This is a genomic window from Rhabdothermincola sediminis, assembly GCF_014805525.1.
GTDB classification, from domain to species: Bacteria; Actinomycetota; Acidimicrobiia; order Acidimicrobiales; family Acidimicrobilacustridaceae; genus Rhabdothermincola; species Rhabdothermincola sediminis.
This window is the reverse complement of the sequence record NZ_JACFSZ010000002.1, coordinates 168866-222899: the sequence shown is the minus strand read 5'-3', so window position 1 is coordinate 222899 and position 54034 is coordinate 168866. Positions and strand designations below refer to the sequence as shown.

Here is a 54034-nt window from a genome sequence, read left to right as displayed (position 1 = left end):
GGGTGCTTCCTCCACCGGCCCGGGTTGGCGAGCCGTGTAGCCCGCGGACTCAACCTCGGTGATCAGGCGCTCGACGGGAAGGTCTCGGGGAGCGCGGATCCGGGCCCGCTCGGTGGCGAAGTTGACGGAGGCCTCCACGCCGTCGAGAGCGTTGAGCCGGCGCTCGATCCGCGCCGCGCACGACGCGCAGGTCATGCCCTCGATGGCGAGATCGATCGCCCGGACGTCGGGACGTCGGTCTTCGGTGGTGGTCACGGGTGCTCACCGTGGCCGGTGGTCGGCGTGGGCGCCGGCACGGGACGAGGATCCGGAGCGGGGACCCCGACGGTGGGCTCGGTGGTGGTCGGCTCGTCGATGGGGCCGACGGCTCGGCCGATCGCCAGGCCGCCGCCGAAGACGGCGGCGAGGAGGAAGGCGAACATGGCGAGCCGCGAAGCAGGTCCGCGGGAAGGGCGCTCCCCGTCTCGATCGGAGGTCATGATCTCACCATACCCCGGTAGGGTATAAATTGCCAACTGCTTCCCGAGCAGGCCGCCGAGGCCCACCCGTGGGGGGCCTGGTTGACGGGGAGTGCAGTCAGGCGCCGGCCAGGCGGACGGCCTCGACCTCCGTCCGGCGGAACCGTGGCCCCCGCCTGCTGGCGACGGGCTCCAGCATCCCCTGGTCGACCATCACGTCCACCCGATCGGGCGTCACCTCGAGGATCGTCGCCGCTTCCCGCAGATCGATCAGCTCGTCCCCCTCGAGCGGGCGCGAGACCTCGACGGCCGGCCGCGAGCGCCGCCGGCGGACCATGATGACGACGATCAACACGGCGAGGACGGCGAGTGCCAGCGTCACGTTGCGTTGCTGCAGGCGTGCTCCGAGCATGTGCTGCCCCTTCCCCGCCTGGGCAGAGACCAGACCACCGAGGTCTGTCGATCAGTCGGACGGGGTGTCGCGCAGCCCGTCGTTGAACGCACGGTAGAGGTCGTAGACCTCCTTGCAGCGGGAGCACACCGGGAGCCGGCGCGGATCACGCGACGGCACCCACACGTGGCCGCACAGCGCTTCGAGAGGCGTCCCCGACACCCGAGCCTCGAGCACCTTGGCCGCGGCACTCTCACCCGGCGCCACCCGGACGATGTGCGCGACCTCCGGCGGGCCCTGTTCGAGCTCGGGGTCGGAGATGTCGGGGGTGACGAACGGGTCGGCGACGGTGGGTGCCTCGGGTGTCGAGATCGCGGTCGTCGGGGTCATGTCAGCTCCACCCAGTCATCGGTCTTCTTGTCGAACTGCAGCCAAGTCTGCCGCTTCTCGCTCCAGACGACGTACGTATCCCGTCGGCGGTCGTAGAAGGGCTCGGCGGACTTCGGTCCGGGCGGGACGATCGCCTCGGCGCCCGCGGGGCCCGGCTCGGAGCTCAGGAGTGCTGCCGCCTCCTGGCGGGTGATCGACGGCGGCCCGGCGACGGGGTGGCGGGGGCCGTCGAGTATCAGCCGGCCCTGGTAGTCGGCGTCGATCACGAACGTGCCGGCGAGCCAGTCGGCAGGCTGCCGGTGATCACGGCTCAGAGCCATGCAGGCCACGCCGACGAGCCAGTAGAAGCAACCGAGGAAGGCTCCCAGCACACTCATGGTCCCGCCACGCACGATGGCGCGCCACAGCCCTGGTGGGCGGCCGTTCCAGGTGGCCACGCGGACACCGCACAGCAGCTTCCCCGGCGTCCATCCGTAGGAGGCGACGAGGATCGACTTGAACAGCGCCCAGGCGAGCACGACCAATGCCACGGCGGCCCACGCACGATCCCCGGTCGGATCCACGTCGAACACCGTGCCGGTGGTGCTGGTGCGGTGGAGATCGATGCCGAACAGGCTGGCGAACCCGAGCGCGAGCACGAGATCGATCAAGCCGTCCGCGAGCCACGCCACCACTCGGCGACCGACGACGTTGGTCGGGTCCATGCCGATCGCCCCTCGTCACCCGTCCCACGCCGGCGAGTCGGGCGGCCACGGCACGCGTGCCGTCACCTCGGCGCTCGAGGCCTCAGAGGTCAGGTCCAGCCCGGCGGCGGTGAGTGCCGCCACGAGGTGGTCGGGGATCGCCGACGGCGGGTCGGTTGCCATCGTCACGACCAGCTCACCCGGGCCGCCGGCCACCCGCAGGGCGGCGGTGTCCGCGGCGCGGGCCACCCCTAGCAGCTCCTCGATCGCATGGACCAGGCGAGCCCCCGGGACGGGCGCCACCGGCTCGGAGACTTCCCAGTGCAACTCGACGGGGGTCCCGGCGGTCTCCCGCACCACCGCCACGAGGATCTCGGTGGCCCCCCGCGCCGGGTCGGTCGCGGTCGACAGCGGGGACGGCTCGGCGCCCCCGGCCGCGACCTGGTCCCGCCAGAGCCGATCCAGGCGGACGGTCTCGAGCGCCCAGACGCCCATGGCATCGAGCGTGGCCCGACTGGCGCGCTGGAGCGCGCCGAGCTGCTGCTCGAGGTCCGCGATCTGCTCGGCCGACTCGTGTGCCGCCTGCTCAGCGGCGGCCCGGGCGGCGGAGAGCTGCTCTGCCAGCGAGGCCCGCTCCCGCTCGGCGGCGTCTGCCCGCTCGTGCGCTGCCGCGGCGCGCGCCTTCGCCTCCGATGCGTCCGCGGCCGCCTCCTCCGCCTCGGAGGTCGCGGCGTCGAGTCGCTCTTCGAGCGCCTCCAGCTTGGTCTCCGCGGTGGCGAGGGCTGAACGGGCGGTCGCCACGACGACGAGCAGCGCGACGACGAGCACGGCCAAGACGGTCACGACCACGATCACGGGCCGCGACCGTAGCGGAGCACCCTCGGCAGCGGGTGCGAGGCGTTCAGGGCCGGAGACCCCGCAGCCCCGCCCAGGCCAACTCGGCCACCTGTGCCGCGAGCTCGTCCACGTCGAGCTCGAGCTCGTTCGACAACCAGTGGCGACACGTCGTCTCGGCGATGCCGACGATCCCGTAGGCGAGCAGGCGCCGCCGCTCGTCGGAGAGGCCCTCGACCACGATGAGCTGCGCGATGGCGTCGGCGACCTCCGTCTCCACCTTCAGGGCTTCGGCGGTGAACTCGCGGTCGCGCCTGGTCTCGCCCGCGAAGAGCACGTCGAACCCCCCTCGGGTCGCGGCCACCCAGCGGAAGTAGGCCAAGAACCCGCTCTCCACCTGCTGGCGGGGCCCCTCCGCGGTGGCCACCGCCTTGCCGACCGCGTCACGCAGCCGCCCCCCGACGTCACGCAGCACCTCCAGGTACAGCTCTCGTTTGGAGCGAAAGTGCTGGTAGAGCACGGGCTTCGTGACGCCGGCCCGGTCCGCGATCTCGTTCATCGAGGTGTGGTGGTACCCGTGCTGGCCGAAGACCCGCAGCGCGACGTCGAGCAGCTGCTGGCGGCGCTCCGCCGCAGGGAGGCGGGCGGTCATGGAGTGGTCCGGTGGGCGCGCATGGCTACTCCACGGTAACCAGCACGCGAGGGGCCGTTGAACGCCGCCGGCGCAAGCGGCTCTGGAGGTCCTCAGTAGGTGATGACCGAGCGGGCCACCTCGCCCGACTGCATGGCGGCGAAGGCCTCGTTGACGTCCTCCACGCCGATCTCGCGCGAGATGAGCTCGTCGAGCTTGAGAGTGCCCTCCTGGTAGAGCCCGAGCAGCTTGGGGACGTCGTCGTTGACGTTGGCCGATCCGTACCAGCAGCCCTTGATGGTCTTGTTGAGGTAGAGGAACTCGAGCGCTGCGGGCAGCTCGAGGATCACGTCCATCCGGGGCACGCCCACGAAGATCGCCTCGCCGCCCTGCCGGGTGAGGCTGAGTGCCTGCAGCATCGTGTCCTTGATGCCGATCACCTCGAAGACCGTGTCGGCCAAGCGCCCTCCAGTGGCTTCGGTGATCACGGCGGCCGGATCCTGCTCGCCTGCCTTCACGGTGCGGGTCGCGCCGAATTGGTCGGCCATCTCGAGCTTGGTGTCGAACACGTCGATCGCCACGATCTCGCCGGCGCCGGCGATCTTGGCCCCCTGGATCACGTTGAGGCCGACGCCGCCGCAGCCGATGACCGCCACGGTGTCGCCTTCACGGATGCTGGCGGTGTTCATCGCCGCGCCGACCCCGGTGAGCACCCCACAGCCGATCAGCGCCGCCACCTTCAGCGGGATGGACGGGTCGATCTTCACCACGCTGATGGCCGGCACGATGGCCTCCTCGCCAAAGGTGCCCAGCATGGCCATCTGGTGCAGCGGCGCGCCTTGCGAGGTCAGGCGGGTGGTCCCGTCGAGCAGCCCCCCGAGCATCGCCATGCCGCTCCGCTCGCACAGGTAGCCCTGGCCCCGGGTGCAGAAGTAGCACTCGCCGCAGTTGGGGACGAAGGAGCATACGACGTGATCGCCGACCGCCACGTTCGTGACCCCCTCGCCGATCTCGACCACGGTGCCCGCACCCTCGTGCCCGAGGACGATCGGCGTGGGCAGCGGGATGGTGCCGTTCTGCACCGAGAGGTCGGAATGACAGACCCCCGACGCCCCGACCTGGATCCGTACCTCCCCCGGACCGGGTGGAGCCAGCTCGACATCGTCGCGGACCTCGAGTGGGGTGCCGACCCCCGTGAGCACAGCTGCCTTGCACATGACCGGTTCCCCCATGGTCGATGATCCGAGCGGTCGGCGCATCCTCGCGCCGCACACGGGAGGCGGCAATTCGATGCGTCCGTATCGAGCGCCGGCTCAGCGCCCGTGCTCGAGGTCGTCCTTTTCCGCTGCCTTCACCATGTAGGTGACGAGGATCGAGGGTGCGAGGAGCACCGATCCACCGATCAGCCCGATCTCGACCAGCCGCACGGTCCCGGCGGTGAACTCGCCGATCAGCCCGGCGAAGAAGGCCACCGTGGCGACCGCGTAGAAGAGGTAGCCCAGCCGCTGGCCCGCTTTCGCTGCTCGGGCCCACCGGGCTCGCCGCTGCCTCACCGGGTCGGTCATGGAGCCCAGCCTGTCTCATCGAGCAGGTCGTGGAGATCGGCTGCCATCCGCTCCAGGGAGAGGTGGCGCTCCGCTACCGCCCGGTTGTGGTCGAGCAACTCGTCGTCCGGCTCGGACAGCCACCGGTCGATCGTCTCGATGTCGTCGAAGTCGAACCAACGGAATCCGAGCGCCGCGAGCTCCGTGGCCACCGGGTACCGCTCGATCGCCACGGGACGCCGGTGGATCGCCGCTTCGATGGGGGGGTTACCGAAGCCTTCCCACGCCGAGGGGAACGCCACCAGGTCCGCTGCCGCGTACACGTCGGCGGCGCTCGGCAGCGGTCGGTGGATGACCTCGCAGCGGGCGCGGCCGAGGATCGCCGCCAGCTCGGCTTCGAAGCCGTCCTCGGCCGGGCCGGTCAGCCAGTAGATCCCGCGCAGTGCCTCGGTCAGGGCCACCGCGTCGGCAATGCGCTTGCGAGGGATGGCACGCACCGGATGGACCACGAGACGCTCGCCGGGGGCCACGCCCAGTTCGTCGCGGATGTGGTCGCGGTCGCCGGCCGGTACCCGGGTGTCGAAGCCGTTGTAGATGGTGACCGCACGGATCCCCCGCTGGGCGAGCTGGCGTCGGGTGAGCTGGTTGATCGTCACGTGCCGCCAGCTCGGGTCGTCGGGCGGGAGCTCGGTGATGTGCCGGTACTGGGCTCGCTGCCACGCCGGGTCGTGGTGGTGGAGGATCGCCGGCCGCCCCCGGAGCACCTCAGCCGCCACCCGTGAGGCCGGTAGGTTCATCGGGATCGTGAGCAGGTTCTCGACCACGACCAGGTCCGCGTCGGCGAGCGCGGCATCCAGCGCGCGCTGGCTCGGCGGTCGGGTCGCGCCCAGCGCCAGCCCGTCGACGACCCGGTCGACCGGGCCCTCGCCGGCCACGGTCATCACCTCGAACCCGGCCAGGCGCAGCGCCTCCATCCAGGTGTCGGCCACCACCGACACCCCGTCGGTGAGTCCCAGGCGGAACGAGAGGAAGGCACAGGTGGGCACGATGCGGTCGGGGGTACCGGGACGGCTCGGGCGGTGAGCCCCGGCGACACGCTACCGGCACTCGGCCAGCTCGACCGGCAGGCCAGAGCCGTGCTGGAGCGGCACTGGCACGTCGACGGCTTCTGCGTCCCGCACTCCTCGGTCTACCCGTACCAGTGGCTGTGGGATTCCTGCTTCCATGCCATCGTGTGGTGCCATCTGGGTGAGCACCAGCGCGCGGTCACCGAGCTTCGCAACCTCTTCCGCCACCAGCACGACAGTGGGTTCGTCCCCCACGTGCAGTACGGGGAGGATGATCGGTTGGCGGGCTTCTGGGGCTGCGCTGCCACCTCGTCGATCACCCAGCCACCCATGTACGGCCACGCGCTCGCCGTCCTGGCCCGCGCCGCCGACGGCGTGCCGGGCGATCTGGTGGAGCGGGCCGCGGCGGCGATCGGTTTCCTCCTCGACCGTCGGGCTCGCGACGAGGCGTCCGGGCTGGTCACCATCGTTCATCCCTGGGAGTCGGGTGCCGACGACAGCCCCCGCTGGGACCACTGGTGCGGCGAGCGGTTCGATCCCTCTCGCTGGTACAAGATGAAAGGCGCGCTCCTCGCCACCATCGTGCGTGACCGGCACGGCGCACCCCTCGCCAACCCGGCGTTCGGCGCCGCCCCCGCGGGGTTCAACGCCCTGGTGGCGTTCAACGCCCTCGAGTTGGCCGAGTTGACCGGTGACGGTCGCATGCGGGCCACGGCCTTGGAGCTGGCCGGGGTGCTCGCCCGGCGGTGGTCGGGCGAGCTCGCGACGTGGATCGACGGCGGGCCGGCCGGTGGCGGTTCGGGCCGGATCCGCACCCTCGACGCGTTGCTGCCGTTGCTCGTCGACCCCGATCGGGGCCGGCAGGTGCTTGATCTGATGATCGACCCTGTGGGGTACGGCGGCCCGTGCGGGCCGGCGGGGGTTCATCGCGACGAGACCGTGTTCGAGCCGTACACGTACTGGCGTGGCTCGTCCTGGCCGCAGCTCACCTACCTGTCGTGGGTCGGGGCGGCCCGGCTCGGCTCCCCGGCCCGTGCCGAGCTGGCACAGATGCTCGTGCTGGGCTCGACCAGGTCGGCGTTCGCCGAGCACTGGCACCCCGACACCGGTGAGCCGCTGGGGGCGGTGCCGCAGTCGTGGTCGACGCTGGCTGCCGTCGTGGCTGCCGATGCCGAGCAATCGGCTAGGCGCCCGGGGGCGGGTTACGGGTGAGCAGGGCCGACAGCGGCCAGATCGCCAGCCAGCTCCACATCGCGGCATCCGGCGAGACCAAGTAGGCCACAGGGATCGAGAGGGCGAACACCACCGGAGCGATCCCCCGTGTGATGAGGGCGAAGCGCACGACCTCACGGCTGGGCTCCTCGTGCAACAGCCGGCGCGCCCTGGCGAGCAGGTAGCCGGCGATGTCGATGACCCCGAACACCACGAACCACCCCGCGTACAGCGTGATCGCCTGCTCGTTGCCGGCGTAGAAGCCGATGACCTGCGCCTCGAAGGGGACGATCACGATGAGCAGCAGGAACACCATGGTCCAGGCGATCATCGCCCCGTCGATGGCCCGGAGGCGGCCCACGAAGCGGTGGTGACCGAACCAGTAGAACGCGATGAGCACGAAGCTGAGCAGGAAGGCGAAGATCTGCTCGCTCAGGTCCCCGACGAGCTCGAAGACGTTCGCGCTGGCCGGGTCACCGGTCGGTCGAGGCAGGTCGATGCCGAGGATGAGCAGGGTGAGGGCGATGGCCGCCACACCGTCGGCGAACGACACCACCCGACCGAACTCGGCGCTGCCCCGTTCGTAGCGGGGCGAGGTCGCGGCGGTGCGCTGGCCGGAGGCCATCAGAAGCGGGACAGGCGTGGCTCCTCGGCGAAGAAGAGCTGTGTGGTGAGCTCGAGGTTCTCCCGCGCCCGGCGCTCCTCGGCGTCCCGGTCGCGCAGCTCGATCACGGGCCGGGCGTCGATGTGCGGCCTGGCCGCGGCCCGCTCCCGCGCCTGCCGGTCGTGACCCGCCGCCGCGGCCGCAGCGGCCATGGCCCGGTCGGTGTCGGTGACGCGCACCTCACCGGAGAGGTCACGGGTCAGCGCCAGATGGTTGCGGGGATCGGGGACCGCTTCGATGATCGACCAGAGGGCGGCGTCGGCGCCCTGGGGCAGCCTCGGTTTCGTCGACGGCCCACCCCGGCGGCGAACACCGCGAACGGTCAGGAACGCGAGGAAGACGGCGGCCACGGCCAGCCCGGCGGCGACCAGGCCGATCGCGAGAGGACTGGAGGAGACGGTCATGCGAAAACGGTACGGTGGCCGCCGGGCGCGAGGGTGGATGCCGAACCGGTAACGTCCGGGCTCGTGCCCGAACCCACCACCGACCGCTCCGACGAGGTGCTCGTCCAGATCACCGAGGGTGTGGCGCGGGTGACGCTGAACCGGCCGGAGCGACGCAACGCGCTGTCCTGGACGATGGTCTCCAGGCTGCGGCAGGTGCTCGCTGAGCTGGCCGCCGACCGCACGGTGCGAGTCGTCGTGCTCACCGGTGCCGGCGACAAGGCGTTCTGTGCCGGTGCTGACCTGACCGGCATGGCCGCCGGTGCGAGCCACCTCGACCTGCACGACAGCCGGGGGGAGCTGGCCGCCGTGTTCCGCCAGCTCTGGCACCTGGGCAAGCCGACGATCGCCCGGGTGCGGGGCTACGCGCTGGCGGGGGGCATGGGTCTGGCCCTGGCGTGCGACCTGGTCGTCGCGGCCGACGACGCGCATTTCGGTACCCCCGAGATCGACGTGGGGTTGTGGCCGTTCATGATCACTGTGCCGCTGGTGCGCTCCATGCCGCCCAAGAAGGCGCTCGAGTTGATGATGACCGGTCGCCGGGTGAGCGCCGAGGAAGCCGAGCGCATCGGGTTCGTCACCAGGGTGGTGCCGGTCGACCAGCTCGACGCCACCGTCGACGAGCTCGCAGCCACCCTCGCTGCCAAGCCGCCCGCCGTCATGCGCCTGGGTCGCGAATCGTTCTATGCCGTCTGGGACCAAGCGGCGGACGATGCCCTCCGGCTGCTGCATACCCTCCTCACCGTGACCGCGGGCAGCGAGGACACCGCCGAGGGCCTGGCCGCGTTCGCCGAGAAGCGACCGCCTCGCTGGACGGGCCGATGATCCACTACGACCAGCGCGGTCGCGTCGCGCTCGTCACGATCGACCGGCCCGAGCGGCGCAACGCGCTCGACCAGGACTCGCTCGCCGGGCTGGAGGGCGCACTCGGTCGAGCGACCGAGGCGGCATCGCGCGCGCTGGTGTTGACCGGGGCCGGTGGCCACTTCTGCAGCGGTGCCGACCTCTCCGGCGTCGAGGACACCGAGTTCGTGCAGGCCCTCAATCGGGTGCTGGCGGGCTTGCGTGACGCGCCGTTCCCGACCATCGCCGCGGTCGAGGGTTTCGCGCTCGGGGCCGGCACCCAGCTGGCGGTGGCGTGCGACCTGCGCGTCGCCACCCCCGACGCCCGGTTCGGCGTTCCAGCGGCGAAGCTCGGCCTGATGGTCGATTGGTGGACGGTGCAGCGAGCGGCGTCGATGTGCGGGCAGGGCGCGGCGAGAGCCATGTTCCTCACCACCGAGCAGCTCGCCGGCGAGCGGGCCTTCGGGCTCGGACTGGTACAGCGACTGGGAGGTCTCGACGACGCACTGGGCTGGGCCGGGGAGATCGCCGCCCTGGCGCCACTCACGGTGCAAGGGCTGAAGCTCGGCCTCAATCTCACCGAACCGGTATCGCCCGCGCCGGATGCCTACGTGGATGCGTTCCGCCGAGCCTGGTCGAGTGAGGACCTGCAGGAGGGGCTCGCGGCGTTCCGGGAGCGCCGCAAGCCGGAGTTCCGGGGGCGATGAGCAGCGCCGAGCCATCCGCGCGGTGACGTCGGAGCCGGGATGGCTGGAACGGGTGCGCGAGGGGTGCGCGTCCGTGGCCGCGAAGGCCCGTCTCGTGTCCATCGACGACGCGGCCCTCGACCGCTTCGCCGAGCGGCTGGCGTCGTCCGCGGAGGGGGCCGCCGGTGACGGGTCCTCGTTGCGGATGGGTGATGCCGGGGCCACGGTCGCCTTCGTGCTCACCTTCGACGCGGTCAACTTCGGCTCTGGCTGGCACCCCCATCTGGTCAAGGTGCCGGGTCGTTCCGGGTCGGTCACGATCATGACCCGCCTGCACGAGCGCTTCCGGGCGGCGGGCCCGTTCACCGCCCGGGAGTTGCAGGCCCTGACACCGAGGGACTGCGCGTCGGTGTTCGGCCAACCGTTCGCCCCGCCCGTCGACGCGCTCATGACCTTGTTCTCGAGGGCACTCGGCGACCTGGGCGCGTTGCTGGTGACCGAGTACGACGGCTCGTACACCTCGCTCGTCGAGGCCGCTGGCGGAAGCGCCGAGAGGATGGTCGAGATGCTGCTGGCCATGCCCCTGTTCCGGGATGTCGCCACGTATCGGGGGCGGGAGGTGCCGTTCCTCAAGCGGGCCCAGATCGTCGCGGCAGACCTGGCCCGGGCCTTCGACGGGGAGGGGTGGGGCTCGTTCGCCGATCTCGACCGGTTGACGATCTTCGCGGACAACCTGGTGCCGCACGTGCTGCGGCTCGAAGGGGTCCTGGTGTTCGATCCGGACCTGGTGCGCTCGATCGAGGCGGGTGAGCTGATCCGGGCCGGCAGCGAGGCGGAGGTCGAGATCCGTGCGGTGGCGGTGGAAGCGGCGGAGCGACTGGTGGCGAGGGTGCAGGCCCGGGGCCCCCGACTGCCTGCCTGGGAGCTGGATCACCTGCTGTGGCAGATGGGCCAGGACCGCCGCTACAAGGCCGTACCTCGCCACCGGGCTCGCAGCCCCTACTACTGACGGCGGGCTGCCAGGGTCGGTCGCGCTGAGCCCGTGGGGCGACGGTCTTGGCCGGGGCTAGCGGTGGGAGAGCTGCGGGTACAGCCGGTCCTCGACCACCTGGACGACGCGCTCGGCGATCCGGCCGGCGAGGATCACCGGCCCGAGCGCCGCCTGCGCGGCCGGCCTGACCGCCATGCGCCGAGGCGCGGGTTTCGATGGTGAGGGTCTGCCCAGGCGGGTGTCCCGGCGACCGCGCTTGCGCCTGGGGCTCGGAGCCCTCCGAGTGGTCGTGGCTCTGGCTCGGGCCCGCGGATCGGGTGATGCCGAGGCGTTCGGCGGACGCGTCGGGATCGGGCTTGTCCTGCTCGTGCTCGTCGTGGTGCCCGGCCCGGTTGCTCTCGGGGATCGGTGGCCGCTCGCCGGTCTACCTGGCGGAGCCTTGCACGGTGCCGACCAGCCGGTTGCCGTTGAGGTCGTACACGTAGCACCCGATCTTCTGGGTGCCGCGCCGCCAGTTGGTCGAGTCGGGGAGCTGGTAGCCGATCTCGAGATCCGAGAGCTCGTACTGCTTGCCGACGTACCCTTCGAACCGCCGGGGACACTCCTGTTTGGCGAAGGTCTCGAGGGCTTTCTCGCCCGGGAACGTGTCGTCGCTCGCTGGATAGTCGAGCACGGCGTACACCTCGTTGCGGTGGGGGAGCGAGCAGTCCAGCTTCAACACGATGTCGGTCTGCCCGCTGGTCGACGCCGACCGCTCGATCTTGCGGCGATCGAAGCAGTCACCCACCTGCGGCACGTACACGAAGATCTGCTGGCCGGCGTCGAGAGGAGCCTCGGTCGTCGTGGTGGTCGGTGCCGCCTCGGTGGTGGTCGTGGTGACCACCTCGTTGCTGCTGCCGCCTGAGCACCCGACCATGCCCAGCGCTGCGACCAGCAGGCACACTCGAACCAGCACGGCGGAGCATCGGCGCGCGGTCATCGTCGGGCGGTCTCGTCAGTAGGCGGCGGGCAAGAGATGGTTGATGTGACCGAAGGCCTCGAACAGGGCGAACGCGAACAGCGGGAGGCACACCGCGTAGGCCGGCCACTTCCACGCCCGCCTCCACCGCCCGGCGAGCCAGGCCGAAAACCAGATCCCGATGGCCAGGAGCGACCACAGAGCGGCCGGCACCCGGGCCGCGGCGTTCCCGCCGGCGAGGTCGTCGGCCGGCAGCTCGGACAGGTCCTCGGCTGGCGGCAGCGGGGTCGGCGGAGCCGGGTTCGACACCAGCTTGGCCTCCACGACGATGCGCTGGGCGGCGCTGTACTTCGGATGGCAGGCCATGAGGGTCAGCCGGTTGTCGCCCTTGTCGTCGAGGATCTCGGTCTGGCGGGGACCGACGATGTAGTGGGCCTTGGGCGGCTCGCCCTCCGCTGAGGGTTGTGCCATCACCTCGTAGGTGAACTTGCCTTGCAGGGTCTCCACGAAGATCAGGTCGCCCGGTCGGAGCTCATCGAGCCGGTTGAAGGGCGCCTTGAAGGTGGTGCGGTGACCGGCCAGCGCCGCGTTGCCGGGCTGGCCGGGCAGCGGCGTCTGCGGGAAGTGGCCCGGACCGTCCTGGAGCCAGCGCAGGTCGACGCCCTCCACGATGAAGAAGTCCGCTCCGATGGCGGGGATGGAGATGGACCCGATCGGCTCGCCCGGTGCGGGCGCCGGGAAGTCCGGCGACGCAGTGGCAGGCGGGGTCGTGGACGTCGGGCTGTGAGCCCCCGTGGTGTCGGCGGTGGCGGGCGCGGGCAGCGGGCCGAGCTCCGCCTGCTGGGCCCGGAAGCGCTTCTCCAGATCACTCTGGGCGCGAGCGGTGTGCACGCCGGTGCCCCAGAGCTGGAACGCGACGAACAGCAGGATCAGCACGCCGGCTCGGATCATCATCCGCCCGGTGAAGCCCACGATCCGCGCCAGACGCACCTGCGCACCCTAACCAACGGCATCCCGGCGCTCGCCGCGAGGGGCCCCGGCCACACCGCCGGCCACCGCGGTCACCTTGGTCGGCGCCCCTCGCCACCGGTACCCTCGAATGGATCGTCATGGAGACCGTCGTCCACCTCCGTGCCGCGGTCGCCCTGCTCGGCCGCTTCCCCGCGCTCGCCGGTGTCGATCTCGACGTCCGTCGCGGCGAAGTCGTCCTCCTGAACGGCCCGAACGGTGCTGGCAAGACCAGCCTGTTACGGGCCTGCGCCGGGCTGCTACCCATCGTGTCGGGGGAGGCCGTCGTGCTGGGCCACGACCTGCGGGCCGATCGCCGGGCCGTGCGACGGCGGGTGGGGTTGCTCGGTCACGCCACCGGCCTCTACGACGAGCTGACGGTCGCCGACAACGTCCGGTTCTGGGCCCGGGCGGCGCGCGCCGCCCCGGCCGACGCCGACGCGGCGATGGCCGCTCTGGGGCTCGACGGCCGCTTGCGCGACGTGGCGGTGTCCAGACTCTCTGCCGGTCAGCGCCGGCGCACGTCGCTGGCGGTGCTGGTGGCCCGCCGCCCGGAGCTGTGGCTGCTGGACGAGCCCCACGCCGGGCTGGACCACGAGGCCCGCGACCTGGTCGACGGTCTCGTTCGTGACGCGGCCCGTGCCGGGGCGACGATCGTGGTGGCCTCGCACGAGCACGACCGGGCGGCGGCCCTCGCCGGTCGTCAGGTCACGATCGCCGGGGGGACGGTGCAGGGCGAGCCGGAGGTGGCTCGTGTTCCGTGACGCGGTGCTGGTCGCGGCCAAGGACCTCCGGATCGAGGCCCGCTCTCGTGTCGCGCTCAACCAGATCGTGCCCTTCGCGTTGGTGGTGCTCGTGCTGTTCGGCTTCGCGCTCGACCCCGACCGGGGGATCCTCCACCAGGCGACGCCAGGCCTGTACTGGGTGACCGTGCTCTTCACCGGTCTGCTGGCGGTGCAGCGGGCGTTCGCAGTCGAGGCGTCCGATCGGGTCGTCGACGGCTTGCGGCTCTCGGGGCTGGACCCTGGCGGCATCTACCTGGGGAAGGTGGCGGCGGTGGGCTTGGAGCTGGTGGTGCTCGAGGCGCTGCTGCTCGCTGGGGTCGCCGTCTTCTACGGCACCCCGCTTGGAGGGTGGCCCCTGCTGGTCGTGACCATCCTGGTCGCGACCGCTGGCATCGCGGCCGCCGGTACGCTCTACGGCGTCCTCGCGGTCGGCGTGCGGGTGCGTGAGACCCTGCTCCCGCTCCTGCTGCTTCCCGTGTTGGCGCCGGTGCTCATCGCATCGACCAGGGCGTTCGAGGCTGCGCTCGACGGCACCCCGGGTGAGGGGTGGCGGTGGGTCGGCCTGCTCGCCGTGTTCTCGCTCGTGTACCTGGCGGCCGGGATCTTCGGATTCGGCTCGCTCCTGGAGGAATCGTGACGGTCCAGGTCGCAGACACCACCGCCCCGGTGCCGGGACGGGACGGCGAGGGTCCGGAGGGCACCGGCTCCGCAGGGAGCCGGGTGCTGGGCGCGATCGCGCTGGCCGCGGTGGCGCTCCTGGTGGTGCTGGCTTTCGTGGCCACCGAGGGCGACGTGGAGCTCGGCGACACCGTGCGGTTGCTCTATCTCCACGTGCCGGTGGTGATCGCGGCCTACCTGTCCATCCTCCTCACCACCGTCGGCTCGGTGATGGTGCTCTGGAAGCGCTCGCACTGGTGGGACCTGGTCGCCAGCTCCTCGGCCGAGATCGCCACGCTGTTCACGGCGCTCACCTTGTTCACCGGTTCCGTCTGGGGGGCGACGACCTGGGGCACGTGGTGGGAGTGGGATCCGCGGCTCACCTCCACCGCGATGTTGTTCCTGCTGCTCCTCGGTTACCTCGCGGTCCGCCGTACCACCCTCGATCAGGGTGCACGAGCCAGACGGTCGGCCATCGTGGGTCTCCTCCTGCTGCCCAACGTGCTGTTGGTCAACCGCTCGGTCGAGTGGTGGCGGTCGCTTCACCAGGGTCCGACCCTCTTCCGGCCGGACCCCACCATCGAGGGACTGCAGCTGTTCACCCTCGTCTTCGGCATCGCGACCAGCATCGTTCTCATGGTCTGGCTGCTGTTGCACCGGTTCCGGCTGGCCTGGCTGCAGGACCGGCTGGAGGCTCGTGGCTTGGAGGACGCGTTGGCGGCGCGTCGAGCGGAGGCCGGCTGATGAGCCAGTGGGGTTACGTGTTGCTGGGTTGGTCCGTGAGCATCGCGGCGTTGGTCTGCTACGCGGCGCTGATCATCGTGCGTGGTCGCGCGCTGAGCCGCCGCTTGCCCCCCGAGGATCGCCGATGGATGTGACGCCCCGCACCGCACCCGACCTCGACCTCAGGCCGCGGGAGGCGGCACCGCCGCGCGCCCGGCGGTGGTGGGCGTTCCTGGTGGTCCTCGCGGTGCTCGGCGGTCTGGCCTTCGTGGCCAGCAAGGCCTTGTCCGACGCGTCGCTGTTCTTCTACAACGCGGACGAGGCGGTGGCGAAGAAGAGCGAGCTCGGGACCGACCGCTTCCGCATGCAGGGCACGGTCGAGTCGGGCACCGTCGTCGACACCGGCGACGGTGTGGATTTCGTGGTGACCTTCAACGGGGTGGAGGTACCCGTGTCGCACCGCGGTGATCCGCCGCAGCTCTTCCGCCCGGGCATGCCGGTGGTTCTCGAGGGTCGTTGGGACCCGACGGGCCAGTTCTTCTCCAGCGATCGGATGCTCGTGAAGCACGACGAGACCTACGAGGAGAACCACCGCGATCGGATCACCGCCGCCGAAGAGGGTGGCCAGGAGCCGCCGCGCTCGACGACGGCGACCGCTGCTCCATGAACCGGGCCATCGGCATCGCCGGGGTGATGCTCGGATTCAGCGCGTCGGTGCTGGCCGTGGCCACCCTCGCCGTGGGCCTGGTCCGTCGCCGGCGTGACCTGCTGTGGATGGCGGCTCCCTACGCGGTGTTCGTCCTGATCGGTGCTCTACTCGCCGTGGGTGCGATGGAGCGGGCGCTCATCACCCGGGACTTCACCGTGCAGTACGTCGCGGACAACGGGAGCACCCGGACCCCGGCGCTGTTCAACGTGGCGACCCTGTGGGCTGCGCTCGAAGGGTCGATCATTCTCTGGGCGGCCGTGCTCGCCGGTTACACCACCCTGGTGGCGGTGAAGTTCCGCAAGCGGCTGACCGACCCCCTGGTCGGCTGGGCGATGCTCACCCTTTTCGCGGTCTGCATCTTCTTCTTCTTCATGCTGCTCGGGCCGGCCAATCCCTTCCGCTCGTTCGACCCGCCACCCGGCTACGACGGCCCGGGCCCCAACCCCTTGCTGCAGAACCACCCGCTGATGGCCTTCCACCCGCCGATGCTGTACCTCGGCTACGTCGGCTTCACCGTGCCGTTCGCGTTCGCCGTCGCCGCGCTGGTGACCGGGCGGGTGGGGGAGGGCTGGTTGCTCGCCACCCGGCGGTGGACACTGTTCGCCTGGGGGTTCCTCACCGTCGGGATCGTCCTCGGCGCCTGGTGGAGTTACGAGGTGCTCGGGTGGGGTGGCTACTGGGCGTGGGACCCGGTGGAGAACGCCTCGTTCCTCCCGTGGCTCACGGGCACCGCCTACCTGCACTCGGTGATGGTCCAGGAGCGGCGCGGCATGTTGCGGGTGTGGAACCTCTCGTTGCTGTGCGCCACGTTCGCGCTCACCATCCTCGGGACGTTCATCACCCGCTCAGGCGTGCTCGACTCGGTCCATGCGTTCACCGCGGGCTCGGTGGGCCCGGCCATCCTCGCCTTCTTCACCCTCATCGTCGTGGTCACCATCGGCTTGATCGCCTGGCGTGGTGACCGCCTGCGGGCCCCGGGACGCATCGACTCCCCGCTGTCGCGTGAAGGTGCGTTCCTGGCCAACAACGTGCTGTTCGCCGCCTTCGCCTTCGTGGTGCTGCTCGGGACGGTGTTCCCGCTCCTCGTGGAGGCCCTGAACGACAGCCGGATGTCGGTCGGCTCGCCCTACTTCAACCGGATGACCATGCCACTGGGGCTGACGTTGCTGTTTCTGATGGGAGTGGCGCCGGTGCTGCCGTGGCGCAAGGCCAGCGGTGAGCTGCTCCGTCACCGCCTGCTGTGGCCGGCTTGGATCGGCACCGGCACCGTCGTGACGGCGGTCCTGCTCGGTGCGTCCGGGCTGGTGACCCTGGTGGCCTTCGGCCTTGCCGGCTTCGCCGCCGGATCCGCGCTGCGGCAACTCGTCATCGCTACCCGCCGGCAGGGTTGGCGAGGGCTGATTGGCCGAGCCAACGGCGGGATGGTGGTGCATCTCGGCGTGATCGTGATCGCGGTGGCGTTCGCGGCCAGCCAGAGCTACGTCCGCCAAGCCGAGTTCACGCTCGCCGAGGGGGAGTCGGCCACCTTCGCGGGCCACACGTTGACCTACGTGGGGCGCAACGTGAAGCACGAGTCGGCCAAGACGGTCACCCAGGCCCTGATCAGGATCGACGGCACCGGTCCCTGGGCCCCCGCCCTGAACCGCTTCGCCTTCGGCAGCCAGGTGATCGGTACCCCCTCCGTTCGGAGCACCCTGGTCGACGACGTCGCCCTCACCCTGCTCGCTCTCCCCGAGGAAGAGGGTGCGCCGGCCACGATCCGGGTGACGATCCAGCCCCTCGTCATCTGGCTCTGGATCGGCGGTGGCCTCATGGCCCTGGGGACGATCCTGGCGGCGTTCCCCGGCCGTCGCCGCAACCCCATTGATCCGGTGTCCGCGCCGGTGCCCGTCGCGCCCCGGCGCGAGCTCGTGGAGGTGTCGTGACCGAGCCGCTGCTGGCGAGCCGCCGGCATACGGCCCGGTGGGTCGCGCTCACCGTCGGCGTGGCGCTCATCGCCTTCGTCGTGGTGCTCGCCACTCGCCCGAGTGCGGACGCCCGCGGGGTGTCGAGCGCGCTGGTCGGCAAGCCCGTGCCCCGGGTGAGCGGCACCACGCTCAGCGGTGAGACCTTCGACATCGACCAGTACCGAGGCCGGTGGGTGGTCGTGAACTTCTTCGCCACCTGGTGCGTGCCGTGCCAGGTCGAGCATCCCGAGTTGGTCGAGTTCACCGATCGCCATCGGGTCGACGGCCGGGTGCAGGTGGTGAGCGTCGCATTCCAGGACGACCCGGCGGTGATCCGGCGGTTCTTCGCCGAGCGGGGTGGTGACTGGCCGGTGGTGGTGGGCGACACCGGCCCCACCGCGCTGGCGTTCGGGGTCACCGGCGTCCCGGAGTCCTACGTGGTGAGCCCCGACGGGATCGTGGTGGCCAAGTTCCTCGGCGTGACCGCCGACCAGCTCGATTCGGTCATGGGCTTGGGCGCATCTGCCGGTTCCGTGAGTGGGGACGGTGGAGGTTGAGCCCCTCGGGCCGATCCTGGTTGCCCTGGCTGGCCATGGCCTCGGTGCTCGTGGTGGCGCTCGCGGTGGGCGCGACCCGCACCCGGGAGCCGGACACGCTCCAGGACCGGGTGACCGCGATCGCCAAGACCGTGAAATGCCCCACCTGCCGGGGGGAATCCGTTGCCGACTCGAACGCCCCCATCTCCAAGGAGATCCGCCGGGACATCGCCGCCCGGCTCGAGCAGGGGCAGTCGCCCGGGGAGATCCGGGCCGCGTACGTGACCCAGTGGGGCGACGAGATCCTGCTCACCCCGAGCGGCCGCGGCGTTTCCGGTCTCGTGTGGGCCATACCGGTGGTCGCGGTGGTGCTCGCCGGGGCCGGCCTGGTGGTGGTGTTTCGCCGATGGCGCTCGTCGAGTCCTCCGCAGGTGTCCGAAGACGATCGGAAGCTGGTCGAGCAGGCGCTCTCAGCTCGCGCGGGACCGGAGGAGCAGCCGTGAGCACCACGAGCCCCCTCCGTGGGACCCGGGCACGACGCGCCGCGCTCGCCCGATCAGGCCCGGATGGCGACCGGTCGGCGTCAGCCGAGGCGAGCGAGAGAGCGGTCGTCCGGCTGGACCCGGACCTGCTGGCCGCGCTGGAGGAAGAGCGCGAGTTCCTGCTCCGCTCACTCGACGACCTGGAGCGCGAGCACGCGGCGGGCGACGTCGATGATCAGGACTACGTGGCGTTGCGAGACGACTACACGGCACGGGCGGCGGCAGCGATCCGGGCGATCGACGAGCACATGGCTGCGCTGGGCGCGGCTCGTCCCCGGCGCTCGCCGCTGCGAGCGGTCGCTCTCGTCGCGGTGGTCGTGCTGTTCGCGGTCGGGGCCGGCTGGGCGGTGATGGCCAGCTCGGGTGAGCGCGGCCCCGGTGACCAGCTCACCGGCGACGTGCGCCAGAGCAGCATCGACGAGCTGGCCCGGGCGAACCAGCACGTGGCGGAGGCACAGGCCTCGCTCCAGGCGGGTGACACCGCCGCCGCGGTGGAGTCCTACAAGGCGGCGATCGATGCCTACGACCGGACGCTGGAGCTGCAACCCTCGAACGTCGAGGCGATGACCTACCGGGGCTGGCTGCTGCACAACCTGGCGCTCCAGGCGGCGGGCACCGCGCCCGCGACGGAGCTCGACGCATCGGCTCGGTCCTGGCTCGACCGGGCGATCGCGACCGATCCCCGCTATCCCGACGCCCGCATCTTCCGGGCGATCCTCCTGGAACGCGATGGCCGTGCCGCCGAGGCGCTCGCCGATCTGGAGGTCGTCGACCCCAGCAAGCTGCCCCCGCAGATGACTCAGCTGGTGCAGTCGCTGCGCACCCGGCTCGCGGCCGCTCAGCCTGGCGGCTCGTAGCGGCCTGCCACCGGTCGGCCACCGTCGACGTCGATCACCCACATCGAGCCCTTCTGGCTGATGAGGGGGCCACCGGCTCGCATGCCCCGGGCGACGAGGCGGCTCAGCATCTTCGGGATCAGGTCACCGTGGCTGCACAGCACCCCGTCGAGTGGGGCCAGCTCCAGCAGAAGCGACACCGCCTCATCGGGCTCGGCCCCTTCGAGGAGCGCGGTGCAGCGATGCACCTCGGTGCCGGTCAGCGCGGCCAGGGGCTCGACGGTCTCCACGCATCGCCGTGCCGGGCTCGATACGATCGGCCCGGTCCGCTGCCGCCGGAGCAGTTCGGTGAGGTGCTCGGTCTGGGCGCGTCCCGTGGCGGAGAGAGGCCGCTGCAGGTCATCGCCGTGCCACGAGCAGCGTGATCCGGCGTGCGCGTGGCGGACGAGGTACGCGGGCACGGCGGCACGATAGCGCTCGGGTGGGTGTACGACGTTCACGAGCTGGTGGCGGGTCACCACTACGATGTCGTCGTCATGAGCGCTGGGCCCGACGGTGACCTCTCTGTCGATGTCCTCGTCGTCGGTGCGGGCATCCAGGGTCTGTACGTGGCCCGTTCGTTGCAGCGGAGCTACTCCGTGTGCGTGCTGTCGGACCCGGCCGTCACCTCGGAGACCCTCGACGCTGTCGGCTACGTCTCGGCGGGCTACGAGGGCAACGACGCGGCGCGGATGCAACCCGCGCGCCGGGCCGCGGGGTACTGGCGGCTGTGGGCGGAGTCCAACGGCGTGCCCGCCGGCTACGCGCCGGCCCACTTCGCCGTGCCCGCCTCGGAGGCCTTGAGCCGACCGCGCCTGTGGGTCGACGCAACCCTGCAGCACACCCGACTCGACGGCCTGCCCGAGCCGTTCGCCGGCGGCAGCCTGGAGGGCGATCCCGTGTACGCCCTCGGCGACGACGTGGTGCTCAACCCGGGCGAGGTGCTCGCCAGGCTCCGCGACGGTCTCGAGCCCTCGTGCCTCCACGGTTCGATCGTGCGGTTCGTGCTCGCCGGCGACGCGGCGATCGATCACGTCCAGGTCGAGGTCGGCGAGGACATGGTGACCATCGCCCCTCGCTACGTCGTGCTGGCTGCCGGCGTCGGGAACGCGGCGCTGCTCGGCATGCTCGGCAAGCGGTTCCGTGACACCTCCAGCCGGCGTGATCGGCTGGAGACCGCTCGCACCTCCCAGGCGGTGCGGCGAGCGACGGTGGTGTGCGCCCGTGGCGACGACCTGCCACTGGTCTCGGGTTGGTTCGGCGGGCTGTGCATCGCGGCCCAGCCGCTCCACGGCGGCGGGGTCTCGTGGTTGATCTCCGCGCCGATCGACGACGACCAGACCCTGCTCGGACCCGACGACACCCGCTTCGAGCCGGCCGTGCCGTCGCCGGTGGTGGCGGGCACGGTCGAGCGCCTGTTCGCGATGGCGCCAATGTTCGAACACCGAGCCGGTGAGCTGCAGTGGGCGGCCTACACCGGGCGGCGGGTGCAGCACCCGTCACTCGCCGGGTCGGCGGCGGCCCAGGTCGCCACCCCCGTGCCGGCGAAGCTCGAGACGTTCGGGCTGGAGGCGTTCCTGGCGCTGTGGCCGTCACACCTGGGCTACTCGATGATCCTCGGGGATGTGGCGGCGGAGCGGATCGCCGACGCGCTCGGTCCCGCTCACCATGGACCATCGAGGGCGATCGCCGAGCTCGCCGCTCCTGCGGCGGCGCTGCGTTCCCGCTGGGATCGCGACGACTTCCCCTGGAGCGACTGGTCGGACTTCTCGGCGACCCACGGCATCAAGTGACGGATCAGGGATCAGGCCCGCAGCGCCCGCAACGAGGTGATCACCTCCGGTAGCGCACCGAGTAGGGCTTCGATGTCGCCGTTGGTGGTGTCCCAGCCCACCGAGATCCGCAGCGAGCGATGGGCGTCGACCCCCATCGCTTCGAGCACCGGTGAGGGCTCGAGGGCCTCCGACGAGCATGCGCTCCCGGAATGGGCGGCGATCCCCGCACGGTCCAGGCCGAGCAGGACGGCCTGGGGCTCGATCCCGTCGATGCCGAGGCACACGAGGTGCGGAGCCCGCTGGTCGGGGTCGCCGTAGACGTGCACCCCGTCGAGCTCGGCGACCGCGGCGAGCACCCGGTCGGTGTGGCGCCGGGCGATCGACGCTTCTTCCTCCAGGCGTGCCGGTGTCAGGCGGGCGCAGGTGGCACCGAAACCCACGATGGCGGGGACGTTCTCGAAGCCCGCCCGCCGGGCTCGCTCCTGGTCCCCGCCGACCAGCAGTCGCCGGAGCCGTAGGCCCCGGCGGATCAGGAGCGCCCCGATCCCCGGGGGTCCCCCGAACTTGTGCGCGCTGACCGACACCAGATCGGCACCGAGCTCGCCGAACGCCAGGGGGAGCCGACCTGCGGCCTGCGCCGCATCGATGTGGACCAGCACCCCCCGCTCACGGCAGGCCTGCACCACCTCCCGCACCGGTTGCACCGTGCCGACCTCGTGGTTCACCCACTGCAGGTTGACCAGCGAGGTGTCTGGCCTGATGGCGGCCGCCACGGCATCGGGGTCCACCCGGCCGGTGCGGTCTACCCCGACGACGGTGACCTGCCCCCCGTGGACGGCGGCGGCCTCCCGCACTGCTGAGTGCTCGACCGCGGGCACCACCATGTGCCCACCCCGCTCGGCCGCGCCCCAGATCGCAGTGACGATCGATTCGGTGGCGCCGCTGGTGAAGACCACCTCCCTCGACCGGGCGCCGAGCATGGTGGCCACGTGCTCGCGCGCCTGCTCGATGGCCACCCGGGACGCGAGGCCCTCGGCGTGGATGCGGCTGGGGTCGCCGTGCGCGGTGCCGAGCCAGTCGATCATGGCCGCCGCCGCCTCGGGGCGCAGTGGTGAGGTGGAGGCGTGGTCGAGGTAGTGCCGACCCACCGCCGCGCTCCGTCAAGCCTCGACGGTGGTGACGCACACGTCGTCGCCGAGCGCGATCGTCGTGTCGAGCTCAGCCGTGGCGTCGCCGTACAGCTCCGCCAGCATGCCCTTCACCAGACCCCGGTCGACCGCGCAGATCACCGGGTTCTCCCGGACGGCGTCGCCGAACGGGCAGTGCTCGGAGACGATCCGCAGCTCGTGGTTGCGCTTCTCGGCGTGGGCCGCGAAGCCGTGCGCGGTGAGCGCGTCGGCGACGGCGTGCATGGCGGCCTGGAAGGACCGTTGGTGATCGGCATCGCCCATCGACCTGGCCATCAGGCGCCCGTATTCCAGGCCCACGTCCTCGGCCATGGCCGCAGCGGTGTCGGGTGGGAGGAGCGCCAGCGCCCGGCCGAGGAGCATGACCAGCAGGTCGTCGTGGCGGACCGGGATCGCCAGGTCGACCTCAGTGGCAGTGACCCGGTACCGCTTGGAGGGCCGCCCGGCACCGCTGCGACCGGTGCGTTCCACGGCGACCTCGAGGTAACCGCCACCGGTGAGCTTGTCGAGGTGGTGGCGGGCCACGTTGGGGTGCAGGTCGAAGTGATCGGCCACCTCCGCCGCGGTCACGCCTCCGGGGTTGGAGCGAGCGTAGAGATAGATCTCCCGGCGGGTGGGATCACCGAACGCGGCGGCGATGGCGGTGACCGCGGACGAGAAGTCGGTGGCCGTGAGTGGCGGCGTTCCCACGCCGGTATTCTACCTACCGCCATAGGGGAAATTCCCGCGGAGGCCAGCCATGTCCGTCACCGAAGCCGAGGTCATCGAGGCGCTGCGCCCGGTCGAGGACCCGGAGTTGCATCGCAGCATCGTGGAGCTCGACATGGTGCGCGACGTGCGGGTGGAGGGCGACCGGGTGGAGGTGCTGGTGGCGCTCACCGTCGCGGGCTGCCCGCTGCGAAACGAGATCCGGAACCGGGTCGGCGCCGCACTGGCGGATCTCGACGGCGTGGAGGAGGTGAAGCTGGAGTTCACGGTGATGACCGATGAGGAGCGGGCGCGGTTGCGTGAGCGGCTCCACGGCGATCCCGCCGCGACGGCCGGGAGCCGTCCCGCACACGGTCATGCCGAGGGCCGTGCCATCCCCTTCGCCGACCCGTCCTCCCGCAGCCGGGTGCTGCTGGTGGCGTCGGGCAAAGGCGGTGTGGGGAAGTCCTCGGTCACCACCAATTTGGCCGTGGCCATGGCCGGGCGAGGCCGGTCGGTGGCCGTGGTCGACGCAGATGTCTGGGGCTTCTCGATCCCCCGTATGCTCGGCGTCGACCGCCCGCCGGTGGTCATCGACCAGATGCTGGTCCCGCCGGAGCGCTACGGCGTGCGCTGCATCTCGATGGGGTTCTTCGTGGAGGAGGACCAGCCGGTGATTTGGCGCGGCCCGATGCTCCACAAGGCGCTCGAGCAGTTCCTCACCGACGTCTACTGGGACGACCCGGAGTTCCTCATCATCGACCTCCCGCCGGGAACGGGTGACATCGCCATCTCCCTGGCCCAGTTCCTCCCCCGGGCGGAGGTGTACGTGGTCACCACACCGCAGCCAGCGGCACAGCGGGTGGCCCAGCGGGTGGCCTTCATGGCCGAGAAGGTCAACCTCGACGTGAAGGGCGTGATCGAGAACATGTCGTGGTTCACGGGCGACGACGGCACCCGGTACGAGCTGTTCGGAGCGGGCGGGGGTGCGGAGCTCGCGCAGCGACTGGAGGTCCCGCTGCTGGGGCAGGTGCCGCTCGTGCCCCTGCTGCGCGAGGGAGCCGATGCCGGCCGACCCGTCGTGGTCTCCGACCCCGATGGCGAGGCGGCGCAGGCCTTCGCCTCGATCGCCGAGCGGATCGAGGTGGAGCTCGCCCCGACCCGGCGGACCCACCCGGAGCTAAAGCTGATCTGACCCCCGGCGGTCGGGCCTGCGGCGCGACCGTTCGGTGGCGAGCAAGGCGGGTCGTGGTCACGATAGGCACGCCGACCGGCTGACCCGTACGATGGCCGCGTCGGTCGACGTGGCGGGCTGCCCGTCGCAGGATGGAGGTGAGCACGCAGGTGGACGTTCGCATCGGTGTCCTACACACGATGAAGGAGATCGAGGTCGAACTGGCTTCGGACGCCGATCCCGCGCAGGTGCGCGCCGACATCGACCACGCGCTCGCCGATCACGCTCGGGTGCTGTGGCTCACCGACCGGCACGGCAAGCAGGTCGGTGTGCCCTCGGAGCGCATCGCGTGGATCGAGATCAGCAGCGCCGAGACCAAGAGCCGCATCGGCTTCGGCGCGGCCTGACCGGAAACGGCAGGCGCTCCGATGCCGGGTGAGGTCGAGCTGCTCGACCGGCGGCTCCTGTTCGTCACCGGGAAGGGTGGTGTCGGCAAGACGAGCATCGCCGCCGCGATCGGGTTGCTGGCCTCGACCCGGGGCAAGCGCACCCTGGTGTGCGAGGTCGACGCCAAGGGCAACCTTGCCGACTTCTTCGAGGCCTCCCCGAACCGCTTCGAACCGCAGGAGCTGGCGCCAGGCCTGTACGCCATGGCCATGAACACGGAGGAGGCGCTCAAGGAGTACCTCCGGCTGCAGCTCAAAGTGCCGCTGCTCGCCCGCATCGGTCCCCTGGCCCGCAGCCTCGACTTCGTGGCCAACGCCGCCCCAGGGGTCAAGGAGATCCTCACCGTCGGCAAGCTGTGCTGGGAGGTGCGGGAGCGCCACTACGACCTCGTCGTGGTCGACGCGCCGGCGACCGGGCACGTCGTCGCCCAGCTCGCCGCGCCGCAGGCGATCAACGAGCTGGTCAAGGTGGGCCGGGTGCGGGACCAGACCCGCTGGATGGTCGACCTGCTCGCCGATCCGGCGATCACCGGGGCGGTGGTCGTGGCCACTCCCGAGGAGATGCCGGTGACCGAGACCCTGGAGCTCGTCGAGCGGATCCGCACCGAGACGTCCGTCGATCTCGCCGGTGTCGTCATGAACAAGGTGCTGCCGGAGCTGTTCGGTCGGGGTGAGGAGGAGATCTTCCGCGCCCTGCGCGAGCCGGAGCGGGTGGCGGCGCTCGAGGCCGCGGTGGGTGGCCCCGTCGAGCCCGTGCTCGCCGGGGCCGAGCTGGCGGTGACGCTGCGGCGGACCCGCGCCGAGCACATCACCCGGTTGCGCTCCGAGCTGCCCGGGGGCGTGCCCTTGTACTACGTGCCGTACCTGTTCACCCGGACCCACGGGGTGCGGGCCACCCACAACGTCGCCGACGCGCTCGGCGCGGAGCTGGGGTACTGATGGCCCGGATGGCGAGCCGATCTCCCGGCGATCGGGCGGGGACCCTCGAGCAGTTGCTCGCCTCCCGGGAGATCGTCGTGACCTGCGGATCGGGTGGGGTGGGCAAGACCACCACCGCCGCGGCTCTCGGGGCGATGGCCGCGACCCACATCGGAGGCAAGGTGCTGGTCCTCACGGTCGATCCGGCCAAGCGCCTGGCCAACGCGCTGGGCCTCGAACGGTTCGGCAACGTCGAGAGGCCGGTCCCCCAGGAGCTGCTGACCGAAGCGGGGGTGGCCCCCCGGGGCGAGCTGTGGGCGGCGATGCTCGACACCAAGGAGTCCTGGGACTCGCTGGTGCGCACCCATGCCCCCGACCCGCAGACCCGAGACGCCATCCTGGCCAACCCCCTCTACCAGAACATCACCGGCAAGTTCGTGCAGAGCCACGACTACATCGCCATGGAGCGGCTGTACGAGATCCACTCCTCGGGTCGCTACGACCTCATCGTCATCGACACCCCTCCCACCCGCAACGCCATCGACTTCCTCGAAGCTCCCGAGCGGATGGCGGACTTCTTCAGCAGCCGTCTCCTGCGCTGGCTCATCACCCCGTACCGCTCACGCCTGATCAATGCGGCATCCCGGCCCTTCTACACCATCGCCGACCGCATCCTGGGCTCGCAGTTCCTGGAGGACATCGCCGAGTTCTTCATCCTCTTCCAGACGATGTACGACGGCTTCGTGGAGCGGGCCGAGGCGGTCACCCGCACCCTCGCCGATCGGCGCACCACCTTCGTGGTGGTCAGCACCCTGGAGGAGGCGCCGGTGCGGGAGGCCGAGTTCTTCATCCAGGCCCTCGACAGCCGCGCGCTGCACCTCGGCGCGTTGGTGCTCAACAAGGTGCTTCCCTCATACCTGCTCGACGACGCGGCGATGGCGTCGGCCGAGACCCTGTGCCGCAAGGCTGGGCCCATCGCTGCGGAGCTGGCCGACGGGCTCGGCGACGCAGCTGACGTGGAGCGGGTGCTGCGCGAGATCGGGGAGAGCTTCGTCAACTACCGGATCGTCGCCAGCCGGGAGGCGGAGCAGCGGAAGGAGCTGGGTCGGGTGCCGGAGATCGTGGCGTCGGCCCCGTACTTCGACCAGGACATCTTCGACATCGTGGGCCTGACGCGGCTTGGTGAGGCCATCTGGCGCTGAGTCGCTGGAGGAGTAGGATGCGTCCATGCCGTCGTTCCGGCGACGCCCGCGGACCGGGAAGTCGGGATCGACCCGACCCGAGTCGTCCGCGCCCCTCACGGACGAAGCGGTCGTCGACCTGCGCGATCCGCTCCCGCCCGGCAACCTGGAGTGGGGGTTGCCCACGCTCTGCCCCCGGTGTGAAGCGTGGGGTTACATCGACCGGCTGGATCTCGTCCAGCGGGTGATGCAGCTGCACTGCCCCACCTGCCTGTTCCGCTGGGAGATCAGCGAAGCCCAGATCGAGGCGGTGAAGGCAGCCCGGGCCGGCACCGAGCCGGCGGATCCCGGCGCCTGATCGCCGCCACCTGCGGCAGACTGGCTGGCCTATGGCCAGCCTCGCGGAGCTCGCCCGGTTCCACACGTCGCTCACCGCCGCCGACATCGATCACCTGCAGCGGCTGGTCGCGTCCTGGGGGCTGCTCGCCGATCTCTGCTTCGCCGACCTGATGCTCTTCGCGGAGGTCGAGCACGTGCCGGGTGCCGAAGGGCGGGGGCTGATCGTGCTGGGGCAGATCCGGCCCACCACCGGCCAGACCCTCTACCGCAGCGACTGGGTCGGTCGCACGCTCAGCGCCGCGGAGCGACCCCTCGTGTCGCGCTGCTTCGAGTTGGACGCCATCATCGACGGTGAGGTGACCAGCGAAGCGTCTCGGGAGCCGGTGCGCGAGCTGTGCATCCCGGTACGCCACCACGGCCGCACCGTGGGCGTGGTGACCCGGGAGTCGGCGCCGACCATCGGCCGCCAACCGGGCGAGCTCGAGCGGACGTACGTGGAGGTCTTCAATCGCTTCGCGCGCATGATCGCTGCCGGTGATTTCCCCTTCGCCGGCGAGACGGGGCCCACGGAGGAAGCCCCGCGGGTGGGTGACGGGGTGATCCTCCTCGACCAGACCATGCGGGTGGCGTACGCGTCGCCGAACGCGGTGTCCGCCCTCCACCGGATCGGGGTCCACGCCAACACCGAAGGGATGCGGCTGGGCGAGCTGGGACTGCAGGAGATGGCCATCCGCACCGCCTTCGGCAAGCGGGTCCCGGCCACCGAGGAGATCGAGCGGGGTCCCGAGATCACCGTCCTGCTCCGTTGCATCCCTCTGATCGAGCAGGGGGTGACCACCGGGGCGCTGATCCTGCTGCGTGACATCTCGGAGCTGCGCCGGCGCGATCGCCTGCTGCTGTCGAAGGACGCCACCATCCGGGAGATCCACCACCGGGTGAAGAACAACCTGCAGACGATCTCCTCCCTGCTGCGGCTGCAGGGCAGGCGGCTCGCCTCGCCGGAGGCGAAGGCCGCGGTGGAGGAGTCGGTCCGGCGTATCCGGTCGATCGCGCTGGTGCACGAGACGCTCTCCCACGAGGGGGGCGACGACGTGCCCTTCATCGAGATCGTGCGGCCGCTGGTGCGCATGGTCGAGGAGGGTCTGGTCTCTCCCGAGCATCCCCTGACCTTCGTGGTGCACGGCGACGCGGGCAAGCTGCCTGCCACCATGGCCACACCGCTCGCCGTGGTGCTCACCGAGGCGCTCCAGAACGTGGTCGACCACGCCTACCCGCCCGGGCTCGACGAGGCCGGGGGCAAGGTGATCGTCGACCTGTCCAACGACGGGGCGATGCTGCGGGTGCAGGTGATCGACGACGGGGTGGGGCTGCCTGAGGGGTTCTCGCTGGAGACCAGCACCGGCCTGGGGCTGTCGATCGTCCGGACCTTGGTGACCACCGAGCTGGGCGGGACGATTGAGCTCTACCGGGCCGACGGCCAGGTCGGCCGGCCGGGCACCGTGGTCGACATCAAGGTTCCGCTGTCGACCGGATCCCCGGACGCGCAACGGCCTCCCGGGGAGGGAGGCCGTTGAGGTTCGAGATGGGGGTCGGTCGGTCTCAGGATGCCCGGCGCTTGGCAGCGAGCCACTGCCGGCGGAGCTTGCGGCGCTCCTCCTCCGAGGTGCCACCCCAGATGCCGGAGTCCTGGTTCGTGGTCAGCGCGAACTCCAGGCAGGGCTGGCGGGCTTCGCACTCAAGGCAGACGGCCTTGGCGGCCTCGATCTGCTCGATGGCAGGCCCGGTGGTGCCGACGGGGAAGAAGAGGTCGGGATCAGTGTCCCGACAGGCTGCCAGCGCGCGCCAGTCATCCGAGGCCACGGACAACGCGAGCGAGCGAGAAGCGGTGAGGGCCACGGTGCCTCCACGTCATCGGGCTTCGCGACGGGTGCTCTGCGCGGTGCTGGAGACACCAATCGTGAAGCTGTTCACATGCCACCGCGTTGTGAGGGAAACGGCGTGTGGCTGGGACATCGGCAACCTACAGAGTTCAGAACTCCGTTTCAAGGGGTTGGCGCGGTGTTTTTCGCCAGTGTGGCTTTTGTCACGAGGTGCGCCGTGATGCGTCCCCTCGTGGTTGCTCACCGGGGAGCGTCCCAGGCCGTGCCGCCAGGCAACACCATCGCCGCCTTCACCGAGGCCCGCCGGCTCGGAGCCGACTGGGTGGAGCTCGACGTCCGCCGCACCGCCGACGGGGCGCTGGCCGTGCACCACGACCCGCATCTGGCCGACGGCCGGGCCGTCGTCGAGCTGCTCGCCGCCGAGCTGCCCGACGACGTCCCCCGGCTCGACGCGGCCCTCGCGGCCTGCCGCGGCATGGGGGTGAACATCGAGATCAAGAACGCGCCGGGCGAGCCCGACTGGGACGAGGAACGTCGGGTGGCCGATGCCGTTGTGGCGGCGCTCGCGGGCATGGTCCTCGACGGTGTGCTGATCACCTCCTTCGACCCGGCATCGATCGCCCGGGTGCGCGACCTGGCCCCCGAGCTCCCGACCGGGCTGCTGGCGTTCGACCTCAGCAGCCCCGACCAGGTGGTAGCGACGGCCGCCGCCGGCGGCCATCAGGCGCTCAACCCGTGGGACCACTTCGTCACCGCCGAGCTCGTCGAGCGGGCGCACGCGGCGGGACTGGCCGTCAACGTCTGGACGGTCGACGATCCCGAACGCCTGGCCGAGCTGGTGGCCCTCGGCGTCGACGGGATCATCACCAACGTGCCGGATCGCCTCCGCGCCATCCTCGAGGCCGGCTGAGCGGGCCCGTGCCGGTTGCTACCGGGACCACCAGGTCGAGCACCCCGGGACAGTGGGTGAAGCGCAGCTCGGTGGTCTCGCCCAGGTAATCGCCGTCCACCTGGTAGGGGAACGGCCCGTGGCCGGTCACCCGCACCTCGGCCAGGTCGGTGCGGTAGTCGGTGTGGTGGCTCCGGCGTAGGTGCTCACCGGTGGCCAGTGCCGAGGCCGCCAGCCCGAGCAGGGGCACGAGCGCGAGGGTCCGGAAGGTGAGCATCACGAGGCCGCGGTCGAGCGTCGCCTCGGTACCGACCGTGAACGGGCGCCGGCCGAGGTAGGTGTAGGGGTTGGTGTTGAGACAGAGGGCGAAGTAGGCATCGTCGATGATCGTCCCGTCCGCGTGGTGTACCGCGAACCGCGGTCGGGAGCGGTCGTAGTGGCGGAGCCAGGTGTCGATCGCGCACCAGGCGAACCAGGCGTGGCTGGCCCAACGCTTCAGGAACTCGCGCTTTTCGACCTCGGCGACCACGGCCGCGTCGTAGCCCATGCCGACGTGGAAGAGGAAGTAGCGGCCGTTGACCGACCCGAGCCCCACTCGGCGGATGGAACGTCGGGCCAGGGCGTCGATGGTCGCCGCGGTGGCGTCCACCGGGTCGTCGGGGAGGCCCAGGGTGCGGGCGAAGACGTTGGTCGAGCCCCCTGGTAGCGCGGCGAGGGCGGTGCGGCTGCCGGCGAGTCCGTTCGCCGCTTCGTTCAGCGTGCCGTCGCCGCCCAGGACGACCACCAGCTCCACGCCGTCCGCCGCCGCGCCCTGCGCGAGCCGGGTGGCGTGGCCCCTACGGCTGGTCTCGGCGGTGGTGACGTCATGGTCGGCGGACAGCGCCTTCTGGATGACGACACGGGTGCGGGCGGTGACCGAAGAGGCGTTGGCGTTGACGATGAGCAGCACCCTCACCGTGTGCTGACGGTAGCAGCACCCCTCCCCATACGGATTTGGCCGGTTCCGCGGCTGGCACGCAGACTGTCGCCTATGAACGTTGTCGTCTGCGTCAAGCAGATCCCTGATCCGGCAGACCCGGGCCAGATGGATCCCGAAACCAAGACCCTGAAGCGAGACGGGAAGCTCATCCTCGACGAATCCGACTCCTACGGGGTCGAGATGGCTCTGCAACTGGTCGACGCGGCGGGTGGCGGCGAGGTCACGCTGGTGTCGATGGCGCCCAACAGCGAGACCGCGGGCCTGCGGACCGCCCTGGCGATGGGGGCGGCCAAGGCGATCCTGATCAGCGATCCCGCCCTCGCGGGCTCCGACGCCCTGGGCACGGCCAAGGTCCTGAGCGCGGCCATCAAGCGAGTGGAGGGCGCCGATCTCATCCTCACCGCCACCGAGTCCAGCGACGGCTACACGGGGACCGTCCCCGAGCAGATCGCCGGCCTGCTCGACCTGCCGTCGGTCACCTTCGCGAAGCACATCGAGATCGCAGACGGCAAGGTGAAGGTGCAGCGGCAGACCGATGCGGGCTACGACGAGGTCGAAGCACCGCTCCCAGCCGTGGTGTCGGTCACCGCGGGCGTGGTGGAGCCTCGCTACCCGTCCTTCAAGGGGATCATGGCCGCCAAGAGCAAGCCCGTCGACGAGGTGACGGTGGCCGACCTGGGGCTCGACGCCTCGCAGGTCGGCTGGGCCGGCGCTGGGCAGGAGATCACCTCGATCGAAGCCGCACCGGCGAGGGAGGCAGGCGAGAAGTACGTCGACGAAGGTGACGGCTTCGAGAAGATCATCCAGTACCTCGAGAACCTCAAGGTCATCTAGGAGGCCAGCGAACCATGACTCTGTCCACGATCTGGGTTTTCGCCGAGGCCTCCGATGGCAAGGTCTCGCCCACGACCCTCGAGCTGCTGACGAAGGCCCGTGAGCTGGCGGGCACGGTGGAGGCCGTCTACGCCGGCGGGGATGCCGAGGCCATCGCCGGCGAGCTCGGCAACTACGGCGCGACGAAGGTCTACACGACCGGTGACCTCGGCGGCGCGCTCCAGGGTGTCCCCGTCGCCGCGGCGATCGCCGCGCTCATCGAGGGGGGCGCCGCTCCCGCGGCCATCCTCTTCGGCACGAGCTACGACGGTCGCGACGTGGCCGGCCGGCTGTCGGCGAAGCTGGACAAGACCGTGATCACCAACAACGTCGACCTCGAGCTCGACGGCGATTCGATTGTGTGCACCGAGCCGGTCTTCGGCGGCACCACCAATGTGAAGACGAGGTTCACCGGTGGCCAGCCCTACCTCGTGCTGGTCCGGCCGAAGTCCTTCGCTGCCGAGCCTTCCGGCGGCGGCCCGGCCGCGGTGGAGACGATCGCGGTGCCCGACACGGGTGCCGCCGGCACGGCTCGCATCCTCAACCGCCACGTCGAGGAACGCGAGGGCCCGTCGCTGGACGAAGCGGACATCGTCGTGTCCGGTGGCCGGGGCCTGGGCGACCCCGAGAAGTACGCCATGATCGAGGAGCTGGCCAAGCTCCTCGGTGGCGCTCCCGGGGCGTCCCGGGCGATCGTCGACGCCGGCTGGGTCCCCTACTCGTATCAGGTGGGCCAGACGGGCAAGGTGGTCAAGCCGACCGTATACATCGCGGCCGGCATCTCCGGTGCGACCCAGCACATGGTGGGGATGAAGGGCTCCAAGAACATCATCGCCATCAACAAGGACGAGGAGGCACCGATCTTCTCGATCGCCGATCTCGGCATCGTGGGTGACGTGCACAAGGTGCTCCCTGCCCTGATCGACGCGCTCAAGTCCCGCTGAGCGCGCCCCGGGCCCGCGTCGCGGCCGTGCGCTTCCTCAGCCCAGGTGATGGCTGAGGAAGCGCACGATCTCGCCCCCGAACGAAGGGTCGGCCAGCGCGGTGGTGTGGTCCCCGGCGAGGCATCGCCCCTCGCCAGCGGGCAGCCGGTGCGCGAGGGTGAAGGGGTCCCCGGCCAGGTGATCGTCGGCACCGGCGATGACCAGGGCGGGCACCGCCAGCGCGGCCAGGTCGAACGGGTCTCGCCCGCGTCCGCGGGTGAGGGCCGCCAGCGCGGCTCGGTTCGCTCCGGTGGCATCGGCCCACTCCCGGAAGCCGCGAGCCTCGGGATCCTCGATCTCGTCAGGGTCGTCGATCTCCATCGCTCGGGCCAGGGCCTCGCCGTCGGTGGAGTGGTCGGTGGTGTGGATGTCGCGCTCGCCGATGCCCCCCAGCACCACCGCGACCACCCGCGGCTCGCCGGGCGTGGCGCGCAGCGCCACGAGGGAGCCCAGCGAGTACCCGACCAGGCCGCAACGGTCGATCCCGAGATGGTCCAGCAGGGCCCGCACGTCGTCCACGAACCGCTCGTCGCGGTAGGCCTCCGGCTCGATCGGCTTGGCGGAGCGCCCGTGCCCCCGCAGGTCGAGCGCGATGGTACGGAAGCCTCCGGCGCGCAACGCGGGCCCGATCCCGGTCCACTCCCAGTTCATCTCGCCATCAGCGGTGAGGCCGTGCAGCAGCACCACTGCTGGACCGTCGCCGTCGTCCCGGTAGAAGAGTGGTAGCCCGTCTGGTGAGGTGAGCACCGGCATCCGGAGAGGTCTAGCGCGTCTGCGAAGATCGAGGGGTGAGGTGGCGCAACTGGGCGGGGAACCAAGCGTGCGAGCCGGCGGCGATCGAGCGTCCCCACCATGAGGACCAGCTCCGGTCGATCGTGCGCCGCGCCGCGAGCGCGGGGCGGACGGTTCGGGTGGTGGGTGCAGGGCACTCGTTCACACCCCTGGTGTGCACCGACGACCTCCTCGTCGACCTCCGGGACTACGCGGCAGTACGAGCGGTGGATGCCGAGCGCTGCACCGTCACCGTCCAGGCGGGGATCCCGCTGTGGCGCCTCAACCAGGAGCTGGCGGTCCACGGGCTCGCGCTCGAGAACCTGGGCGACATCGCCTACCAGTCGGTCGCCGGCGCCACCCAGACCGCGACCCATGGCACGGGTGCCCGGTTCCGCAACCTGTCCAGCGCCATCATCGGCATGCGGCTCGTCGACGGCCGCGGTGAGGTCGTCGCCTGCGATCGGGACACGGAGCCGGAGATCCTCGAGGTGGCCCGCGTGGGCCTCGGGGCGGTCGGGCTCGTCTCGGAGGTGACGTTGCAGTGCGTGCGGGCGTTCAACCTCCACGCCGTCGAGGGAGCGGAGCCCGTCGACGCGCTGCTCGAGCGGCTCGACGACGAGGTCGACGGCCACGATCACTTCGAGTTCTTCTGGATCCCCAACACCCGCTGGGCACTCACCAAGCGCAACCAGCGCACCGACGAGCCCGTGCGACCGCGACCGCACTGGCGGGCATGGCGGGACGACGTGCTCTACGACAACGTGCTGTTCGGCGCGATGTGCCGTATCGGAGCGTGGCGGAACCATCTCATCCCGAAGGTGGCGAAACGGCTGCCGTCGAAGGGATCGGCGGACTACGTGGACGTCAGCTACCGCGTGTTCACCAGCCCGCGCCTGGTGCGGTTCTACGAGATGGAGTACGCCATTCCCCGATCGACGGTCGTGGATGCGCTCCGACGCGTGCGCGCCCACGTCGGGCAGCTCGGTATGCAGATCAGCTTCCCGGTCGAGGTGCGATTCGTCGCCGCCGACGACATCCCGCTCAGCACCGCGTACGGGCGCGACAGCGCCTACGTCGCGGTGCACGTCTATCGCGGGACTCCCTACGACGACTACTTCCGGGGCGTCGAGCGCATCATGGACGACTACGGCGGCCGCCCCCACTGGGGCAAGCTGCATTTCCAGACCGCGTCGTCGCTCGCGCCCCGCTACCCGCGATGGGACCAGTTCCAGCAGGTTCGCACCCGCTTGGACCCCGGTGGCGTGTTCACCACCCCGTATGTCGAGCGGGTCCTCGGACCCGTCGGCGGTTGACCCCCCCGAACTGTTCAGCGATGCGCGGGTTTCGGGCGCGTGTGGGTGAACAGTTCGGGGGCGGGGGCGGGGGCGGTGGCGGGGGTCAGGCTGCGTCGGTCGCTGCCACCGCCCAGGCCAGGCCCTCGAGGGGGTCCTCGACCGCCAGGTGGAACCGCCATCCGGTGTCGGGCTCCCACGCATCCCACACGAACCAGCGCAGCTCCGCGGCCGCGGCCCCCAGCTCGTCGGGTGGCAGCGGCCAGTCCTCGACCAGGCCGGCCACCGAGGCCAGAGCCCACCAGGCGTCGAAGCGGCCACGGGCCATGCCGCGCCGGCGCCCATGTGCACCGCCCGAGGCCGCGACCCAGGCCATCCACGCCAGGGCTTCCGCCCCGCTGAGCTCCGCCAGGCGGGCCCGCGGGGGCCCGAGCGCAGCGATGGCGCAGCGGGCGTCACCGCGCACCGCGACCACCTCCGATCGCCCGTTCGACTCCGCGGTCCATGCCCGGGTGAGCTCGGCGAGGGCATGGATCGTCTCCTGGTCCTCGACCCGCTCGACCGCCAGGCTCGGCGCGGGCAGCACGACCGGATGACGGTCCGGCAGGGGCGGTGGGGGGAAGTGCGCCTCGTGCGCGAGGTATTCGGCCACGGGGTAGCTGGGCTCCCACGGCTGCAGGGCGAGCGGGAGGTCGATGACCTGGCGGTCGATGCGGTCGTCGCCGGTGAGGTCCTCGCCACGGACCACCCGCTCGTGTGCGGTCATCGCCCGGGTCGGGCCATCGGGCAGGTGGTCGGCCAGCTCCGCCCACCGGTGGGTCGATGCCGCCACCTCGGTCAGGGGGCCGAGCGAGAGGTGGCCGGCGCCCGGCACCACCACCCGGGCGGCGATCGGGCCCGGTGCTTCCAATGCCAGCCGGTACTCGCCGTGTGAGGCCGCGGGCCACAACTGCTTGCCCCGCTCGAGCGCCGCTCGGCAGCGGTCCCGCACGTCGAGCACCCCGTCCCAGTCGGCCGCCCAGCACAAGCGGTCGATGTGGCGCACCAGCTCGTCGAGGTCGCCCAGCTCGACCAGCTCCTCGTTGACCGACCGCCCGGTGCCCATGCCGCTATCGAGTTTCAAACCAGCGGCCAGGGGTAGCGGCGACCCGTGGGGTCGGTCGGGAACGTCCCGGCGTCGAGCAGAGCGCGGGCGCGGGCGACCACCGCCTCGCGCTCGTGGAGGTCGAGCAGCCGATCGAGGCTGGCGGGCAGCCCGTGGTCGACCAGCGTTGCCAGGCTGTCGACGACCGAGGCGGGCAGCGGCTCGCCGGCGAACTCCCAGATCACCGTGCGCAGCTTGAACTCCCGGTGGAACGACAGCCCGTTGTCGATGGCCCAGACCTTGCCGTTCCGGTCGAGTAGGCAGTGCCCGCTCTTGCGGTCGGTGTTGTTGGCGATCACGTCGAACGCGCAGATGGTGCGGAGCTGGTCGTGCAGCGCCCGATCGTCGTAGAGGGTGAAGTAGTGCTGCTCGAGCTCCGCGTCGATGAACTCCTGCAGCGACCCCTCACCTAGCGGCGCGTCCTCGACCTCGACCGTGAAGGGAACGATGCCCCAGCTGAGCGCCTCGGACAGCTCGTAGGCCGCGACCTCCCTGCGGTAGAGCTTCCGCGGGAAGTCCCACAGCGGGCGCTCGCCACGCAGCGGCTTGTACACCGCGTCGCACCCGGCACCCTCCAGGCACACTCGGGCCAGGAACGTGGCGTTGCTGCTCCAGGGCAGGCGGCCGCGCACCTCGATCGTGCCCCGTCGCAGGATCTCGTGCCGCTCGGGGAGCATGTCTTGCGTTCTACCGGCTCGAGTGCCCATTGCTGCGGGGGCATACGTGCCCACTTGGGTCCATCGGCCGGCCGCAGATGACGCATCGTGGCCGGCCGGCCCGAACGACCTCGACCGCTCGACGGATGAAGCCGTTGACCTGGGCGCGGGTGACGTGGAACCGGGCGCTCGCCGGCTCCCCCTCGGGCTCGCCGGTGTCTTCGTCGAGGGCCACGAGCTCCTCGGCCACGATGAGCACCCGGTCCGAGCTCTCGTCGTAGGCCACCGCCAGCGCCCCCACCGTCCATGCCGGGGTGAGAGGCTCGACCAGGTCGGCCTCGGTGGGGGACACGGGATCGGTCGGGGGGAGATCCGCGAGGATGCCCGCCAGGTACTCCGCCAGCGCGGCCACCTGCTGCTTCTCCACTCGGAGGGTCACCACCTCGTCGTCCTCGACCGCCTGGAGGAAGAACACGCGTTGGCCGGGCTCACCGATCGCGCCGGTGGCGAAGCGATCGGGATGCAGGTCGTACGAAGCGTTCATGAGCGTGCCAGCTGGCCGAGGTCGTCGCCGGTCGAGTTGGTGGTCAGCACCGTCGGCCCACCGCTGCCGTACCAGACGGCGGTGACCGAGCAGGGTGAGATGACGACGCGCTGGAACAGGTCCAGGTGGGAGCCCACGGCGTGGGCCACCGCAGCCTTGATCGGGTCAGCGTGGGAGACCGCCACGATCGCCTCGCCGGGGTGAGCCGCTACGAGGCGCTGGACCGTGCCCACCATGCGGGCCTGCATCTCGAGGAACGACTCCCCGCCGGGGAACCGGAAGCCGCTCGGATGGCGTTGCACCACCCGCCACTCGGGTAGCCGGCGCAGTTCCTTGAGCTGGCGACCGGTCCAGGCTCCGAAGTCGCACTCGAGCAAGCCCCGCTCGACGCGCACCGGCAGCCCCAGCATCCGGGCGATCGGCTTGGCGGTCTCACGGGTGCGCTCCAGCGGCGACGCATAGACCGCCGCGACCTTGCGGACCGTGGCCAGGCGCCGGGCCACCTGCTCGGCCTGCTCGCGGCCCTGCTCGGAGAGCCGCAGGCCTCTCGCTCGGCCGGGGAGGACATCACCGGTGGTGGGGGTGAGCCCGTGGCGCACGAACAGCACCAGGGTGGCGGCAGGAGCGGTTCTCGTTCTGGCCATGCGTGCCGGACAACCTACCCGTGCGGGGCGGCCGACCGACGGCCCGCACGGCGCCGCGCCGTAGTCTGCCGTGCGTGAGCACCGGCGACTCGCTCGAACGCCTCGAAGCGGAGGTGGTGAGCTGCCGGGCCTGCCCCCGCCTGGTCACCTACCGCGAGCAGGTGGGCGCGACCAAGCGCGCCGCGTATCGCGACCAGGACTATTGGGCCCGCCCCGTGCCCGGTTTCGGCGACCCCCGGGCGCGGGTGCTGGTGGTCGGCCTGGCGCCAGCGGCCCACGGTGGCAACCGCACCGGCCGCATGTTCACCGGCGATCGCAGCGGGGACTGGCTGTACCGGGCGCTGTACCGAGCCGGGCTCGCCAACCAGCCGGTGAGCGCCGGCCGTGACGACGGTCTGCGTCTGCTAGGGGCGTACGTGACCGCGGCCGTTCGCTGCGCCCCGCCCGGGAACAAGCCCACCCCCGAGGAGCGGGACCGCTGCGCGCCGTTCCTGCGGCGAGAGTTGTCCTTGCTCCGCCACGTCCGGGTGTTCGTGGCTCTCGGGCAGTTCGCCTACCAGACGTTGTGCCGGGAGCTCGCGCTGCGCCCCCGGCCGGCGTTCGCCCACGGGCGGGAGGTCGCCCTCGCGGACGGTCGCACGGTCCTGTGCTCGTACCACCCCAGCCAGCAGAACACCTTCACCGGGCGGCTCACGGAGGCGATGCTCGACGAGGTCTTCGCCCGGGCCGCATCCCTCGCGGCGTCCCCTGGCGGGGCAGGTTGTTCGACCTATTGCGGGTGAGACGCGCGGATCATTTGGGGCCCGAATGAGCCGGACGGCTCAGGTCGGAACGAGCGGGATCTGCGATGTCTGTGTCGTGCAGCGAGTGACGAGCGATCCGGTGACGGGCCCCGTGTTCAGAGGCCCACGCGGTCTCTGGCAGGCGCTCGCGGCGGCGCTGGCCGGCCCCGACCTCGGGGAGCGCAGCGAGCGGGAGACCGCCCATCTCGCCTACCTCGCCCGGCTCGGCGAGGGGTCACCGCCGGCGGGGCTCTCGCCCGCGTCGCGGGGAGCCGAGGTCATCGCGCTCGACGACTACCGCAACCTGCGCCGCTCGGCCTGAGCGCCGGGGCGGGATGGTGGATCGCCCGACCAGGCGACTACCGTGACCGCCGGTTCCTGTCCCGACCCAAAGGACGCTCGACCGGATGTTCCGACTTCACCGGCGCTGGCGCGCCCTCGGCGCCTTGGCCCTGGCCTTCTCGCTCGCCGCGTGCGCGCACCCGAGCAACACACCGACCGCCTACGACGACGTGACCCGGGAGAACTTCATCGAGGGCTGCACCGGGATCTACGAGGTGGGCGGTACCACCAGCACGATCGCTGGCGGCTCGAGCAGGCCGGTCTGCGAGTGTGCCTACACGTGGATCTCCGAGAACGTGCCGTTCGACCAGTTCCAGGAGATCGACACCAAGGGGGGTGAGGACGCGGCCGCGGCGGACGTCCTTCCGCGTGAGGTGGTGGACGGCATCCGCCAGGCGTGCCCCGGCTGGGGGGAAGCGGCGGCCACCCCACCGACCACCGCGGGGTCGGGCCCCACGACCTCGGTGCCGCAGTAGCCCGCGGGACGCGGGGCCGGTCCCACCCGGCCCGCGTGTCCGCTCACCCGCTGGTCGCGACTGGCTTCTTCGGCTCCGGGAGCCCCACCCGGACCGCTGGCTCGGCCCAGGCGGGCCAACGCTCGCGGCTCTTGACCGCCAGCTTGCGCATCAGGGCGATGGCCCCGGGGTCGCTGTCGCCCGGGCGGGCCTCGATCGAGCCGTCGGCGATCATCCGGGTGATGATCTCCCGGCCCAGCTCGGTGCGCACGATGGTGAGTGTCCAGTCGTTGTGCTCGCCGATGCCACCGCAGGAGATGTCCGCGTGCTCGGCCGCGAAGTCGGGGCAGTGGTTGCACCCTTCACGGGTCCAGGCGTGGCACTCCTTGAGGTTGATCTCGTGGTAGTCGCCGTTGCGCATCCAGATCTGGAACACGCCCTTGATGTTCATCTTCGCGATGTCCCGCTTGTCGAGCCCGTACTTGGCCCAGAACAGCTCCTCGAAGATCGCGTCGTCGAAGGTCTTGGAGCACAGCAACCCGATGTTGAACACGATGGGCTTGCTGATCTTGCCGGCCTTGCGATGCCACATCACCGGTGGGACCGACGACTGGCAGCTCATGCCGACCAGAGCCAGCTTGGTCAGTCCTCGCTCGAGTGCCTGGTCGATGGCGAGCGTGTTGGCCGAGTAGGTGTACCGGCTGCCGGCTGAAGCGAGCACCTCGTCCCGGTTCGTGGCCACCCCGGGGATGGCCTTCCAGTCGCCGGCCTCGCCGTCGAGGAACGACGTGAGCGCGCCCTCGATGTAGCCCTCGTCCATCGCCCAGATCAAGATGGCGGAGACCAGCCCGCCGTCCTGGCCCATGCGGTGCACCATCTCGTCGGTGGCGCGGGTGAGGAGGATGTCCGAGTAGATGCCCGCCACCTCCTCGGGGCCGCGATCGTGGCCGAAGAGGTGCTCGTTCGCCTCCGGTTCCCAGGCGCGGAACCGGGGGCAGGCCCGGGTGCAGGTCGTGCAGCCCTTCTGCCCGTGGATGCAATCGCTCGGGCCCAGCTCGTCCTCGAGGTGGAAGGGCCGGTACCCGCCCTGGGCGTGGTCGTATCCGATGACGTCGTGGGGGCAGGAGACCACGCAACCAGCGCAGCCGGTGCACAGGCCCGAGGTGATGACCTCCTCGTAGAGCTCTTTCCATTGGAACGACCATCGCTGCTTCGTCGCCGAGGCGGCCGCGGGCTCCGTGGTGGTCATGGTTCGGGAGGCTAGCGAACGAGTCGTTCGCCCACGCGATCCGCAGGTGCGTGTGCTGTGATGTCCGGCATGGCCGGTCGCCCGTCGCTCACGCGGTACGCGTGGCTGTCGGTCGCCGCCGCGCTGATCACCATGGGCATGAAGGCACTGGCCTACGCCCTCACCGGTTCGGTGGGTCTCCTGTCGGATGCGCTGGAGTCGACGGTCAACCTTGTGGCGGCGCTGGTAGCGCTGGTGGCCCTGCGGGTCGCGGCCCGACCGCCCGACGAGCGCCACGCCTACGGCCATGCCAAGGCCGAGTACTTCTCGGCGGCGATCGAGGGGGGAATGATCCTGGTGGCCGCGGGCACGATCGTGTACGCCGCGGTTCAGCGTCTGGTGCGTCCGGTGGAGCTGGAGCGCGTGGGGATCGGCCTCGCGGTGTCGGTGGCGGCGGCACTGGTGAACCTGGCGGTGGCGATGGTGTTGCTGCGGGCGGGCCGCCGCCACCGCTCGATCACCCTCGAGGCCGACGGCAAGCATCTGATGACCGACGTGTGGACCTCGGCGGGGGTGGTCGTGGCGGTCGGGGCGGTCGCGCTGACCGGATGGCTGCGGCTCGACCCCGTCATCGCCATCGCCGTGGCCGCCAACGTCATGGTGGCCGGGTGGTCGCTCGTGCGGCGCTCGGCGCTGGGGCTCATGGACGTCGCCGTGCCGGCGGAGGAGCGGGCGGCGATCGACGCCGTGCTGGCGTCGTACTCGGGCCCGTCGGTGCAGTTCCACGCGGTGCGCACCCGGCAGGCCGGTCCGCGCTCGTTCCTGTCGTTCCACCTGCTGGTACCCGGAGCCTGGTCGGTGCAGCAGGCCCACGACCTCGCCGAGCGGGTGGAGGCGGACCTCCACCGGGTGCTCCCCGGGCTGACGATCGAGGCGCACGTGGAACCGCTCGAGGATCCCCGCTCCTTCGCCGACGAGGATCTCGACCGGGTAGCCGTCCCCCCGTCGGCCCGGCCCGGATCTGACGCCCCGTCATCGACTCGCCTCTGACTTGACCGGGAAGTCAAGATACGGGCATGGACCTGACCTACCCGCCCGAAGCCGAAGACTTCCGCAAGGAGATCCGAGCGTGGCTGGAGGACAACCTGCCTGACGGCTGGTTCGAGCCGGGCTTCGAGCTCTCACCGGAGGAGAAGGTGCAGTTCCAGAAGGAATGGACCGCCAAGCTGTACGAGGGCGGGTGGATCTGCGCGAGCTGGCCCAAGGAGTATGGGGGCAAGGGCCTGTCCACCATGGAAGCGGTGGTGCTGGCGGAGGAGTTCCACAAGGCGAACGCCCCCATGCGCGCCGACTTCTTCGGCGACACCCTCGTGGGGCCCACGATCCTGCAGTGGGGTACGGAGGAACAGAAGAAGGAGTTCCTGCCCAAGATCCTCAAGGGCGAGATCGCCTGGTGCCAGGGGTTCAGCGAGCCCGACGCCGGCTCGGACCTGGCGTCGCTCAAGACCACCGCCGAGCTCGACGGCGACGAGTGGGTGATCAACGGCCAGAAGATCTGGACGACGCAGGGCTTCATCGCCGACTACATCTTCGTGCTCTGCCGCACCGACCGGGAGGCTCCCAAGCACAAGGGCATCTCCTACCTGCTGTGCCCCATGCGCCAGGAGGGCATCGAGGTCCGCCCGATCGAGCAGATCGACGGGTCGGCGGAGTTCTGCGAGGTGTTCTTCACCAACGCCCGCTGCCCGAAGGAGAACGTGGTCGGGGGCGTGAACAACGGGTGGAACGTGGCCATGACCACGTTGGGCTTCGAGCGTGGCACCTCCGCCACGACCGGCTATCGCCGTTTCGAGAAGGAGCTCGAGGCCATCATCGACAAGGCTCGCGAGAACGGCCGGAACCGTGATCCGCTGGTGCGCCAGGCACTGGCCAAGGCGTGGTCGAAGGTGCAGATCATGCGCATCAACGGCCTGCGCACCCTGACCGCGGTCGTGCAGGACCGCAAGGACTTCGGGGTCGCCGCGCTCGGCGCCACGAACAAGATGTTCTGGAGCGAGTACCACCAAGAGGTGATGAACCTCGCCATCGACATCCTCGGTCCTGAGGGCCAGATCCTCACCGGTGATCCCTCGAGGGAGGAGGCGGTCCCCGGCTACGGGGCTCGGCGCACCAGCGCCCGCTATCCGGCATCGGTGTTGCAGTCGTCCTTCTTCTTCAGCCGGTCGGAGACGATCTGGGGTGGCACGAGCCAGATCCAGCGCAACATCGTCGGCGAGCGGGTGCTCGGGCTTCCCAAGGAGCCCAAAGCGGTCTCGGCCTGAGCGCTCCCGTGGACGAGGCGGCGGCCCGTGCCCTGGCGGAGCGGGCCCGGGTGGCCCGCCTGGCGACGCTCACCGCCACGGGACGGGTGGAGGTGGTGCCCATCACCTTCGCCTTCGAGCGGGGTCGTGTGGTGACTGCCGTCGACCACAAGCCGAAGACCACGACGAACCTCAAGCGGCTGGCGAACGTCCGGGCCAACCCCGAGGTCGGTCTGCTGTTCGACCACTACGACGACGGGGACTGGTCGTCGCTGTGGTGGGTGCGGATCCGAGGGCTCGCTCAGGTGATCGACCGCCGTCAGGACGCCGGCGCGCACGGCCGGGCGGTCGACGCGCTGGTGGCGAAGTACCCGCAGTACCGGGAGCAGCGCCCGGAGGGCCCGGCCATCGTGATCGAGCCGGTGCGCTGGCAGTGGTGGTCGGCCCGTTGAGGGTTGGTCCTCCGCGGGCCGGGCCGCGCTCAGCGGGGGTGTAGGGGAGCGGGCAGCTCCTCGGGGTCGAGGTCGGGGTCGAGGCCGAGCGCGATGCTGTCGCCGACCTCGGCGACTCCCTGGGCCAGCTCGTGCTCGGCCCGCTCGAGGGTCGACTCGCTTTCCTCGGCCAGCTTGCCGACGTGGACGGTGTCGCGCAGCGGCACCTCCCGCAGGAACCAGGCCACCACGAACCCGACCACCAGGACCGGGATCGCCCAGACGAACACGGCGTGGATCCCTCGAGACAGCGCCTCTACCACCGCCTCAGCGATCGGTGCGGGCAGGGTGTGGATGCGCTCGGGGCTGTTGAGCAACCCGGCCATCGCTCCCGGGTCGCCGGTGGGGAGGTCCGGGGGGAGCAGCGCGGGCAGCTCTCGGGAGACGGTGGTGCTGAGGATGGCGCCGAAGATGGCCACCCCGAACGAGCCGCCCATCTGGCGGAAGAACGTCGAAGCAGAGGTGGCCACGCCCAGGTCGCGGAACTCCACATCGTTCTGCACCGCCAGGATCAGCACCTGCATCACCATGCCGATGCCGACGCCGAGCACCAGCATCGACAGCGAGGACTGCCATCGTGGGGTGCCGACGTCCATCAGGCTGAGCAGGACCATGCCGATCGCGCTGACTGCCATGCCGGTGATGGGCCAGGCGCGGTAGCGACCGGTGCGGGCGATCACCCGCCCGGACGCGATCGAGGTGGCCATGATGCCGGCCATCAGCGGCAGCAACAGCAACCCGGACATGGTCGCCGAGGCGCCGGTGACCGCCTGCAGGAACAGCGGCAGGTACGCGATGCCGCCGTACATGGCTGCGCCGATCAGCAGCGCCAGCAGGGTCGTGACCCGGAAGACGTCGCTGCGGAACAGGCGCATCGGCAGGATGGGTTCGCTGGCCCGCAGCTCCCAGAGCACGAACAGCGTGAGCAGGATCACCCCCGCTGCGGCGAGCCCCACGATGGTCGCCGACCCCCACGGGTGCTCCTTGCCACCCCACACCGCCACGAGCAGCAGGCAGGTCACGCCGGCCACGACCAACAGCGCGCCGAGGAGGTCGATGCGGTGCTCGCGGCGGGGGAACGGCAGGCGCAGCACGGCGGAGGTGACCACCAGGGCGACGAGCCCGAGGGGCAGGTTGATGTAGAAGATCCACCGCCAGGTGAGGTGGTCGACGAAGAACCCGCCGATGAGCGGCCCGATCACGCTCGCCAGGGCGAACACCGAGCCCAGGTAACCCGTGTAACGGCCTCGTTCGCGCGGCGAGAGGATGTCGCCGACGATGGCGAAGGCCATGGCCATCAGGCCCCCGCCGCCGATGCCCTGCACGCCGCGGAACACGATGAGCTGGGTCATGTTCTGGGAGAGGCCCGCCAGCACGGAGCCGGCGAGGAATATCACGATGGCTGCCTGGAACACGATCCGGCGCCCGTAGAGGTCGCTGATCTTGCCGTACAGGAGGGTGCTGGTGGTGGAGGTGAGCAGGTAGGCGGTGACCACCCAGGAGAGGTGATCGAGCCCGCCGAGCTCACCGACGATGGTGGGCAGCGCGGTGGCGACGATGGTCCCGTCGAGCGCGGCGAGGAGCATGCCGGTGCCCAGACCGAGGAAGACGAGGAGGATCTGGCGATGGCTGAGACGGTTGTCGTTCGTGGCAGGTGCGTCGGCGGCCAAGACGTGTGCTCCCGGCGAAGGTTATTTGTAGACTGCAAGAAAAGTTCTTGTAGTCTACAAGTGATGCTTCCGCCCAGCGCAACTTCCTCCCCCGCGGCCCGTGCCCGTCGCGCTCCCGGGCGGCAGCGGCGTGCCGTGCCGCCGCTCGGTCCCGAGAGCCCCGAAGCGCGCATCGGGGTCTCCTGGCGCGAGTTGCGGCGGGGTGCGTCGATGCAGTCCATGAGGGACCGTCTCTACGGTGACCTGCTCGAGCCCGCCCAGGTCGACGCCCTCGACGTGGTACAGGCCGGCGCCAGGCGGATGAGCGAGCTGGCCGAAGCCCTGCGGGTCGATGCCTCCACCGCCACCCGCACGGTCGATCGGCTGGTGGAGGCCGGGCTGCTCCGCCGCAGGTCGGCACCCGACGACGGCCGGGTGGTCGTGGTGGAGCTGACCGCCGCGGGCCGCCGGCTCCACGAGCGGCTCTCGAAGCGGCGCCGGGCCATGTTGCTGACGGTCCTGGAGGGCTTCGAGCCGGCCGAGCGCGCCCAGCTGGCCGACCTACTGGAGCGGCTGGTGCGGGGCGTCGACCGCTACGTCTCCCAGTTGTGACTGAGGTCACGGATTCTGAGCTGGCGGGTCGCCATCGCCGCTCGCCGGGCTCCGGTTAGCCTCGTCCGGTCATGTCCGGTCCTCCCATCCCCGCCGGGGACGGCGAACGCGCGCAGCCCCGCCGGAGCTGGCGGCAGCATCTCCTGCTCGGCTCGGGCGTCGCGGTCGTCGTCGCCCTCCTCGCTGGCGTCGTCGTGGTCGGCTACGTCTGGTGGCGCTTCAGCCAGATCCAGCGGGAGGACCTGGCGGTGGCCGATGCGGGGGACCGGGAGCCCAAGAACTACCTGGTGGTGGGTTCCGACTCCCGCGAGGTCGTCGACCAGAACGCCCCCGATGCCAGCGCGTTCATCGGCGACGGCAGCGAGAGCAGCGGCCGGCGCAGCGACACCATCATGATCGTGCGGGTCGATCCCACGGCCGGCACCATCGACATGGTGTCGTTCCCCAGGGATCTGTGGCTGCCGATCGCCCGCACCGACGGGCGGGAGCGCATCAACACCGCCTACGGCTACGACGACGGCCCGCAGCGGCTGATCGACACCATCCACCAGAACTTCGGGATCGAGATCAACCACTACATCGAGGTCGACTTCCGCAGCTTCAAAGGGGTGGTGGAAGCGGTCGGCGGGGTGCCGATGTACTTCGACCGGCCGATGCGTGACCGGAACTCCGGTCTGTACGTCGACGAGCCCGGGTGCGTGAAGCTCGACGGCGAGCAGGCACTCGCGTTCTCGCGTGCGCGGCACCTGGAGTACCAGGATGCCCGCGGGCGATGGCTCGACGATCCGACCGGAGACCTCGGCCGCATCAGCCGCCAGCAGGTCTTCATGCGGCGCCTCGTGGACCGGGCCGCGTCAGCCACGAACGGCTACGACCTCAAGACGATGAACCAGCTCCTGTCGTCGATCGCGCCGAACCTCAAAGTCGACAAGGGCCTGGAGACGGGCAAGCTGCTCAACCTGTCCAAGCAGTTCAAGGAGTTCGGCGGCGACCAGCTCCGCACCCACACCCTGCCCGTCGAGCAGTTCACCACTGCTGGCGGTGCGGCGGTGGTGCGTCTCGACGAGGTGGCCGCCGAGCCTATCCTCGACATCTTCCGGGGTGGTAGCGGCCGGTCATCGGAGCGGGTGTCGTTGGTGGTGCAGAACGGCAGCGGGGTGTCCGGCCAGGCCGGCCAGGCGAGCAGGGCGCTCGAGGCGCTCGGTTTCAGTGTGGTGTCCACGGGGGACGCGCCGTCCCGGGTACGGCACACCACCGTCCGCTACGCGCCGGGATCCGAGGTCCCCGCCACCGAGATCGCCCGGGTGCTCGCCAACGGAGCCGCTCTGCAGGAGGACGCCGGGCTGGATCCGGGAGAGGTCGTCGTGATCACCGGCAGCGACTTCAAGGTGTCCGGCACGACGACGGCCACCGCCGCGGGATCCACCGCCGCTGGATCCGGAGGCCCGAACGCCGGGAGCTCGACGGGCACCTCGCTCGCGGGGTCCGCGACCGCGACCGCCGTCCCGCCCGAGCCGGAGCCCGTCGGGGTGGTCCCGGGTGAGCCACCGGATGGCGTGAGCTGCAGCTGATCTGGTCGTACCATCGTGGCGGCTCGCAGCCGCACGAAGGGGGAGGGACCGATCGCCGATCGCGTTGCACACCCGATCAGCCGTCGGGCGTTCCTGGTGGGGGCGATGGCCGCAGGCTCCATGGCGTGTTCCGGTGGGTCTTCCGGGACGGCGGGGGGTGCGGGTTCCACGACGACCGTGGGCAGGGCGGCTGCGCCGCCACCGCCGCTGCCGCGCTCCCCGTTCAGCTTGGGGGTGGCCTCCGGTGATCCCACGCCTGACGGGGTGGTCCTGTGGACCCGCCTCGCGCCGGATCCGCTGCGGGGCGGGGGCATGCCGTCGCTGGACGTGGACGTCGAATGGGAGGTGGGCACCGACGAGACGTTCGACGAGGTGATCGCCCGCGGGGTGGCGACGGCAACGCCCCACGACGGCCATGCCCTGCACGTGGAGGTCTCGGGGCTGGAGCCCGACCGGTGGTACGCCTACCGCTTCCGGGTGGGCGAGCACACCAGCCCCGCCGGCCGGACCCGCACCGCTCCCGCGGCCGAGGACTCGCCGGATCGCCTTCGGCTGGCGGTCACCAACTGCCAGGACCTCCAGGGGGGCTACTACATCGCCCACCGCGACATCGCCGTGCAGGGCTTCGACGCGGTGCTCTTCCTCGGTGACTACATCTACGAGGTGCCGGGTGTCGACGATCCCGACCAGGCCCTCGCGGAGCGCAAGTACCTCGGGGCCCGCTTCCCGGAGTCGCTGGAGGAGTACCGGGCCCGGTACGCCCGGGCGCGGTTGGACCCCGACCTGCAGGCTGCGCACGCGTCGTGCCCGTGGATCGTGACCTTCGACGATCACGAGGTCATCAACAACTATGCGGGTGGCGACGGCGCCCTCGGCGGCACCGGTCCGACCTTCGCCGCCCGCCGGGCCGCGGCCTACCGGGCGTGGTGGGAGCACATGCCCGTCCGCACCCCGCCGCCCGAGGGTGACACGGTGCGCGTCCACCGGGATGTTCGGTGGGGAGACCTCGCGCACCTCTTCGTGATCGAGACCCGCCAGGAGGCCGACGTGCCGCCCTGCCGGGCCACCTCGACCTTCGACCAGGGGCCGGGCTGCCCGGAGCGCCTGGAGCCCGGGCGAAGCGCCCTGGGTGCCGAGCAGCGGGAGTGGCTGTTCGACGGGTTGGTGCGGAGCGAGGCGATCTGGACGGTGCTCGGCAACCCGGTCCTGTTGGCCGGTCTCGACGTCTCCGACCCCGGGGAGCAGCCTGAGTACTTCCTCGAGGTCTGGGACGGCTACCCAGCCGAGCGCCGGGCCCTCGTGGAGCGCCTGGCTGATCCGCGGGTGCCGAGCCCGGTGGTGCTCACCGGCGATTACCACGCGGCCTTCGTCAACGTGGTCAAGCCCGATCCGTGGGACCCCGCCTCGCCCGTGGCAGCCCCCGAACTGCTCGCCACGTCGGTCAGCTCGGGGCTCGACGTCCACGACTACCGGGCGAAGAACCCTCAGGTGCAGTGGTTCGACGGCAGCCACCATGGCTATCTCGATACGGAGATCGGGCGCGACCGGATCGTGGCCCGCTTCCGTGGCATCGCCGACGTCAAGGACCCGAGCTCGCCGGTGTCCACGGTGGCGACCTTCGAGGTCACCCCCGGCAAGCCCCCACGGGTCGAGCGGGTCTGAGCGGGCGCGCCGGCCCACGCCCGGCCGCGCTCGCGAGCCACCGGATCCCCGCTGCCATACTGGGCTCGTGCTCGTCGGGGGGGAAGGGATGCCGGAGCGTTCGCCCGGCCACGTGGAGGGTGAGCCGATCGGCCGAGCGGGAGGTCGTTCCGCTGCTCGACGGCTGTTCAGCTTCGTCGTCGTGCTGGCCGGCGTGGCGGCGATCGCCGTTGTCGGCACCTGGTGGTGGTTGCGGGCCAGCACCCCTTCGGTCGAGGTCTCGATGGCGGTGCCCGACGCGCCGAGGCTGATCGCCACCCGGCCGGGCCAGACGGTCTACCGGATCGACGCCACCCGTTCCTCGGTCACCTACGAGGTCGAGGAGATCCTCGCCGGGAAGAGCAACACGGCGAGAGGCTCGACCAGCGGCGTGGCGGGCGACATCTTGGTCGACCGGGCAGATCCCTCGGCCTCGCAGCTCGGCGAGGTGGTCATCAACGTCGAGCAGCTCACGAGCGACCAGTCCCTGCGCGACGACCGGATCCGGCACGACTTCCTGGAATCGAGCGAGTACCCGCTCGCCCACCTGCGAGCGTCACGGATCGACGGGCTGCCCGCCCGGATCAGCGAAGGGGCGAGGTATCCCCTGCGGATCGAGGCCGACCTCGAGGTCAAGGGGGTGAGCAAGCCGATCGTGCTCGACGCCGAGGCCGGCATCGAAGGTGACGACGTGGTGGTCAACGCCCGCACCACCGTGCAGCTGGCGGACTGGGGGATCGGGCCGATCAGCCTCGGTCCGCTGGCGCGGACCGGCCGGGACGCCACCCTGATCATCGACGTGCGGGCGATCGACGAAGCGAAGGGCCTGCCGTACCAGCCGGGCTCAGGCGCGAACGGGCGGTTCGCGGAGTTGGTGATGGGCTCGGACCCGTCGTTCGCCGCGACGGTGCAACCGATCCTCGAGCGCAATTGCGCGACCTGCCACAACCCCGGTCAGGCCGGGGAGTCCGCCTGGCGGCTCGACACGGCAGCGGACGTCGCCAAGCACGCGGACAGCATCGACAAGGTCGTGGAGTCCCGGTACATGCCACCCTGGCCGGCGTCTCCGGTCGGGGTGCCGCTCATGCATGAGCGGCGGCTCAGCGACGCCGAGATCGGAGTGATCGCCCGATGGGCGCGAGCAGGTGGTCCTCTCGACGTCGACCCCTCGACCCCGATCCGGCCGCCGGCGGACGATCTGGAGCAGACCTTCAGCATCCGCCACGATCGGGTCCTGGCACCGCCGGAGCCGTATCAGGGCTCGACCGGTCTGACCAACGACTACCGGTGCTTCGCCTACGACCCGCAGGTGCAGGAGCGGACCTGGGTGACCGGCTTCGAGTTCCTCCCCGACCAACTCCCGGTGGTCCACCACGCCCTCGTGTTCAAGGTGTCGGCATCGCTGCGGTCGCAGGTCGAGGCGCTCGACACCGCGGACGCCGGTGCGGGCTGGCACTGCTTCTTCGGGACCGCCGGTCCGGGTGGGGAGCAGAGCCCCACGGGCCGGACGAGAGGCTCGGAGCTGATCGCCGGGTGGGTGCCGGGGCAACGCCCGAACAGGTTGCCGGAGGGATCGGGCATCAAGCTGGCGCCGGGCGACTTCTTCGTGGTCCAGGTGCACTACCACTTCGCCCACGAGGCGCCGCCGGACCGCTCCCAGCTGGCGCTCGAGATGCAGGCCGGCGGTGTGCTGGATGAGATCGTGACCAACACCTACCTGGCTCCTGCCGAGATCCCGTGTCGGTCCGGGGAGAAGGCGCCGCTGTGCGATCGCAACGCGGCCATCGACGAGCTGACCCGGCAGTTCGGGCCGGCCGCGAGTGCCATCCCCGACGGGTTGATCATGCTGTGCCGGCGGAGCCTGGCGGAGCTCGCGGTCCTCGACGCGGACGGGGTCGCCCGCTCGGGCTGTGACCACCGGGTGGTCACGCCGGGGGAGATCGTCGGGGTCCTCGGGCACGAGCACCAGATCGGGCGCACCTTCCGGATGACCCTCAACCCGGGCACGCCGGACGAGAAGGTCCTGCTCGACATCCCGAGCTGGGATTTCAACTGGCAGCTGGTCTACCGACCCCGGGACCGGATCGATCTGAAACCCACCGACGTGGTGCGGGTCGAGTGCTCCTGGGACCGAGACCTCATCACCTCACCGGTTCCCCGGTACGTGACCTGGGCCGAGGGTACCGAGGACGAGATGTGCTACTCGACCATCTCGGTCCGGGTCCGCCGCGGCGGGTAGCGACCGATCCAGGACCCGGGATCACCGCTGCCGGAAGCGGGCCACATACCCAATGGGGTATGGCGAACAATGTGCTATGATACCCCCCGGGGTAGCTAGATCGGCTGTGCCCCGGGAGGACCGAGCATGCACGCCCACGTCACCTGGACCGCCACGCTGGCCGGACGATGTGCTCGGGTGGGGTGTTCGGGCGCCGGTATCCACCGACCGCGGCTCGCGGCCGCAGGGTCGAGGTGGCGGCGATGAACCTGCGACCCCTGCTCGTCTCGCCGCTCGGGTTCCTCATCGGGATCTCGCTCGGCGCCCTGGGCGGTGGGGGTTCCATCCTGGCGGTACCGATGCTGGTGTACGCGGCGGGGGAGAGCCCCCAGGTGGCGACCACCACCTCGTTGATCGTCGTCGGGTCGGCCGCCCTACTGGGCATGCTCGCCCACCATCGAGCGGGACGGGTGCGGATCGTGCCCGGGGTGGTGTTCGGTCTCGCCGGGATCGGCGGATCGATGCTCGGGACCGCCCTGAACCGGGCCGCGGACGCTGACGTCCTGCTGCTGGCGTTCGCCGGCCTGATGCTCGTGGTGGCCTGGCGCATGTGGTCGAGTACCGCGGGCTCCCCGGGCCGCCGTGTCGATCGGGATCCTGACCCACCCGCGGTCCCCCGACGCGGCACCTCCAGCGCCGGCGGGGTGCTCGTCGGTGCCCGGGTGGAGCCGGGCCAGGTGCTCGTCACCGCGGCCAAGGTCCTCCTCGCGGGGACGATCGTCGGGTTCGTCACCGGCTTCTTCGGGGTCGGTGGGGGCTTCGTGGTCGTGCCCGCTCTGGTGCTGGCTCTCGGCTTCGACATGCCCGATGCGGTCGGCACCTCGTTGCTGGTGATCTTCATCAACGCCGCGGTGGCGCTCGCCGGGCGGCTGGGCGCCACCTCGATCGACTGGGCGGCCGCTGTGCCCTTCACCGTCGCCGCGCTCGTCGGTGCATCGGTCGGCAAGTCCGTCGCTGACCGCCTGCCGACCGTCACCCTCGTGCGCTGGTTCGTGGGGGTGCTGGTCGCGCTCGCCGCCTACGTCATCCTCACCGCCGGTGTGGCGGTCCTGTCTGGCTAGCGGGTGCCGGTGGGGTCGCAGCGAACCGATCGACCTCCTCCGTGGAGGCCTCCTGGCCTCGGCGCTACTCGACCCGCTCGAACTGCCGGACCGCGACCGCGAGGAAGATGCCGCCGAGCACCGCGACGAGCAGCAGCTGCAGCCAGACGGGCACCGGCCAGCCGAACCAGGTCATCGGGGGGTTGAGTGCCGCCTTGGCGGCGGCCGGGGCGTCGAGGCGCTGGAACACCGCGTTGCGCACCGGCCACACCGCATAGGTGATGGGGTTGAGGTGGGTGAGCACGTTCAACCATGCGGGCAGCCCCGAGAGCGGGTAGAGCGCGCCGGACAGGAACGACATGGGCAGCAGGAGCATCTGCATGATCCCCATGATCGACTGCATCTGCTGGACCCGGGCGGAGATCACCAGCCCGAGAGCGGTGAGCATGAACGACAGCAGCAGCAGCATGCCGATGAGCTCGACCACCAGCAGTGGGGTGATCGGGGCGCCGACCACGGGACCGAGCACGAGCACGAGGCACCCCTGCAGCGTCGCCACCACCGCACCGCCGAGCGCCTTGCCGATGATGATCGAGCTGCGCCGGACGGGGGCCACGAGCATCTCGCGCAGGAAGCCGAACTCCCGATCCCAGACGATCGACATGGCCGAGAACATGGCGGTGAACAGCGTCGAGGTGGCCAGCACGCCGGGCCACATGAAGGTCCGCAGGTTGATGCCACCGGTGGACGACCCGGTGAGCGACGACAGGCCGGTCCCGAGGACGAACAGGAACAGTACCGGCTGGACCAGCGCCGAGATCATGCGGGTGCGGTCCTGACCGAACCGGATGAGCTCCCGCTGGAGCACCACCTTCACGGCCCGCACGTCCTGGCTGAAGCCGGCCTCCGCGACCCGGACCCCGAGGACCTGTGGGACGGGTGTTGCGCCCGCCTCGGGGCCCACTCGGACGGCTGGTGTCTGCTCTGCCATGTTCACCTTCGACCCCATGGCCCGATCCGCATGTTGTCGGCGGGGGTTGCCTCGGCATCGCGGATCGTTCGCCCCGTGTAGCTCAGGAACACGTCGTCGAGCGAGGGCCGGGCCACGTGCACCGAGCGGATCGACAGGCCCGGCTCGGCGAACAGGCGGGGCACGAAGGCCTCCCCTCCCGCCACCGCGAAGGTGACGAGATCGTCGTGGATGGCCGCCTCGATGTCGAAGCGCCCGGCGAGCAGCTCGATCGCGGCCTGCGGGTCCTCGGTGCCGATCTGGATCCGGTCGGTGCCCACCGACGCTTTCAGGGCTTCCGGCGTGTCGAGGGCCACGATGCGGCCCGCGTCCATGATGGCGATGCGGTCGCAGTGCTCGGCTTCGTCCATGTAGTGGGTGGTCAGGAAGATCGTGATGTCCTCCTGCCGGCGGAGCTGGTGGATGTAGTCCCAGATCGAGGCCCGGGTCTGCGGGTCGAGGCCCACCGTCGGTTCGTCGAGGAACAGCACCCGCGGGGAGTGCATCAGCCCCCGGGCGATCTCGAGCCGGCGCTTCATGCCACCGGAGAAGGTGAGCACCTTGTCGCGCCGCCGCTCCCACAGGCCCACCATCTCGAGGACCTGCTGGAGCCGCGGCCCGATCACCTCCCGGGGCAGCCCGTACAGCTCGGCATG

Annotated in this window: 63 protein-coding genes (2 of these 63 cut by a window edge); 35 read left to right on the top strand and 28 right to left on the bottom strand. The window is 70.9% G+C overall.

The annotated features are described in order from the left end of the window. The 10 genes from HZF19_RS02680 to HZF19_RS02635 form a co-directional block, all read right to left on the bottom strand. On the bottom strand, positions 1 to 255 hold the 5' portion of the coding sequence (locus HZF19_RS02680; protein ID WP_307781118.1) for a heavy metal translocating P-type ATPase. It extends 2061 nt beyond the left edge of the window; only the first 255 of its 2316 coding nucleotides appear in the window; its start codon is at positions 253 to 255; its stop codon lies off the left edge, out of view. Further along, complete coding sequence (locus tag HZF19_RS02675) at positions 252 to 479, bottom strand: hypothetical protein (protein ID WP_208027197.1); 228 nt, start codon at positions 477 to 479, stop codon at positions 252 to 254. The genes HZF19_RS02680 and HZF19_RS02675 overlap by 4 nt, the downstream gene beginning before the upstream one ends. Positions 480 to 576: 97 nt before the next feature. Beyond that, a complete protein-coding gene (locus tag HZF19_RS02670; protein ID WP_208027196.1) occupies positions 577 to 870 on the bottom strand; it encodes a hypothetical protein in 294 nt (97 codons plus the stop codon). Between the two features lie 51 nt (positions 871 to 921). Then, entirely contained in the window at positions 922 to 1239 is a 318-nt protein-coding gene (locus HZF19_RS02665; RefSeq protein WP_208027195.1) for a DUF3039 domain-containing protein, read from the bottom strand. Further along, the gene (locus tag HZF19_RS02660) at positions 1236 to 1943 is read right to left on the bottom strand and encodes an RDD family protein (protein ID WP_208027194.1); all 708 of its coding nucleotides are present in this window, start codon (positions 1941 to 1943) and stop codon (positions 1236 to 1238) included. The genes HZF19_RS02665 and HZF19_RS02660 overlap by 4 nt, the downstream gene beginning before the upstream one ends. Before the next feature lie 15 nt (positions 1944 to 1958). Then, positions 1959 to 2777: a hypothetical protein gene (locus HZF19_RS02655; protein ID WP_208027193.1), complete on the bottom strand. Its 819-nt coding sequence runs from the start codon at positions 2775 to 2777 to the stop codon at positions 1959 to 1961. A gap of 46 nt (positions 2778 to 2823) precedes the next feature. Further along, a complete protein-coding gene (locus HZF19_RS02650; RefSeq protein ID WP_208027192.1) occupies positions 2824 to 3408 on the bottom strand; it encodes a TetR/AcrR family transcriptional regulator in 585 nt (194 codons plus the stop codon). Between the two features lie 92 nt (positions 3409 to 3500). After that, complete coding sequence (locus HZF19_RS02645) at positions 3501 to 4619, bottom strand: Zn-dependent alcohol dehydrogenase (RefSeq protein WP_208027191.1); 1119 nt, start codon at positions 4617 to 4619, stop codon at positions 3501 to 3503. Between the two features lie 81 nt (positions 4620 to 4700). Beyond that, on the bottom strand, positions 4701 to 4952 hold the full coding sequence (locus HZF19_RS02640; RefSeq protein ID WP_208027190.1) for a hypothetical protein: 252 nt from the start codon (positions 4950 to 4952) through the stop codon (positions 4701 to 4703). After that, the gene (locus tag HZF19_RS02635; protein WP_208027189.1) at positions 4949 to 5977 is read right to left on the bottom strand and encodes a glycosyltransferase family 4 protein; all 1029 of its coding nucleotides are present in this window, start codon (positions 5975 to 5977) and stop codon (positions 4949 to 4951) included. The genes HZF19_RS02640 and HZF19_RS02635 overlap by 4 nt, the downstream gene beginning before the upstream one ends. A 33-nt stretch (positions 5978 to 6010) precedes the next feature. Between HZF19_RS02635 and HZF19_RS02630 the strand changes: the two genes are divergently transcribed. Continuing rightward, positions 6011 to 7210, top strand: coding sequence for an MGH1-like glycoside hydrolase domain-containing protein (locus tag HZF19_RS02630; RefSeq protein ID WP_208027188.1), 1200 nt, complete (start codon positions 6011 to 6013; stop codon positions 7208 to 7210). On the opposite strand, the gene HZF19_RS02625 is transcribed toward HZF19_RS02630, so the two are convergent. Both HZF19_RS02625 and HZF19_RS02620 read right to left on the bottom strand, forming a co-directional pair. Continuing rightward, entirely contained in the window at positions 7182 to 7835 is a 654-nt protein-coding gene (locus HZF19_RS02625; protein WP_208027187.1) for a TMEM175 family protein, read from the bottom strand. The genes HZF19_RS02630 and HZF19_RS02625 overlap by 29 nt on opposite strands. Beyond that, on the bottom strand, positions 7835 to 8278 hold the full coding sequence (locus HZF19_RS02620) for a hypothetical protein (protein WP_208027186.1): 444 nt from the start codon (positions 8276 to 8278) through the stop codon (positions 7835 to 7837). Before HZF19_RS02620 ends, HZF19_RS02625 begins: the two co-directional genes overlap by 1 nt. Before the next feature lie 63 nt (positions 8279 to 8341). Here HZF19_RS02620 and HZF19_RS02615 point away from each other — a divergent pair, with 63 nt between their 5' ends. From HZF19_RS02615 to HZF19_RS02605, 3 genes are all read left to right on the top strand, one after another. Next, the gene (locus HZF19_RS02615) at positions 8342 to 9142 is read left to right on the top strand and encodes an enoyl-CoA hydratase/isomerase family protein (protein ID WP_208027185.1); all 801 of its coding nucleotides are present in this window, start codon (positions 8342 to 8344) and stop codon (positions 9140 to 9142) included. Beyond that, positions 9139 to 9867, top strand: a complete 729-nt coding sequence (locus HZF19_RS02610) for an enoyl-CoA hydratase (protein WP_208027184.1) — start codon at positions 9139 to 9141, stop codon at positions 9865 to 9867. The genes HZF19_RS02615 and HZF19_RS02610 overlap by 4 nt, the downstream gene beginning before the upstream one ends. A 73-nt stretch (positions 9868 to 9940) precedes the next feature. After that, entirely contained in the window at positions 9941 to 10855 is a 915-nt protein-coding gene (locus HZF19_RS02605; protein WP_208027183.1) for a queuosine salvage family protein, read from the top strand. A 406-nt stretch (positions 10856 to 11261) separates the two neighbouring features. On the opposite strand, the gene HZF19_RS02600 is transcribed toward HZF19_RS02605, so the two are convergent. Beyond that, positions 11262 to 11816, bottom strand: a complete 555-nt coding sequence (locus tag HZF19_RS02600) for a septum formation family protein (RefSeq protein ID WP_208027182.1) — start codon at positions 11814 to 11816, stop codon at positions 11262 to 11264. A 15-nt stretch (positions 11817 to 11831) separates the two neighbouring features. Next, the gene (locus tag HZF19_RS02595; RefSeq protein WP_208027181.1) at positions 11832 to 12785 is read right to left on the bottom strand and encodes a class E sortase; all 954 of its coding nucleotides are present in this window, start codon (positions 12783 to 12785) and stop codon (positions 11832 to 11834) included. Between the two features lie 119 nt (positions 12786 to 12904). On the opposite strand from HZF19_RS02595, the gene ccmA reads away from it, so the two are divergent. The 9 genes from ccmA to HZF19_RS02555 are packed head-to-tail and all read left to right on the top strand — an operon-like array spanning position 12905 to position 19558. Further along, complete coding sequence (gene ccmA / locus HZF19_RS02590) at positions 12905 to 13567, top strand: heme ABC exporter ATP-binding protein CcmA (protein ID WP_208027180.1); 663 nt, start codon at positions 12905 to 12907, stop codon at positions 13565 to 13567. Then, positions 13557 to 14225 (top strand): heme exporter protein CcmB, encoded by a 669-nt coding sequence (locus HZF19_RS02585; protein WP_208027179.1) that lies wholly within the window; start codon positions 13557 to 13559, stop codon positions 14223 to 14225. The genes ccmA and HZF19_RS02585 overlap by 11 nt, the downstream gene beginning before the upstream one ends. Continuing rightward, complete coding sequence (ccsA, locus tag HZF19_RS02580) at positions 14222 to 14989, top strand: cytochrome c biogenesis protein CcsA (RefSeq protein ID WP_208027178.1); 768 nt, start codon at positions 14222 to 14224, stop codon at positions 14987 to 14989. The genes HZF19_RS02585 and ccsA overlap by 4 nt, the downstream gene beginning before the upstream one ends. Then, on the top strand, positions 14989 to 15123 hold the full coding sequence (locus HZF19_RS16730) for a hypothetical protein (RefSeq protein ID WP_268962713.1): 135 nt from the start codon (positions 14989 to 14991) through the stop codon (positions 15121 to 15123). The genes ccsA and HZF19_RS16730 overlap by 1 nt, the downstream gene beginning before the upstream one ends. Beyond that, positions 15114 to 15635 carry a cytochrome c maturation protein CcmE gene (locus HZF19_RS02575; protein WP_208027177.1) on the top strand — a complete coding sequence of 174 codons (522 nt, stop codon included), beginning with the start codon at positions 15114 to 15116 and terminating at the stop codon, positions 15633 to 15635. Before HZF19_RS16730 ends, HZF19_RS02575 begins: the two co-directional genes overlap by 10 nt. Further along, positions 15632 to 17602: a heme lyase CcmF/NrfE family subunit gene (locus tag HZF19_RS02570; protein WP_208027176.1), complete on the top strand. Its 1971-nt coding sequence runs from the start codon at positions 15632 to 15634 to the stop codon at positions 17600 to 17602. The genes HZF19_RS02575 and HZF19_RS02570 overlap by 4 nt, the downstream gene beginning before the upstream one ends. After that, complete coding sequence (locus HZF19_RS02565) at positions 17599 to 18180, top strand: redoxin family protein (RefSeq protein WP_208027175.1); 582 nt, start codon at positions 17599 to 17601, stop codon at positions 18178 to 18180. Before HZF19_RS02570 ends, HZF19_RS02565 begins: the two co-directional genes overlap by 4 nt. A 35-nt stretch (positions 18181 to 18215) precedes the next feature. Continuing rightward, entirely contained in the window at positions 18216 to 18662 is a 447-nt protein-coding gene (locus tag HZF19_RS02560; protein ID WP_208027174.1) for a cytochrome c-type biogenesis protein, read from the top strand. Then, entirely contained in the window at positions 18659 to 19558 is a 900-nt protein-coding gene (locus HZF19_RS02555) for a hypothetical protein (protein WP_208027173.1), read from the top strand. The genes HZF19_RS02560 and HZF19_RS02555 overlap by 4 nt, the downstream gene beginning before the upstream one ends. On the opposite strand, the gene HZF19_RS02550 is transcribed toward HZF19_RS02555, so the two are convergent. Continuing rightward, entirely contained in the window at positions 19540 to 19998 is a 459-nt protein-coding gene (locus HZF19_RS02550) for a SixA phosphatase family protein (protein ID WP_208027172.1), read from the bottom strand. The two genes, HZF19_RS02555 and HZF19_RS02550, sit on opposite strands and share 19 nt — an antisense overlap. A gap of 75 nt (positions 19999 to 20073) precedes the next feature. Between HZF19_RS02550 and HZF19_RS02545 the strand changes: the two genes are divergently transcribed. Further along, positions 20074 to 21369: an FAD-dependent oxidoreductase gene (locus HZF19_RS02545; RefSeq protein WP_208027171.1), complete on the top strand. Its 1296-nt coding sequence runs from the start codon at positions 20074 to 20076 to the stop codon at positions 21367 to 21369. Between the two features lie 11 nt (positions 21370 to 21380). Here HZF19_RS02545 and HZF19_RS02540 read toward each other — a convergent pair whose 3' ends face one another. Both HZF19_RS02540 and HZF19_RS17055 read right to left on the bottom strand, forming a co-directional pair. Next, the gene (locus HZF19_RS02540) at positions 21381 to 22499 is read right to left on the bottom strand and encodes a cysteine desulfurase family protein (RefSeq protein ID WP_208027170.1); all 1119 of its coding nucleotides are present in this window, start codon (positions 22497 to 22499) and stop codon (positions 21381 to 21383) included. A 12-nt stretch (positions 22500 to 22511) separates the two neighbouring features. After that, a complete protein-coding gene (locus tag HZF19_RS17055) occupies positions 22512 to 23228 on the bottom strand; it encodes a helix-turn-helix transcriptional regulator (protein WP_208027169.1) in 717 nt (238 codons plus the stop codon). 49 nt (positions 23229 to 23277) lie between these two features. On the opposite strand from HZF19_RS17055, the gene HZF19_RS02530 reads away from it, so the two are divergent. The 6 genes from HZF19_RS02530 to HZF19_RS02505 all read left to right on the top strand — a co-directional run bounded on the left by HZF19_RS02530 (position 23278) and on the right by HZF19_RS02505 (position 28857). Further along, positions 23278 to 24420, top strand: a complete 1143-nt coding sequence (locus tag HZF19_RS02530) for an Mrp/NBP35 family ATP-binding protein (protein WP_208027168.1) — start codon at positions 23278 to 23280, stop codon at positions 24418 to 24420. A 137-nt stretch (positions 24421 to 24557) separates the two neighbouring features. Next, a complete protein-coding gene (locus HZF19_RS02525) occupies positions 24558 to 24806 on the top strand; it encodes a DUF3107 domain-containing protein (RefSeq protein ID WP_208027167.1) in 249 nt (82 codons plus the stop codon). Positions 24807 to 24827: 21 nt separating this feature from the next. Continuing rightward, positions 24828 to 25784 (top strand): ArsA family ATPase, encoded by a 957-nt coding sequence (locus HZF19_RS02520; protein ID WP_208027166.1) that lies wholly within the window; start codon positions 24828 to 24830, stop codon positions 25782 to 25784. An 8-nt stretch (positions 25785 to 25792) separates the two neighbouring features. After that, entirely contained in the window at positions 25793 to 26965 is a 1173-nt protein-coding gene (locus HZF19_RS02515; protein ID WP_208027165.1) for an ArsA family ATPase, read from the top strand. A 25-nt stretch (positions 26966 to 26990) separates the two neighbouring features. After that, on the top strand, positions 26991 to 27302 hold the full coding sequence (locus HZF19_RS02510; protein ID WP_208027164.1) for a hypothetical protein: 312 nt from the start codon (positions 26991 to 26993) through the stop codon (positions 27300 to 27302). Positions 27303 to 27333: 31 nt separating this feature from the next. Next, positions 27334 to 28857: a sensor histidine kinase gene (locus HZF19_RS02505; RefSeq protein ID WP_208027163.1), complete on the top strand. Its 1524-nt coding sequence runs from the start codon at positions 27334 to 27336 to the stop codon at positions 28855 to 28857. A gap of 25 nt (positions 28858 to 28882) precedes the next feature. On the opposite strand, the gene HZF19_RS02500 is transcribed toward HZF19_RS02505, so the two are convergent. Continuing rightward, the gene (locus tag HZF19_RS02500) at positions 28883 to 29179 is read right to left on the bottom strand and encodes a WhiB family transcriptional regulator (protein ID WP_208027162.1); all 297 of its coding nucleotides are present in this window, start codon (positions 29177 to 29179) and stop codon (positions 28883 to 28885) included. A 204-nt stretch (positions 29180 to 29383) separates the two neighbouring features. Between HZF19_RS02500 and HZF19_RS02495 the strand changes: the two genes are divergently transcribed. After that, entirely contained in the window at positions 29384 to 30073 is a 690-nt protein-coding gene (locus HZF19_RS02495; protein ID WP_208027161.1) for a glycerophosphodiester phosphodiesterase, read from the top strand. Here HZF19_RS02495 and HZF19_RS02490 read toward each other — a convergent pair. Then, positions 30027 to 31007, bottom strand: a complete 981-nt coding sequence (locus HZF19_RS02490; protein ID WP_208027160.1) for a diacylglycerol/lipid kinase family protein — start codon at positions 31005 to 31007, stop codon at positions 30027 to 30029. The genes HZF19_RS02495 and HZF19_RS02490 overlap by 47 nt on opposite strands. 75 nt (positions 31008 to 31082) lie before the next feature. On the opposite strand from HZF19_RS02490, the gene HZF19_RS02485 reads away from it, so the two are divergent. Together HZF19_RS02485 and HZF19_RS02480 are read left to right on the top strand one after the other, a co-directional pair. Further along, positions 31083 to 31865: an electron transfer flavoprotein subunit beta/FixA family protein gene (locus HZF19_RS02485; protein WP_208027159.1), complete on the top strand. Its 783-nt coding sequence runs from the start codon at positions 31083 to 31085 to the stop codon at positions 31863 to 31865. A 14-nt stretch (positions 31866 to 31879) separates the two neighbouring features. Beyond that, entirely contained in the window at positions 31880 to 32848 is a 969-nt protein-coding gene (locus tag HZF19_RS02480; protein WP_208027158.1) for an electron transfer flavoprotein subunit alpha/FixB family protein, read from the top strand. Between the two features lie 36 nt (positions 32849 to 32884). Here HZF19_RS02480 and HZF19_RS02475 read toward each other — a convergent pair whose 3' ends face one another. Continuing rightward, positions 32885 to 33640, bottom strand: a complete 756-nt coding sequence (locus HZF19_RS02475) for an alpha/beta fold hydrolase (protein WP_208027157.1) — start codon at positions 33638 to 33640, stop codon at positions 32885 to 32887. Positions 33641 to 33675: 35 nt separating this feature from the next. On the opposite strand from HZF19_RS02475, the gene HZF19_RS02470 reads away from it, so the two are divergent. Continuing rightward, positions 33676 to 34974 (top strand): D-arabinono-1,4-lactone oxidase, encoded by a 1299-nt coding sequence (locus HZF19_RS02470; protein ID WP_208027156.1) that lies wholly within the window; start codon positions 33676 to 33678, stop codon positions 34972 to 34974. Between the two features lie 85 nt (positions 34975 to 35059). Here HZF19_RS02470 and HZF19_RS02465 read toward each other — a convergent pair whose 3' ends face one another. From HZF19_RS02465 to HZF19_RS02450, 4 genes are read right to left on the bottom strand one after another with little or no spacing between them, the layout of a single operon-like run. After that, complete coding sequence (locus HZF19_RS02465) at positions 35060 to 36058, bottom strand: DUF6183 family protein (protein ID WP_208027155.1); 999 nt, start codon at positions 36056 to 36058, stop codon at positions 35060 to 35062. A 14-nt stretch (positions 36059 to 36072) separates the two neighbouring features. Beyond that, entirely contained in the window at positions 36073 to 36774 is a 702-nt protein-coding gene (locus tag HZF19_RS02460; RefSeq protein ID WP_208027154.1) for an SCO1664 family protein, read from the bottom strand. Positions 36775 to 36784: 10 nt separating this feature from the next. Continuing rightward, positions 36785 to 37297, bottom strand: a complete 513-nt coding sequence (locus HZF19_RS02455; protein ID WP_208027153.1) for a DUF3090 domain-containing protein — start codon at positions 37295 to 37297, stop codon at positions 36785 to 36787. Continuing rightward, positions 37294 to 37941 (bottom strand): MSMEG_4193 family putative phosphomutase, encoded by a 648-nt coding sequence (locus HZF19_RS02450; RefSeq protein ID WP_208027152.1) that lies wholly within the window; start codon positions 37939 to 37941, stop codon positions 37294 to 37296. Before HZF19_RS02450 ends, HZF19_RS02455 begins: the two co-directional genes overlap by 4 nt. 74 nt (positions 37942 to 38015) lie before the next feature. Between HZF19_RS02450 and HZF19_RS02445 the strand changes: the two genes are divergently transcribed. From HZF19_RS02445 to HZF19_RS02435, 3 genes are all read left to right on the top strand, one after another. Further along, positions 38016 to 38723, top strand: coding sequence for a uracil-DNA glycosylase (locus HZF19_RS02445; RefSeq protein WP_208027151.1), 708 nt, complete (start codon positions 38016 to 38018; stop codon positions 38721 to 38723). Between the two features lie 100 nt (positions 38724 to 38823). Then, positions 38824 to 39045 carry a hypothetical protein gene (locus HZF19_RS02440; RefSeq protein ID WP_208027150.1) on the top strand — a complete coding sequence of 74 codons (222 nt, stop codon included), beginning with the start codon at positions 38824 to 38826 and terminating at the stop codon, positions 39043 to 39045. An 85-nt stretch (positions 39046 to 39130) separates the two neighbouring features. Continuing rightward, a complete protein-coding gene (locus tag HZF19_RS02435) occupies positions 39131 to 39541 on the top strand; it encodes a hypothetical protein (RefSeq protein ID WP_208027149.1) in 411 nt (136 codons plus the stop codon). A gap of 43 nt (positions 39542 to 39584) precedes the next feature. On the opposite strand, the gene HZF19_RS02430 is transcribed toward HZF19_RS02435, so the two are convergent. Continuing rightward, a complete protein-coding gene (locus HZF19_RS02430) occupies positions 39585 to 40769 on the bottom strand; it encodes a Coenzyme F420 hydrogenase/dehydrogenase, beta subunit C-terminal domain (protein ID WP_208027148.1) in 1185 nt (394 codons plus the stop codon). 69 nt (positions 40770 to 40838) lie between these two features. On the opposite strand from HZF19_RS02430, the gene HZF19_RS02425 reads away from it, so the two are divergent. The 3 genes from HZF19_RS02425 to HZF19_RS02415 are packed head-to-tail and all read left to right on the top strand — an operon-like array spanning position 40839 to position 43500. Then, complete coding sequence (locus HZF19_RS02425; RefSeq protein WP_208027147.1) at positions 40839 to 41798, top strand: cation diffusion facilitator family transporter; 960 nt, start codon at positions 40839 to 40841, stop codon at positions 41796 to 41798. A 26-nt stretch (positions 41799 to 41824) separates the two neighbouring features. After that, positions 41825 to 43069: an acyl-CoA dehydrogenase family protein gene (locus tag HZF19_RS02420; protein WP_208027146.1), complete on the top strand. Its 1245-nt coding sequence runs from the start codon at positions 41825 to 41827 to the stop codon at positions 43067 to 43069. 8 nt (positions 43070 to 43077) lie between these two features. Continuing rightward, complete coding sequence (locus HZF19_RS02415) at positions 43078 to 43500, top strand: TIGR03668 family PPOX class F420-dependent oxidoreductase (protein WP_208027145.1); 423 nt, start codon at positions 43078 to 43080, stop codon at positions 43498 to 43500. 29 nt (positions 43501 to 43529) lie between these two features. On the opposite strand, the gene HZF19_RS02410 is transcribed toward HZF19_RS02415, so the two are convergent. Continuing rightward, positions 43530 to 45209, bottom strand: coding sequence for an MDR family MFS transporter (locus HZF19_RS02410; RefSeq protein WP_208027144.1), 1680 nt, complete (start codon positions 45207 to 45209; stop codon positions 43530 to 43532). Positions 45210 to 45419: 210 nt separating this feature from the next. Here HZF19_RS02410 and HZF19_RS02405 point away from each other — a divergent pair, with 210 nt between their 5' ends. The 5 genes from HZF19_RS02405 (at position 45420) to HZF19_RS02385 (ending at position 52390) form a co-directional block, all read left to right on the top strand. Further along, the gene (locus HZF19_RS02405) at positions 45420 to 45800 is read left to right on the top strand and encodes a MarR family winged helix-turn-helix transcriptional regulator (RefSeq protein WP_208027143.1); all 381 of its coding nucleotides are present in this window, start codon (positions 45420 to 45422) and stop codon (positions 45798 to 45800) included. Positions 45801 to 45871: 71 nt separating this feature from the next. Continuing rightward, entirely contained in the window at positions 45872 to 47371 is a 1500-nt protein-coding gene (locus HZF19_RS02400; protein WP_208027142.1) for an LCP family protein, read from the top strand. A 177-nt stretch (positions 47372 to 47548) separates the two neighbouring features. Beyond that, positions 47549 to 49033: an alkaline phosphatase D family protein gene (locus tag HZF19_RS02395; RefSeq protein WP_208027141.1), complete on the top strand. Its 1485-nt coding sequence runs from the start codon at positions 47549 to 47551 to the stop codon at positions 49031 to 49033. Between the two features lie 67 nt (positions 49034 to 49100). Next, positions 49101 to 51290, top strand: a complete 2190-nt coding sequence (locus HZF19_RS02390; RefSeq protein WP_208027140.1) for a YceI family protein — start codon at positions 49101 to 49103, stop codon at positions 51288 to 51290. Positions 51291 to 51532: 242 nt separating this feature from the next. Further along, a complete protein-coding gene (locus HZF19_RS02385; RefSeq protein WP_208027139.1) occupies positions 51533 to 52390 on the top strand; it encodes a sulfite exporter TauE/SafE family protein in 858 nt (285 codons plus the stop codon). Positions 52391 to 52454: 64 nt separating this feature from the next. Here the strand turns inward: HZF19_RS02385 and HZF19_RS02380 are convergent, their stop codons facing one another. Further along, positions 52455 to 53360: an ABC transporter permease gene (locus HZF19_RS02380; protein WP_208027138.1), complete on the bottom strand. Its 906-nt coding sequence runs from the start codon at positions 53358 to 53360 to the stop codon at positions 52455 to 52457. A gap of 2 nt (positions 53361 to 53362) precedes the next feature. Further along, positions 53363 to 54034, bottom strand: the 3' portion of a protein-coding gene (locus tag HZF19_RS02375) for an ATP-binding cassette domain-containing protein (protein WP_208027137.1). It continues 369 nt past the right edge of the window; only the last 672 of its 1041 coding nucleotides appear in the window; its start codon lies beyond the right edge, outside the window; its stop codon occupies positions 53363 to 53365.

What these genes read in the sequence shown, in the direction of transcription:
- HZF19_RS02675 (WP_208027197.1), bottom strand. Translation starts at nt 479, where the DNA reads ATGACCTCCGATCGAGACGGGGAGCGCCCTTCCCGCGGACCTGCTTCG.
- HZF19_RS02670 (WP_208027196.1), bottom strand. Translation starts at nt 870, where the DNA reads ATGCTCGGAGCACGCCTGCAGCAACGCAACGTGACGCTGGCACTCGCC.
- HZF19_RS02665 (WP_208027195.1), bottom strand. Translation starts at nt 1,239, where the DNA reads ATGACCCCGACGACCGCGATCTCGACACCCGAGGCACCCACCGTCGCC.
- HZF19_RS02660 (WP_208027194.1), bottom strand. Translation starts at nt 1,943, where the DNA reads ATGGACCCGACCAACGTCGTCGGTCGCCGAGTGGTGGCGTGGCTCGCG.
- HZF19_RS02650 (WP_208027192.1), bottom strand. Translation starts at nt 3,408, where the DNA reads ATGACCGCCCGCCTCCCTGCGGCGGAGCGCCGCCAGCAGCTGCTCGAC.
- HZF19_RS02645 (WP_208027191.1), bottom strand. Translation starts at nt 4,619, where the DNA reads ATGGGGGAACCGGTCATGTGCAAGGCAGCTGTGCTCACGGGGGTCGGC.
- HZF19_RS02640 (WP_208027190.1), bottom strand. Translation starts at nt 4,952, where the DNA reads ATGACCGACCCGGTGAGGCAGCGGCGAGCCCGGTGGGCCCGAGCAGCG.
- HZF19_RS02625 (WP_208027187.1), bottom strand. Translation starts at nt 7,835, where the DNA reads ATGGCCTCCGGCCAGCGCACCGCCGCGACCTCGCCCCGCTACGAACGG.
- HZF19_RS02620 (WP_208027186.1), bottom strand. Translation starts at nt 8,278, where the DNA reads ATGACCGTCTCCTCCAGTCCTCTCGCGATCGGCCTGGTCGCCGCCGGG.
- HZF19_RS02610 (WP_208027184.1), top strand. Translation starts at nt 9,139, where the DNA reads ATGATCCACTACGACCAGCGCGGTCGCGTCGCGCTCGTCACGATCGAC.
- HZF19_RS02600 (WP_208027182.1), bottom strand. Translation starts at nt 11,816, where the DNA reads ATGACCGCGCGCCGATGCTCCGCCGTGCTGGTTCGAGTGTGCCTGCTG.
- ccmA (WP_208027180.1), top strand. Translation starts at nt 12,905, where the DNA reads ATGGAGACCGTCGTCCACCTCCGTGCCGCGGTCGCCCTGCTCGGCCGC.
- HZF19_RS16730 (WP_268962713.1), top strand. Translation starts at nt 14,989, where the DNA reads ATGAGCCAGTGGGGTTACGTGTTGCTGGGTTGGTCCGTGAGCATCGCG.
- HZF19_RS02575 (WP_208027177.1), top strand. Translation starts at nt 15,114, where the DNA reads ATGGATGTGACGCCCCGCACCGCACCCGACCTCGACCTCAGGCCGCGG.
- HZF19_RS02570 (WP_208027176.1), top strand. Translation starts at nt 15,632, where the DNA reads ATGAACCGGGCCATCGGCATCGCCGGGGTGATGCTCGGATTCAGCGCG.
- HZF19_RS02560 (WP_208027174.1), top strand. Translation starts at nt 18,216, where the DNA reads ATGGCCTCGGTGCTCGTGGTGGCGCTCGCGGTGGGCGCGACCCGCACC.
- HZF19_RS02545 (WP_208027171.1), top strand. Translation starts at nt 20,074, where the DNA reads ATGAGCGCTGGGCCCGACGGTGACCTCTCTGTCGATGTCCTCGTCGTC.
- HZF19_RS02530 (WP_208027168.1), top strand. Translation starts at nt 23,278, where the DNA reads ATGTCCGTCACCGAAGCCGAGGTCATCGAGGCGCTGCGCCCGGTCGAG.
- HZF19_RS02520 (WP_208027166.1), top strand. Translation starts at nt 24,828, where the DNA reads ATGCCGGGTGAGGTCGAGCTGCTCGACCGGCGGCTCCTGTTCGTCACC.
- HZF19_RS02515 (WP_208027165.1), top strand. Translation starts at nt 25,793, where the DNA reads ATGGCGAGCCGATCTCCCGGCGATCGGGCGGGGACCCTCGAGCAGTTG.
- HZF19_RS02510 (WP_208027164.1), top strand. Translation starts at nt 26,991, where the DNA reads ATGCCGTCGTTCCGGCGACGCCCGCGGACCGGGAAGTCGGGATCGACC.
- HZF19_RS02505 (WP_208027163.1), top strand. Translation starts at nt 27,334, where the DNA reads ATGGCCAGCCTCGCGGAGCTCGCCCGGTTCCACACGTCGCTCACCGCC.
- HZF19_RS02495 (WP_208027161.1), top strand. Translation starts at nt 29,384, where the DNA reads ATGCGTCCCCTCGTGGTTGCTCACCGGGGAGCGTCCCAGGCCGTGCCG.
- HZF19_RS02485 (WP_208027159.1), top strand. Translation starts at nt 31,083, where the DNA reads ATGAACGTTGTCGTCTGCGTCAAGCAGATCCCTGATCCGGCAGACCCG.
- HZF19_RS02480 (WP_208027158.1), top strand. Translation starts at nt 31,880, where the DNA reads ATGACTCTGTCCACGATCTGGGTTTTCGCCGAGGCCTCCGATGGCAAG.
- HZF19_RS02475 (WP_208027157.1), bottom strand. Translation starts at nt 33,640, where the DNA reads ATGCCGGTGCTCACCTCACCAGACGGGCTACCACTCTTCTACCGGGAC.
- HZF19_RS02465 (WP_208027155.1), bottom strand. Translation starts at nt 36,058, where the DNA reads ATGGGCACCGGGCGGTCGGTCAACGAGGAGCTGGTCGAGCTGGGCGAC.
- HZF19_RS02460 (WP_208027154.1), bottom strand. Translation starts at nt 36,774, where the DNA reads ATGCTCCCCGAGCGGCACGAGATCCTGCGACGGGGCACGATCGAGGTG.
- HZF19_RS02455 (WP_208027153.1), bottom strand. Translation starts at nt 37,297, where the DNA reads ATGAACGCTTCGTACGACCTGCATCCCGATCGCTTCGCCACCGGCGCG.
- HZF19_RS02450 (WP_208027152.1), bottom strand. Translation starts at nt 37,941, where the DNA reads ATGGCCAGAACGAGAACCGCTCCTGCCGCCACCCTGGTGCTGTTCGTG.
- HZF19_RS02435 (WP_208027149.1), top strand. Translation starts at nt 39,131, where the DNA reads ATGTTCCGACTTCACCGGCGCTGGCGCGCCCTCGGCGCCTTGGCCCTG.
- HZF19_RS02430 (WP_208027148.1), bottom strand. Translation starts at nt 40,769, where the DNA reads ATGACCACCACGGAGCCCGCGGCCGCCTCGGCGACGAAGCAGCGATGG.
- HZF19_RS02425 (WP_208027147.1), top strand. Translation starts at nt 40,839, where the DNA reads ATGGCCGGTCGCCCGTCGCTCACGCGGTACGCGTGGCTGTCGGTCGCC.
- HZF19_RS02420 (WP_208027146.1), top strand. Translation starts at nt 41,825, where the DNA reads ATGGACCTGACCTACCCGCCCGAAGCCGAAGACTTCCGCAAGGAGATC.
- HZF19_RS02405 (WP_208027143.1), top strand. Translation starts at nt 45,420, where the DNA reads ATGCAGTCCATGAGGGACCGTCTCTACGGTGACCTGCTCGAGCCCGCC.
- HZF19_RS02400 (WP_208027142.1), top strand. Translation starts at nt 45,872, where the DNA reads ATGTCCGGTCCTCCCATCCCCGCCGGGGACGGCGAACGCGCGCAGCCC.
- HZF19_RS02385 (WP_208027139.1), top strand. Translation starts at nt 51,533, where the DNA reads ATGAACCTGCGACCCCTGCTCGTCTCGCCGCTCGGGTTCCTCATCGGG.
- HZF19_RS02380 (WP_208027138.1), bottom strand. Translation starts at nt 53,360, where the DNA reads ATGGCAGAGCAGACACCAGCCGTCCGAGTGGGCCCCGAGGCGGGCGCA.